The organism is Streptomyces griseus subsp. griseus (genome assembly GCF_000720255.1).
In the GTDB taxonomy this organism is placed as follows: domain Bacteria; phylum Actinomycetota; class Actinomycetes; order Streptomycetales; family Streptomycetaceae; genus Streptomyces; species Streptomyces griseus_I.
Genome location: NZ_JOJE01000036.1, coordinates 1 through 57671, shown reverse-complemented (window position 1 = coordinate 57671; position 57671 = coordinate 1). Strand labels below are relative to the sequence as shown.

Below are 57671 nucleotides of genomic sequence, written 5' to 3'. Positions count from 1 at the left end.
GCGACGGACGGGGCCTTCACGCGCTGATGCTCCTCTTGCCTGTCAGAGGTGGCTGTTAACGTCGGCGGCAGTCATCGGGGGACGGGGGAGCGGGTGCGCAAGTACCTCAACGTGCTGATGTGCCTGGCTGTCGTCGGGATGGGTGTGGGCGGCTGGGGCCTGTGGACGGCGATCGACGAGCGCCTGGACCGCGCCACCAGCCGCGAGAAGATCACGAAGGCATGCGACGGGCTGGTCGACCCCGACCAGGTCCTCGGCCTCAACGGCGGCACCGCGCGGGCGCGCCCGGGCAGCGAGCCGAACGACTCGATGTTCGATCTCGACAACCCCAACGCGCTGGCCACAATGCCGACGGAGTGCGTGATCTACCGGGTCGCGGATTCAGACAGGACGTACGGGCACTTCCTGCTCTCCGTCTGGCCGACCCCGTCCGACGAGTTCGCGCAGATCGTCAGCGGGCAGGACGACCCGTTTTTCGAGCGGACGATCGACAGGACCGGCGATCTCACACGTGAGGCCGACACGTCGGCGCCCCACCCGCTCGGTGACGGACGCCTCGGGGTCTATTACGACAACGTCGTCCTGGTGAAGGCCGTGTGCTCCGACAAGCCGAGCGGCAAGACCTCCATCACCGCCATGACCGTGGCCCGGTACCACGGAACCGCTCAGGTCACCGACGCCGACCGCCACACCCTCGCCGAACTGGCCCGCACCGCCGCCGAACGGGCGGCGGCCAAGGTGGGCTGCGAGACGACACTGCCGGCTCTCCCGGCCGAGCTGCCCACGGCCAGCAGCGCGCTTGTGCACGCGGAGTCGGCGAAGGGCTCGTGCGGCTGGTACGCCGACTTCATCGCGCGGAAGGGCCGCGGCCGCCTCCCTGACCGCGCCCTGACCGCACCGGTCGCCTCCCACAGCCCCGAGGAGAGCTGTCTGCTCGCGGTGAGCGACGACGGGGTGCGTGACATCTGGTCCGGCCTCACGTCGAAGGAGCGGGGACGCGGCAGCCTCCAGACCGTGCTGGGGAGCTCGCCCTGGTGGCTGCGCGCGGAGTCGTACTTCGGCGACGAGGCGGGCGAGGTCAAGGCGAAGGGCATCGGCAGGGAGCAGACGCCCATCGACCCCACCAGGGCCGGCTTCTCCGACGACGCCAACGTCTGGTGGGCGGTCTCCACCTGCGACGGACAGCCCGCCGTCCACGCCCTGAGCGTCCAGTACCGGTACGGGAAGCACATACGGCAGCACCTCCAGCCGCTCTTCCGCACCTACGTCACCGACGTCACCGCCCGCCGCCACTGCACGGACCTGCGGTTTCCCTCCGACTCCACCTTCCGCGAGAACTAGGCTCACGCCATGCCCCCGACAAAGAAGCGCGCACGGACCTACGACCCCGCCAGGACCCGCACCGCGGTCCTGACCCAGTTCGGGAACGTACGGCAGGCGGTGGCCGGCCTCACGCCGAAACAGCTCGCGCTGCCCACCCGGCTCGGGGAATGGACGGTCCGGGATCTCGTCGCGCACATCGGGATGTCCCTCGGGGCCGTGGTCCGGCTGGTCGGCGAACCCGCGCCGGTGAAGCAGGACGCCACCCCGGCCGACTGGCCCGGCGCCATCGGCGGCGACTCCCCGGCCATCGCCGACTACGCCCACGCACTCGCCGAGCAGAACCCGGACCCCGTCTCCTACCTCGCCGACCGCGAACAGCGCTTCACGGCCGTCCTCGCCGAACACCCCGGCTCCCGGCTGCTCGCCACCAGCGCCGGCGCCCTCACGCTGGACGACTACGTCGTCACCCGCACCGTCGAGCTCGTCGTCCACACCGACGACCTCAACGCCGCCGTTCCCGGCCTCGACATCCCCTACGACCGTCAGGCCCTCGCCGCCGGCACCCGGCTCCTCGCCGACGCCCTCGCGGTCAAGGCTCCCGGCGGCTCGACCGAGGTACGGATCCCGCCGTACGCGGTGGTGCAGTGCGTCCACGGGCCCCGGCACACCCGCGGCACCCCGCCCAACGTCGTCGAGACCGACCCGCTGACCTGGGTCCGGCTCGCCACCGGGCGGCTGTCATGGCAGGACGCCCTGGACGCGGCGCAGGTCGGCGCGAGCGGGGAGCGGGCGGATCTCGGCCATCTGCTGCCGCTGATGTCCTGAGGGGAACCGGACACCTCCTGTGCCCGTCGAATCGGCATGTACAGGTACAAGCAGCGACTGATCCTGACGGCCACCGCGGCCCTCGTCCCGCTCGCCGCCGCCTGTGGCACCGAGGAGGCGGGCAGCAGCGGAGCCGTCAGCCCCGAGAAGCCCGTCACCGGCGTGCGGTGGAACATCGACAGCGCCACCGTCGACGGAAAGACCCACCGGACGAAGGGCGACGCACACCTCACCTTCGACCGGAAGACCGGCAAGGTCGGCGGCCGGCTCGGCTGCAACCACGTCAACGCCACCGCCACCGTCCGGGACGGACATATCACCCTCGGCCGCCCGTCCACCACGCGAATGATGTGCGACGCCTCACTCATGGACACCGAACGCAGCCTTCTCCGCCTCTTCGACAATACGCTCAGTTACCGAATCGATCACGAAATCCTGGCCCTGACCAGCGAAAACGGCGACACCCTCCGAGCCGTCGCCGACGAGTGATCCAATACCGGCGCCCATCCCCAATTCGGACCAGTGGTCGACCTCGCCTACACTCGGAGGCGTGCCACGTGGTGACGGTCTCCTCAATCACGATCTGCTCCCCGGCGAGAAGGGCCCCCAGGACGCTTGTGGCGTCTTCGGTGTCTGGGCTCCCGGCGAAGAGGTCGCCAAGCTCACGTACTTCGGGCTCTACGCCCTCCAGCATCGGGGCCAGGAGTCCGCGGGTATCGCGGTCAGCAACGGCTCCCAGATCCTCGTCTTCAAGGACATGGGCCTCGTCTCCCAGGTCTTCGACGAGACCTCCCTCGGTTCGCTCCAGGGTCACATCGCGGTCGGACACGCCCGCTACTCGACCACCGGTGCCTCCGTCTGGGAGAACGCCCAGCCGACGTTCCGTGCCACCGCGCACGGCTCCATCGCGCTCGGCCACAACGGCAACCTCGTCAACACCGCCCAGCTCGCCGAGATGGTCGCCGACCTGCCGAAGCAGGAAGGCGGGCGCACCCCGCGCGTCGCGGCCACCAACGACACCGACCTCCTGACGGCCCTCCTCGCCGCCCAGGTCGACGACGACGGCAAGCCGCTGACCATCGAAGAAGCCGCCCACACGGTCCTGCCGAAGGTCCGTGGCGCCTTCAGTCTCGTCTTCATGGACGAGCACACCCTCTACGCCGCCCGCGACCCGCAGGGCGTCCGCCCGCTGGTCCTCGGCCGCCTGGAGCGCGGCTGGGTCGTCGCCTCGGAGACCGCCGCCCTCGACATCACGGGCGCCAGCTTCGTCCGCGAGATAGAGCCCGGTGAGTTCGTCGCCATCGACGAGAACGGTCTGCGCACCTCCCGCTTCGCGGAAGCGAAGCCCAAGGGCTGCGTATTCGAGTACGTGTACCTGGCCCGCCCGGACACCGACATCGCCGGCCGGAACGTGTACCTCTCCCGCGTGGAGATGGGCCGCAAGCTGGCCAAGGAAGCCCCGGCCGACGCCGACCTCGTCATAGCGACCCCGGAATCCGGCACCCCCGCCGCCATCGGCTACGCGGAAGCCTCCGGCATCCCCTTCGGCGCCGGCCTGGTGAAGAACGCCTACGTCGGCCGCACCTTCATCCAGCCCTCACAGACCATCCGCCAACTCGGCATCCGGCTGAAGCTGAATCCCCTCAAGGAAGTCATCAAGGGCAAGCGTCTGGTCGTCGTCGACGACTCGATCGTGCGCGGCAACACCCAGCGCGCCCTGGTCCGCATGCTCCGTGAGGCCGGTGCGGCCGAGGTCCACATCCGGATCTCCTCGCCGCCCGTGAAGTGGCCCTGCTTCTTCGGTATCGACTTCGCCACCCGCGCCGAGCTCATCGCCAACGGCATGACCATCGACGAGATCGGCACCTCGCTGGGCGCCGACTCCCTGGCGTACATCTCCATCGACGGCATGATCGAGGCGACCACCATCGCCAAGCCGAACCTGTGCCGCGCCTGCTTCGACGGCGAGTACCCGATGGAGCTGCCCGACCCCGAGCTGCTCGGCAAGCAGCTCCTGGAGACGGAGCTGGCCGCCGGCCCGGCCGCCACGGCCGCCGCCGACGCGATCCGCCGCCCGTAGACGGCCCGTCACACCCGCCGTACGACACGAAGGTTCTCAACTGTCATGTCTGAGTCTCCGATTGCCGAGGGCGGCGCCAGCTACGCAGCCGCGGGCGTCGACATCGAAGCGGGAGACCGCGCCGTAGAGCTCATGAAGGAGTGGGTGAAGAAGACGCAGCGCCCCGAGGTCCTCGGTGGCCTCGGCGGCTTCGCCGGCCTCTTCGACGCCTCCGCCCTCAAGCGCTACGAGCGTCCCCTGCTCGCCTCCGCGACCGACGGCGTGGGCACCAAGGTCGACATCGCCCGCCGGCTGGGCGTGTACGACACCATCGGCCACGACCTGGTCGCCATGGTCATGGACGACATCGTGGTGTGTGGTGCCGAGCCGCTGTTCATGACCGACTACATCTGCGTCGGCAAGGTCCACCCCGAGCGCGTCGCCGCCATCGTCAAGGGCATCGCCGAGGGCTGTGTACTGGCCGGCTGTGCCCTGGTGGGCGGCGAGACGGCCGAGCACCCGGGTCTGCTGGGCGCGGACGACTTCGACGTCGCCGGTGCCGGTACGGGCGTCGTGGAGGCCGACCGCCTGCTCGGCCCCGACCGCATCCGCCAGGGCGACACGGTGATCGCCATGGCGGCCTCCGGACTTCACTCGAACGGGTACTCCCTGGTCCGGCACGTCCTGCTGAACCAGGCCGGCCTCTCCCTGGAGGCGCCCGTCGAGGAGTTCGGCCGAACCCTCGGCGAGGAGCTCCTGGAGCCCACCAAGATCTACTCGCTGGACTGTCTGGCCCTGACCCGCACCACCGGGGTGCACGCCTTCAGCCACATCACGGGCGGCGGACTCGCGGCCAACCTGGCCCGTGTCATCCCCGACCAGCTGCACGCGATCGTCGACCGCTCCACCTGGACCCCCGCCCCGGTCTTCGACCTCGTCGGCCGGACCGGCGACGTCGAACGCCTGGAGCTGGAGAAGACCCTGAACATGGGCGTCGGCATGATCGCGATCGTGCCCGAGGAGTCGACCGATGTGGCCCTCGCCACACTCGCCGACCGAGGGGTCGACGCATGGGTGGCCGGCGAGATCACCGACCGCGGCGACCACGAGACGGGGGCCGCCCTGGTGAACGACTACGCCTGACACCGACGACGTCACACCGGCGATGTGACACCGCCGGTGTGACGCCTACGGATTGATCGCCTACAGATCGATCGCCTACGGACTGACGCCCAGGTGACGCAGCCGAAGGCAGCGCAAAACCCGGTCCGACGGTGGCGAACCACCCCGGACCGGGTCAAGCGCAGCTAAGGCGTCAAGCGCCGCGGCGATGCGACGCGGGACCGGACTCGTCGTCCTCGTCCTCATCGTCGTTGTAGAGATCCGCGTACTGGGCGTACGGGTCGTCGTCGTCTTCGTCGTCCTCGAACGGCTCGCCGTTCGGAGGCTGATTCGAAGTCGAAGCGCCCAGCTCGCTGGCCAGACGCGACAGGTCAGTCCCGCCGCTGTTGTACTTCAGCTGGCGGGCGACCTTCGTCTGCTTGGCCTTGGCCCGGCCGCGCCCCATGGCTCGACCCCCTCGGTGACGGGGCTCGACGGCCCCAGAGTCTTGACACGCGTTCATGATCTGGAACGGGCTCTCCGCAGAGAGACCGGTCCGTAGGGCTTCCACGGTACCTGAGCCCACGGCCATACGGTACGTCGCCCGCATGACGTGCCTGGGTCCAGAACCATCGAGGCGCCCTGTCCCCGCTGGTCAACCGCGATTTTAACCACTTCTTGGCAGGCGACCCGCCGACGAACGTGAGAGTTCTCTCTAACTGCCCCTCGACGGGTACCCGTCAAACCCGCGGAACGCGCTCCCGGAGCCTCACCAGCCGCGGGCCGCGGCCGCCTCGTGCATCCGCTGCTCGGCGATCCGGTCGGCCGCCGCAGCGGGCGGAACCCCGTCCGCCTTCGCACGCGCGAAGATTGCGAGCGTGGTGTCGTAGATGCCCGCGGCCTTCGCCCGGCACCGCTCGAAATCGAACCCGTGCAGCTCGTCGGCCACCTGGATGACCCCGCCGGCGTTCACGACGTAGTCCGGCGCGTAGAGGATCCCGCGGTCGGCGAGGTCCTTCTCCACACCCGGGTGGGCCAGCTGGTTGTTGGCCGCGCCGCACACCACCCTGGCGGTGAGCGCAGGCACGCTCCAGTCGTCGAGGGCGCCGCCCAGCGCGCAGGGCGCGTAGATGTCCAGGCCCTCGACCCGGATCAGCGCCTCGGTGTCGGCGACGGCGCTCACACCCGTCGGATACGCATCGAGGATCCGCCGTACGGCGTCCTCCCGCACGTCCGTGATCACGACCTCGGCGCCCTCGTCCCGCAGGTGCCGCACCAGGTGGTGACCGACCTTGCCGACGCCCGCGATGCCGACCCTGCGCCCACGCAGCGTGGGGTCGCCCCACATGTGCTGGGCGGAGGCACGCATGCCCTGGTAGACGCCGAACGCGGTGAGGACGGAGGAGTCGCCGGCGCCGCCGTTCTCCGGGGAGCGCCCGGTGGTCCACCGGCACTCCCGGGCGACGACGTCCATGTCGGCGACATACGTGCCGACGTCGCAGGCGGTGACGTAGCGCCCGCCGAGCGAGGCGACGAACCGGCCGTAGGCGAGCAGCAGCTCCTCGGTCTTGATCCGCTCGGGGTCACCGATGATCACGGCCTTGCCGCCGCCGTGGTCGAGACCGGCCAGGGCGTTCTTGTACGACATCCCGCGCGCGAGGTTCAGCGCGTCGGCGACGGCCTGCTCCTCATCGGCGTACGGGTAGAAGCGGGTGCCCCCGAGCGCGGGGCCCAGAGCGGTGGAGTGGAGGGCGATGACGGCCTTCAGACCGCTGGCACGGTCCTGGCAGAGTACGACCTGCTCATGGCCCCCCTGATCCGACCGGAACAGGGTGTGCAGGACCTCAGCGGGTACGCCGGTTACGTCGGTCACTGTGGTGACTCCTGGGTAAGTAGCGGCGGGTGGAGAGCAGCTCCCGTGTGGGTGGCGGGAACCGTGAGCACGAGACTAGAGCCTGGAGGCCCCGCCATCCGCGCACTGCTCAGGATCACCCACTCCTGGAGTACGACCGTGCAACGATTTGCATAGTTTTCCCGCGCCCTCGTGGGCGGGTTCCGCAGGTTTCCCGGACATACGGCGGGGGAGGGAGCAGGCGTGTCCAAGGTGTCCCCGGTGATCGTCCCGTACGCGACCTATCTGCGCGTGTACGAGCCGCTGGCCGCCTTCCCGGAGCCCGAGCGCACCCACTGGGCCCGCTACGCCCGCCGCGCCGACCGCCCCTCGTACCAGGACGAGCTGCGCCGCTCCCTCGCCGACCTGCTGCCCACCCCGCCGATACCCGTACCGGTGCAGGAGAGCGGCGACGCCTTCGTGGTGGAGGTGGACGGCGTGGTGTGCGTGTGCCCCTGGCGGACCCGGCTGCGCGGCTGGCAGGCACTGGAGGAACTGCCCGAGGAGCTCCCCGAGCCGGTCCTCGACGCCGTACTGCCTCCCGTCGTACGCGGGCAGGCCGCCCAGGACTACGAGCGCTGGCTCGCCCGCAACCCCGACGCCCGTCCCTGGATCCGCACGGCGACCTGGCACATCCCGGTGAACTGGTTCGTGCTGGTCTCCGACGAGGAGCGGCGGTTCGACAAGGGCACCGCCGACGTGCCCCCGATGCTGCGCTACCGCACACCGATGGTGCAGGCCCGGCGGCGGGTGGCGCGGGCCCTGCGCACCCTGCGGGACGCCATCGACGAGGGGCCGCTCATCGACGGTCTGGTGGACGTGGGGCGCTGGCTGGAGGAGTTCCACCCGCGCTCACTGGTCGAGCTGGACTACGGCGGCCTGGTGCACACGCTGCCGACCGGCGAACTGGAGGACGACCACTCGGCGGCGGACGTGGCCGAGGGCATCGAGGCGCTGCGCCGCGGTGACGGCGAGGGCGCGGGCGAGGCGTACGGGCGGCTCGTGGAGCGCTGGCGCTCGGTACGGGACCGGCGCTCGGCCAACTGAGGCCGCGGCCGTGAGTGACACGTGTGTGTGACGCACGCTACAGGCCTTGCCTGCGTGATGTGTGTCACGGCCGTGGAAGCCGTAGGCAGCGTACGGTCTACGGCACTTCGTGGAACTGACGGGGCGTAGGTCCCGATCCCGGCTTTTGTCGCAAGGGTGACGGACAGCACTTACACGACCCTTGCGCCGCTTGCCCATCCTCGTGCCAAAATAGGACAAGGAGTCCGGGGAGGGCTCCGTCCGTCCCACTGTGTTCCACTGTGGCCGGAATCTCAGCATTGCACGCTTTGGGGGGTCTCGTGACTCCTGATCGCCCTGTGACTGATCGTCACAGTGGCGTGACTGTCCGCTATGGCATGGTCCATCGGCTTCCGTCGCCGATGAACACCTGGGGGGCAATTCCATCGGTTTGGCCGACGCGGCTGGACAGATGGTGTAGTTGTAGTGCCGAGGACAAGCCGTTCGTCCTATAACCGACTCGACTCGCGTCCGCCATTTCGGGCAACGCGGGTCAAGGTGCAGAATTTAGAGGAAAGAACCGAGAAGGTTCGGTTCTCCCGAGGAGGCCGCTCATGACCGCTCGCACCCCTGATGCCGAGCCGCTGCTGACCCCGGCTGAGGTCGCCACCATGTTCCGTGTGGACCCGAAGACGGTCACGCGGTGGGCGAAGGCCGGCAAGCTCACGTCCATCCGTACGCTCGGCGGGCACCGCCGTTACCGCGAGGCTGAGGTCCGCGCACTGCTCGCGGGTATCCCGCAGCAGCGCAGCGAGGCCTGAACCATCGCATAACCGGGCAAAACGGCAGTTCCCCCAACATGCCGAGGCGCCCGGAGCCCTAACTCCAAGCGACGCGGGTTCTGCCCCAACAGAGCCCACGCCCAAGCCATTCAGAGCTTCGCAGGCACGCAACAAGGGTGCGTCGTAGATCGCACTGGACTCCGCCGGGTCCAGTGCGATCTTTTTTGTGCGCCGACGCGTGCTCAACCGGCGGGTCTGTGCGCGGGCTTGTCGGACTCTGGGGAGGGGTGGCGGATCTCCTGTGAGACTGGTGCAATTGCACATATTAAATTGACCAGTTGTAGGAGACTGGTAAGAACCCGAGTTTCAAAAACTCATGCAGTGACACCGGTCACACCCCCGGACCCCTGTAGCGGCCAACTCGTGAGAGCTGGAGAGCAGACCCGGGGACGGCTCGACCGCTCGGCGGCTCGACCGCTCGGGGGACTCAATCAGGAGAGGGACACTCACCCTCGACGGCCGGCTCCGAAGGCCCCAGCGGCCCCTGCGCGGCCCATGGCGCGGAATCCAGCGCCAGCCGCAACAGGCGATGGCAGATCGGACAGTGACTCGTCAGGTGCCGATACGACGACGCGGCCGACAGATGCGCGCGGAGCAGCGCCCGCGTCTCGTGCCTGACCGATGCCGCCATACGCCACCTCCGCAGGCCTACGGGGAACGCGGCCCTGCTCTCTGGGTACCGGCGGAACGTGACGCCGTCAAGACGGCCGACTGCTTACTGAGCCCGCCCTGAGCCCGCGCGAGCCGGCGCGAGCCGGCCCAACGGAAGCGCGCCCGAACGCTGGACGGGCACCGAGGCCGAACACGACTGAGACGACCCGCACCCCTCGCGGGGCCGCGGGCCTCACTCAACTGTGCGGTCCTGACGGGATTTGCTGTGTCCGATCGCGGCTGCGCCGCGGGCGCGGCCCTTCCCGTGCCCGGACGCGACTGAGGCCCGCACCCCTCGCGGGATGCGGGCCTCGGCTCATCTATGCGGTCCTGACGGGATTTGCTGTGTCCGATCGCGGCTGCGCCGCGGGCGCGGCCCTTCCCGTGCCCGGACGCGACTGAGGCCCGCACCCCTCGGGGATGCGGGCCTCAGCTCATCTATGCGGTCCTGACGGGATTTGAACCCGCGGCCTCCACCTTGACAGGGTGGCGAGCACTCCAAACTGCTCCACAGGACCAGGTTTCGCGGCGCTACTCGTGCGTTGCGCTGCGAGAAGGACTCTACAGGAGGGTGAGCCCGCTGGTCGAACTCACCCACCGTACGCGTCCGATCACGGCGCGGCAGCGTCGATCGCCTTCACGATCCGCTTGTCCGACACCGGATACGCCGTACCCAGAGCGTGCGCGAAATAGCTCACCCGCAGCTCCTCGATCATCCAGCGGATCTCCAGCACCGAGGAGGGCACCGGCCGCCCCTGGGGCATCTGCTCCAACAGCCACGCGTACTCGTCCCGCATCTCATGGACCTTCTCCATACGCGTGGAGTCCCGCTGGACGTTCGTCGGCATCTGCTGCAACCGCCGGTCCGCCGCCACCAAGTACCGCATCAGATCCGGCAGTCGGCGCAACCCCGCCTCCGTCACGAAACCAGGCCGCACAAGACCGTCCAACTGCTTGCGCACGTCCTGGAGGTTCGGCAGCAGCACAGCACTCCGTACGGCCTTCAGACGGCGCTCACAGGCCTGCCAGGCCGCCAGGACCTGCTGCACCTGCCCCACCGTACGAACCGTCGTGTCCACGATCTCCGCACGCACCTTGTCGAACAGCTTCCGGAACGACTCCTCGTCCCACGCCGGCCCACCGAAATCCCCGATCAGCTTGTCCGCCGCAGCCATCGCGCAGTCGTCGAACAACCCCTGGATCGAACCGTGCGGATTCGCCGACAGCGCCAGCTTCTGCGCGTTCGTGAGCTTCTCCGACGCGAACTTCCCCGGATTGACCGGGATGTTCCGCAGGATCAGCCGCCGCGTGCCCTTCCACATCGCCTCGGCCTGCTCGGCCTCCGTATCGAAAAGGCGCACGGAAACCGTGTCACCGTCGTCCACCAGCGCCGGGAACGCCTTCACCGGCTGCCCGGCACGACGCGTCTCGAAGACCCGCGTCAGGGAGCCGATCGTCCAGTCGGTCAGCCCCTGGCGCTCCAACGACTCACCGCCCTGCCGCTCCGCCGTCGCTGCGGCGGCCTGCGACAGCGCCTGGCGGGCCTTCGGCTTCAGCCGGAGCCTCAGCGTCTCCAGATCCTTGTCCTCGGCCAGCTTGCGACGCCGCTCGTCCACGATCCGGAACGTCACCCGCAAATGGTCGGGAACCCTCGACCAGTCGAAGTCGTCCGCGGTGAACGGCACTCCGACCATCCGCTTCAACTCACGCGCCATCGTCACCGTCAGCGGCTCCTGCAACGGCACCGCCCTCTCCAGGAACGCCTTCGCGTAATTCGGAGCCGGGACGTAGTGACGGCGGATCGGCTTGGGCAGGGACCGGATCAACTCGGTCACGACCTCCTCCCGCAACCCCGGGATCTGCCAGTCGAAGCCCTCGTCCGTCACCTGATTCAGCACCTGGAGCGGCACATGGACCGTCACACCGTCCGCATCCGCACCCGGCTCGAACTGATACGTCACCCGGAACTTCAGCGGCCCCTGACGCCACGAGTCCGGATAGTCGGCCTTCGTGACCGCCTCCGCCGACTCCCGGATCAGCATCTCCCGCTCGAAGTCCAGGAAGTCCGGCTGCTCATGCCGCTTGCGCTTCCACCACGAGTCGAAATGCGCCCCCGAGACCACATGCTCCGGCACCCGCTGCTCGTAGAAGTCGAAGAGCGTGTCGTCATCGACCACGATGTCCCGGCGCCGCGCCCGGTGCTCCAACTCCTCCACCTCACTGAGGAGCCTGCGGTTGTCGGCGAAGAACTTGTGATGCGTACGCCAGTCACCCTCGACCAGAGCATTGCGAATGAAAAGCTCCCGGGACACCTCCGGATCGATCCGCCCGTAGTTCACCTTCCGCTGCGCGACGATCGGCACCCCGTACAACGTGACCTTCTCGAACGCCATCACCGCCGCCTGGTCCTTCTCCCAGTGCGGCTCGCTGTACGTCCGCTTCAGCAGATGACCCGCGAGCGGCTCCACCCACTCCGGCTCGATCTTGGCGTTGACACGGGCCCAGAGCCGGGAGGTCTCCACCAGCTCGGCGGACATCACGAAACGCGGCTGCTTCTTGAACAGCGCCGAACCCGGGAAGATCGCGAACTTCGCGTTCCGCGCACCCAGGTACTCGTTCTTGTTGCCGTCCTTCACATCCTTCATGCCGACGTGCGACAACAAACCCGCGAGCAGCGACACATGGACCCGGTCACCCGGGGCGTCCTCCTCATTGAGGTGGATGCCCATCTGCTTGGCGACCGTCCGCAGCTGCGAGTAGATGTCCTGCCACTCCCGGATCCGCAGGAAATTCAAATACTCCTGCTTGCACATCCGGCGGAACGACGACGAACCGCGCTCCCGCTGCTGCTCACGCACATACCGCCACAGATTCAGATACGCGAGGAAGTCACTCGTCTCGTCCTTGAAACGGGCGTGCTGCTGATCGGCCTGGGCCTGCTTGTCGGCCGGGCGTTCGCGCGGATCCTGGATGGACAGCGCGGCCGCGATGACCATGACCTCGCGGACACAGCCGTTCCTGTCGGCCTCCAGCACCATGCGCGCCAGCCGGGGGTCGACCGGCAGCTGGGCCAGCTTGCGGCCCGTCTGCGTCAACCGCTTGCGCGGATCCTTCTGGGCAGGATCCAGCGCACTCAACTCCTGCAGGAGCTGCACGCCGTCACGGATGTTGCGATGGTCCGGCGGGTCGATGAACGGGAACTTCTCGATTTCACCGAGGCCGGCGGCGGTCATCTGCAGGATGACCGACGCGAGATTCGTACGGAGGATCTCAGCGTCCGTGAACTCCGGCCTGGCCTCGAAGTCGTCCTCCGAGTACAGCCGGATGCACACACCGTCGCTCGTACGGCCACAACGCCCCTTGCGCTGATTGGCACTCGCCTGCGAGATCGGCTCGATCGGCAGCCGCTGGACCTTCGTCCGATGGCTGTACCGCGAGATCCGGGCGAAGCCGGGATCAATGACGTACTTGATCCCCGGCACCGTCAGCGACGTCTCGGCGACATTGGTGGCCAGAACGATCCTGCGACCGGTGTGCGGCTGGAACACACGATGCTGCTCGGCATGCGACAACCGGGCATACAGAGGCAGCACCTCGGTGAATCTGTACTGCTTCTTCGTGAGCGCGTCAGCCGTGTCCCGGATCTCCCGCTCCCCGGAGAGAAAGACGAGGATGTCGCCCTTCCCCTCCGCCATCAGCTCCTCCACCGCATCCGTGATCGCGGTGATCTGATCCCGGTCGGAGTCCTCCGAGTCCTCCTCCAGAAGCGGCCGGTAACGCACCTCCACGGGATACGTCCGACCGCTCACCTCGACGATCGGAGCATCACCGAAGTGCCGCGAGAACCGCTCCGGATCAATCGTCGCCGACGTGATGACGACCTTCAGGTCCGGCCGACGCGGCAACAACTGCGCGAGATAACCCAGCAGGAAGTCGATGTTGAGAGACCGCTCGTGCGCCTCGTCGATGATGATCGTGTCGTACGCGCGCAGCTCGCGGTCCGTCTGGATCTCCGCCAGCAGGATGCCGTCCGTCATCAGCTTGACGAACGTGGCCTCCGGATCGACCTGGTCCGTGAACCGCACCTTCCAGCCGACGGCCTCCCCGAGCGGCGTCCGCAACTCCTCCGCCACCCGCTCGGCCACCGTCCGCGCGGCGATCCGCCTCGGCTGCGTATGCCCGATCATCCCCTTGACCCCGCGCCCGAGCTCAAGACAGATCTTCGGAATCTGCGTCGTCTTGCCCGAACCCGTCTCACCGGCCACGATGACGACCTGATGATCACGGATCGCCGCCGCGATGTCGTCCTTCTTCTGACTGACGGGCAACTGCTCGGGGTAGCTCACCGCCGGCACACGCGCCGCGCGCGCAGCCATACGGGACTCGCCCTTGGCGACCTCCGCCTCGATCTCAGCGAGAACGGCGGCCCGAGCCTCGGGCTTACGGATCTTGCGCGCACCTTCGAGCCGGCGTCCGAGCCGCTGCGCATCACGCAGGGACAACTCGGTCAGACGGGGAGCGAGGGCGCCGAAGGCGGGGGCAGGGTGCGTAGACATACGGAACCCAGGATCTCACCCCCGAGATTTTCATGGCGAACGCTTTTGCCTCCGGCGGCGCGGATCGGGTCTGTATGTTCGGGTCGTCACCCTTTCTGCTGAGATGTTCTGATTCCTTCCGGCCGAACACACACAGCGATCTAGATTCCCTGTTCGTGAAGCTCGTGGTGCAGGTGAAGCTGCTGCCGACGCCCGAACAGGCATCGGCACTCCAAGCGACCCTCCACGCCTGCAACCAGGCCGCCAACCACGTCTCGACCATCGCCCACGCGACGGGGACCAAGGACAACCGCGCGCTCCGCGCCGAGACCTACACCCAGGTCAAGAGCACCTGGGGCCTCGGCGCCCAAGCCGCCCAGCACGTCATCAAGAAGACCTGCGACGCGTACGCGGCACTGAAGGGCAGCCTCAGGGCCGGAATCCTCGGCCGGCCAGGGTCGAAACCGTACAAGGCGGCCACCGGCAAACCCGTCGTCTTCCGCCCGACGGCCGCCCAGCCCTACGACGACCGCATGCTGTCCTGGCAGACAGAGCAGCGAACCGTTTCCATCTGGACCACGGCAGGCCGACTGAAGCGCCTCCCCTACACCGGAAGCGAGCACCAGCTCCAGCTCCTCGACCAGTACCGCCGAGGCGAATCGGACCTGATCACCCGAGGCGGCCAGTGGTACCTCCTCGCCACCCTCGACATCCCCGAACCCGCGGTGAACCCCGACCCCCAGGGATTCATCGGTGTCGACCTCGGCATCGCCAACATCGCCACCACCAGCACGGGACACCGGCACAGCGGCAGAAGGCTGAACCGCACCCGCGAGAACGACCGGAAGCTCCGCACCCGACTCCAGCAGAAGGGCACACGCAGCGCCAAGCGGCGAGCCAAGCGCCACGCGGGCAAGGAAGCCCGACGCACCCGTGACATCAACCACAAAATCAGCAAGCACATCGTGGCGGAGGCTCAACGCACCGGACGCGGAATCGCCCTCGAAGACCTGGGCGGCATCCGCGAACGGGCACGGCTGAAAAAGCCCCAACGCGTCACGATGAACTCCTGGGCCTTCGGCCAGCTCGCCGAATTCATCGCGTACAAGGCACGGAGGGCCGGAGTCCCCGTGGTGTACGTGAACCCGGCGTACACCAGCCAGGAGTGCTCCCGCTGCCACCACATCGACAAACGCAACCGGCCGCGCCAGGCCGTCTTCACCTGCAGGTCCTGCGGCTTCGTTGAGCACGCCGACCTGAACGCGTCCCACACCATCAGCCTCCGCGGCTGGTCGGCGTGGGTCCGCGGGGCCGAGTCACAGGTCCCTGCCCTCACGCTGACCGCGTAGGGCTGGATGCGCCGCTACCGCCGAAGCCATCGGCGGGGGCGAGCTGCAAGCCGGGGAGATCTTCTTCGGCAGCGGACGCGATCGCTCGTACTGCGAGCGAGTCGGTCACCGGGCATGCAAAAGGCCCCAATCCGAAGATCGGGGCCTTGACTGTGGCTGGGGCCGGGATCGAACCGGCGACCTGCCGCTTTTCAGGCGGCCGCTCGTACCAACTGAGCTACCCAGCCACGAGGCTTCCGGGGAAACCTCAGCGGTCCTGACGGGATTTGAACCCGCGGCCTCCACCTTGACAGGGTGGCGAGCACTCCAAACTGCTCCACAGGACCAAGCTGTGCGTACGACAGTGTCGCACACGGTGTTGCGTGCCCCCAACGGGATTCGAACCCGTGCTACCGCCTTGAAAGGGCGGCGTCCTAGGCCGCTAGACGATGAGGGCTATCGGCCCGCCTGGGCGCTTCTCAGCGCGTCGGGGACGTGAGAAGCATATGGGATGGCGGGAGGTATCGCCAAAACGGTTTACGAGGGGCTGGGGGACGGGGTTCCCGGTGAGGGCGTGGGCGGGGTCGGGGTCGGCTTCGCTCCTGGTTGGTTCTCCTTCGGGAGGTGGCGGCTGACCTCGGCCGTCGTGAGGCCCAGGCCGCCGAGTTCGATCTCGTCCCAGGCCTGGAGGCGGCGGGTGTCGCGGTCGAGGTAGAGGATCGACGCCTCGATCGGGTCGGGGTACTTGCCCTCGACGGCGCGGAGGCCGCTGCCGCCGGTGGAGCCCTCGACGCGCAGGCGGGTGCCTTTCTTCATGACCTCCATGTCCTCGTGGTGCAGGTGGCCCGCCAGGACGAGCGGGACCTCGCCGTCCGTCCCGCGCGCGGCGGACGGTTCGTGGACCATGGCCACGTCAACCGGCTTGCCGGCGGCCTTCTGCGCCCGCAGGGCCGCCGCGAGGCGCGCGCCTGCCACTTCCTCCGACTGCTTGGCGCCCGGCTTGTTCGAGCGGTCGGGGGTGAACTGTGGATCTCCGATGCCGGCGAGGCGCACCCCCGCCACGGTCTCGGCCTTGCCGTTGTCGAGGACGTGCACGTTCTTCATGCGTTCGAGGTAGCGCTGGGTGAGGTGGGAGTCGTGGTTGCCGCGGACCCAGACGTAGGGGGCTCCGAGGTCCTGGATGGGGTCGAGGAAGCCGTTCTCGGCCGCGGTGCCGTGGTCCATGGTGTCGCCGGTGTCGATGATGACGTTCACCTTGTACTGCTCGACGAGCGAGGCGATGATCTTCCAGCTCGCGGGGTTGAGGTGGATGTCGGAGACGTGCAGGACGCGGATGGTGGTGGGGTCGGGCGCGTAGGCGGGCAGTGTGGAGGTGACGTCGTAGAGCTTGGTCACGTTGGTGACCAGGCGGGCGAGTTCCTTCTGGTAGACGTCGAACTCGGTGACGATGTTGCGGGCGTTGCCGACGAGGGAGGGGGCGGAGGAGAGCAGGCCGGAGAACTTGGGTTCGAGGACGGACTTGGGGTTCCAGGTGGCGTAGGCCGTGGCTCCGGAGGCGGCGAGGAGGGTGAGGGCGAGGCCGCCGGCGGCGAGGGCGCGGCGGGGGCGGCGGTAGACGGCGAGGCCGAGGGCGGTGGCGCCGGTGAGGACGGCGACGCAGGAGCGTATGGCGAGGTCGAGGGTGCCGTGTTCGACGTCGTGGGCGATTTCGTCCTGGAGGCCGGTGAGGCGTTCGGGGTGGTCGACGAGGGCCTGGGAGCGGACCGGGTCGAGTTGGTCGACGTTCACGTCGAGGCGGACGGGGGCGATGTGGCTGTCGAGGCTGAGTGCGCCCAGGGGGGAGACGTTGATCTTCGTGCCGCCGGTGAGGGAGGGGCGCAGGGTCATGGTGGTGTTCATGGGGCCGACGGGGGCGCGGACGTCTCCCACGATGAGCAGGCCCAGCCAGGCGCCGAGCAGGACGACGACGAGCAGGCCGAGGGCGCGTCTCCATGGGTGGGGTCGGGCGTCGAGTTCGGGGGTCGGCTGGTGGGGGCGGGAGCGGCGGTTTCGGAGCTGGGCGGCGAGGGGGACGCGGGCCATTGGTCCCGTATGCCCAAGCGGTGGGGCGGATATGCGGTGGGTTGGGGACTCTCGTTGGGGGGTGTTGTGCCGGAGAATGAGCGTGTGCTGGAGATGACGCGCGAGGAGTTCGAGGAACTGGTCGCCGAGGCGCTGGACCGGATTCCGCCGGAGCTGACTCGGTTGATGGACAACGTCGCGGTGTTCGTCGAGGACGAGCCGCCGGCGGAGGATCCCGAGTTGCTCGGGCTCTATGAGGGGACGCCGCTGACTGATCGGGGGGAGTGGTATGCGGGTGTGCTGCCTGACCGGATCACGATCTACCGGGGGCCGACGCTGAGGATGTGCGGGTCTCGGGAGGAGGTCGTCGCGGAGACCGAGGTGACGGTGGTGCATGAGATCGCGCATCACTTCGGGATCGACGATGCCCGGCTGCATGCTCTGGGGTACGGGTAGGGCTGGGGCGGGGTGGCGCGTGTCCTCTTGTGGGCGGGGGGAGTTGGGCAGGTTGACTCCCTCACCCCCGGAGGTGGCCCGTGCGCCCCTTGTACGTTCCCGTCCGTCTGGCTGTCACGGTCATGGCGGTCGCCGCTGCCTCCGGTTGTATGAGTGTGGGTGAGGGCGATGCCGGGGGGAGTGTGAAGCCGTCGCATTCTGTGGGGCAGCGGGGTGGTGTGCCGCCGGGCGGGGGGCCTGCTGTGTCGGGTGGTGGGGCCGGGGTGGGTGTGGCGGTCGGGGACGGCAAGAAGGGTCGGGGGAAGGGCGAGCGGGGTGGGTCGGCGTCGCCTTCGGTTTCGCCGTCGCCGGATGCGAGTGTGTCGGCCTCGGTGCCGGTGAGGCCTGGGTGGAGTGAGCAGCCGGGGGTGCCTACGCCGCCGAAGCCGCAGCCGACGCCCACGCGGGTGTCTGCGGAGCCGGAGCCGCCGCAACCGTCGCCGGAGCCGCCGCAGCCGTCGCCGTCTCCTACGGTGGCCGAGCCGTCGTCGTCGGCGCATGAGCCTCCGGGGCCGCAGTTGGAGCAGCGTGAGCCGGCGCCGGCGGCGGGGTCGCCGGCGTGAGGTGTCTCACTGTGGGCTGGATTTGCCTTCGGGGGTGGGGGGTGCGTATGGTGGTAGATCGTTTGATCCCATTTGCCCGGCGCCACCGCAGAGCGCGCCGTGTGGCGCGTACTCTCCCTTGCCGTGACGGACCGCATTGAGGCGGTCGAATGCGAACACGGAGTTGACGGGCGCGTGCCGACGAGACTCCGGAAGGTTTCGCATTCGCATGTCCATTTCCAGTACTGATCACGCCGTCGTGCCCGAGAACGGCGAGAACGACTCCGTCGAGGAGACCCCCGAGGTCACCTTCGCGGCCCTCGGTCTCCCCGAGGGCATCGTGCGCAAGCTCGCACAGAACGGTGTGACGGTCCCCTTCCCGATCCAGGCGGCGACCATTCCGGACGCCCTGGCCGGCAAGGACATCCTCGGCCGTGGCCGTACCGGCTCCGGCAAGACCCTCTCCTTCGGTCTGCCGACGCTGGCGACGCTGGCGGGTGGTCGCACCGAGAAGCACAAGCCGCGTGCGGTGATCCTCACGCCGACGCGTGAGCTGGCCATGCAGGTGGCGGATGCGCTCCAGCCGTACGGCGACGTCCTCGGCCTGAAGATGAAGGTCGTCTGCGGCGGTACGTCGATGGGCAACCAGATCTACGCCCTCGAGCGCGGTGTCGACGTCCTCGTCGCCACGCCGGGCCGTCTGCGCGACCTCATCAACCGCGGCGCCTGCTCGCTCGAGAACGTGCAGATCGCGGTTCTCGACGAGGCCGACCAGATGTCCGACCTGGGCTTCATGCCCGAGGTGACGGAGCTGCTCGACCAGGTTCCGGCGGGCGGTCAGCGGATGCTGTTCTCCGCGACGATGGAGAACGAGATCAAGACCCTCGTCGACCGGTACCTGAACAACCCGGTCAGCCACGAGGTGGACGCCGCCCAGGGCGCCGTCACGACCATGTCGCACCACATCCTGATCGTGAAGCCGAAGGACAAGGCGCCGGTCACGGCCGCGATCGCCTCCCGCAAGGGCCGCACCATCATCTTCGTGCGCACCCAGCTCGGTGCCGACCGTGTCGCCGAGCAGCTGCGTGACGCGGGTGTGAAGTCGGACGCGCTGCACGGCGGCATGACGCAGGGCGCGCGGACGCGGACGCTGGCCGACTTCAAGGACGGGTACGTCAACGTCCTGGTCGCCACGGACGTCGCGGCCCGCGGTATCCACGTCGACGGCATCGACCTGGTGCTGAACGTGGATCCGGCCGGTGACCACAAGGACTACCTGCACCGCGCGGGCCGTACGGCGCGTGCCGGCCGTACCGGCACGGTCGTGTCGCTGTCCCTGCCGCACCAGCGGCGCCAGATCTTCCGGCTGATGGAGGACGCGGGCGTCGACGCCGGGCGTCACATCATCCAGGGCGGCGCGGCCTTCGACCCGGCGGTCGCCGAGATCACGGGTGCCCGGTCGATGACCGAGGTGCAGGCCGAGTCGGCCGGCAATGCCGCTCAGCAGGCGGAGCGCGAGGTCGCTCAGCTGAACAAGCAGCTGGAGCGGGCGCAGCGGCGCGCGACGGAGCTGCGTGAGGAGGCCGACCGGCTGGTGGCGCGGGTCGCGCGTGAGCGGGGCGAGGACCCGGAGGCCGCGGTTGCGGAGGCGCAGGCGGTTGCCGCCGAGGGTGCCGAGGGTGCCGTGTCGGTTTCGCTGCCGGAGCAGCCGGCCGCGCAGGATGTGGACCGTGGCGAGCGCGAGGAGCGTTCGGCGGGTTCGTCTTCGTACGAGCGTCGTCCGTTCAACCGTGACCGTGACAGTGACCGTGGTGGGCGTTCGTTCGAGCGTCGTGACGACCGTGGTGGCTTCCGCCGTGACGACCGTCGTGACGAGCGTCGTCCGTTCAACCGTGACCGTGACGGTGACCGTGGTGGGCGTTCGTTCGAGCGTCGTGACGACCGTGGTGGCTTCCGCCGCGACGACCGCGGTGACGAGCGTCGTCCGTTCAACCGTGACCGTGATGGCGACCGTGGTGGGCGTTCGTTCGAGCGTCGTGACGACCGTGGCGGCTTCCGCCGGGACGACCGTACCGGTCACCGCGGCAGCGACCGTCCGTTCAACCGTGACCGCCGTGACGACCGCCCGGGCTTCCGTGCCGGCGGCCACGACCGTCCCGGCCACGACCGTCCCGGCCACGACCGTCCGTACGGCCGTCGTGACGACCACCGCGGCGGCGGCTCCTTCGGCCGTCGCGAGGACAAGCCGCGCTGGAAGCGCAACGGCTGACGTGGGCTGATGAACTGATGTGGGAAGGGCCCGTACGACTCCGGTCGTACGGGCCCTTCCGGCGTTTCCGGGGCCGGGTGGCGGAGGCGGGACAGGGCAGCGCGGAGATGGCTTTCCCGGCGTCGCCCGTGACCGGCACGGCGGTGCGCACCCTGGGCGTAGGTGAGGTGCGCCACGACCACGTCGGCGGCGTCGGCGACGGCGTCGGCGACCTCCTCAGCCTCGACTCCTCGGGCGCGCTGACCTTCCACTCGGGTGCCGCGTTCACGGTTCGGGAGCGGTTGGCAGAGTTAGAAGGCGTTTTCCAGCCACGGTAGCCACATTTGATAGCTCTGTGACGCATGTCACGCCCTCGGTGAGGGAATCGCTGGGGGCATGACAGATGACGCCAGAGTGAGTGGGCTGTCTGACGAGGAACGGCTGGCCCAGCTCGGTTACACGCAGGTTCTCGCCCGCCGCATGTCGGCGTTCTCCAACTACGCGGTCTCCTTCACGATCATCTCGGTGCTGTCGGGGTGCCTGACGCTGTATTTGTTCGGCATGAACACCGGCGGCCCCGCCGTGATCACCTGGGGCTGGGTGGCGGTCGGCCTGATGACCCTCTTCGTGGGTCTGTCGATGGCCGAGATCTGTTCGGCCTACCCGACCTCCGCGGGCCTGTACTTCTGGGCCCACCGGCTCGCGCCCCCGCGTTCGGCGGCCGCCTGGGCCTGGTTCACGGGCTGGTTCAACGTCCTGGGCCAGGTGGCCGTGACGGCCGGAATCGACTTCGGCGCCGCGTCCTTCCTGGGCGCCTACCTGAACCTCCAGTTCGACTTCGAGGTGACGCCGGGCCGGACGGTTCTGCTCTTCGCGGCGATCCTGCTGCTGCACGGTCTGCTCAACACCTTCGGCGTCCGCATCGTCGGCCTGCTGAACAGTGTGAGCGTGTGGTGGCACGTCCTGGGCGTGGCCGTGATCGTCGGCGCGCTGACCTTCGTACCGGACCACCACCAGTCGGCGTCCTTCGTCTTCGGCGAGTTCGTGAACAATACGGGCTGGGGCAGCGGGGTGTACGTGGTGCTGCTGGGCCTGCTGATGGCGCAGTACACCTTCACCGGCTACGACGCCTCCGCCCATATGACGGAGGAGACGCACGACGCGTCGACAGCGGGCCCGAAGGGGATCGTCCAGTCGATCTGGACGTCGTGGATAGCCGGCTTCGTCCTCCTCCTGGGCTTCACCTTCGCCATCCAGTCGTACGACGGCGCCCTGAACTCCCCGACCGGCGCGCCGCCCGCGCAGATCCTGCTCGACGCGCTGGGGGCGACGGCCGGCAAGCTGCTGTTGCTGGTGGTGATCGGCGCGCAGTTGTTCTGCGGGATGGCCTCGGTGACCGCCAACAGCCGCATGATCTACGCCTTCTCCCGCGACGGCGCCCTTCCGCTGTCCCATGTCTGGCACACGGTCAGCCCGCGCACCCGCACCCCCGTCGCGGCGGTGTGGCTGGCGGCCGGGGCCGCGCTGGTGCTGGGCCTGCCCTACTTGATCAATGTGACGGCGTACGCGGCGGTCACCTCCATAGCGGTGATCGGCCTCTACATCGCGTATGTCATCCCGACGCTGCTGCGGGTGCGCAAGGGCGAGGCGTTCGAGCGGGGCCCGTGGCACCTGGGCCGCTGGTCCAAGGTGATCGGCATGGCGTCGGTGGCGTGGGTCGGGGTGATCACGGTGCTGTTCATGCTGCCGCAGGTTTCCCCCGTCACCTGGGAGACCTTCAACTACGCGCCGGTCGCCGTGCTGGTCGTCCTGGGGTTCGCCGCCACCTGGTGGCAGGCCTCGGCCCGCCACTGGTTCCTCAACCCCGACCACGAACGCACCCGCGCCCGCGAGGCGGCCCGAGCGGGCGCCCCCGAACCGGTCGATCCCTGACAGTCCTGACACTCCCGGCCCCATCCGGCCACCCGGCGCGGCCGTGTCCCCGATACCCGATCGGAGACACGGCCGTGTCCGGCTATGCTCGTGGAGGCAACATCACGCAACATCGCCTGGGCCCTTAGCTCAATTGGCAGAGCAGTGGACTTTTAATCCATTGGTTGTGGGTTCGAGTCCCACAGGGCCTACCGATGGCGGGCGGAGGTTATGGCCTCTGACCTGCTACGCAGCGCCTGACTCGGCTTCGGTCGGGTCGGGCGCTGCTTCGTCTTCGGATGCACGCGTGAGCGATGCGTGAGCGGATGTGCCCGTCGTCTGCGGATCGGCTGGGACGCCGGCGGACGAATCGGTGGCTGCCCGACGCTGCCGGTGTTTGGGCGGCGATGAAGCACGAACTGCGGCAGATGCGGGAGCAGGGCAGCGGCGCCATCGTCAACTGCTCGCCCCTGGGCGGGCTGGTCGGGCTGGTCGGGCTGCCCGAGCGTGCGGCCTACCACGCCTCCAAGCACGGCGTCATCGGCCTGACCCGCAGCGCCGCAGTCGAGTACGCGCCCCGGGGCATCCGCATCAACGCCGTGTGCTGCGGCGTCATCGACACCCCGATGGTCGCCGACATGGTCGAGAACCAGGCCGAGGCCATGGCCGGGATCATCAAGGAACAGCCCATCGGCCGACTGGGGCGCGCGGACGAGGTCGCGGCGGCCGTCCTGTGGCTGTGCAGCCCCGGCGTCGGCTTCGTCACCTGAACAGCTCTCCCCGTCGAGGGTGGCTTCACCGTCCACTGATGTCGGTCTTACGGCGGCGGACAGGAACTCCCAGCTCTCGACGCGTCCCTCTAGCTCAGCCGCAGGACAGGGAAAGCCCCTTTGTGACCTGCTGTGAGCATGTTGCCCTCCACCAACTGTGACGGACGCTACACTCGCAGTCTCTCAGGAGCTTTTCGGCCTTGGGCCGGGGGCGGCTGGTGCGTGGACGACGGGGGCGCCGTGCAGAACAGAGTCACTCCGCTGGACGTGGCCCGGAGGGCCACCAAACCGGGGCGGAAGATCGTCCCGAGCACACAGCCCACATCCCTCCGGCCCGCGCCGTCCAAGCAGGTTCTCAACGAACTCCTGGAGCAACGCTACCCGGAGGTCGTCCAGTTACTGCGGTGGATCGGTTGCGACTCCTTGGACGCCTTGATGGGCGAGTGGATCCAGCGCCGTGGCGCGGACTGGGTGCACGGGGTCCTCGACGCGGACAGCGATCCCACGCTCGTCCTCACCGCCTGGAAGGACGTCTTGAACGCCTACGACCAGTCCATCCTGGTCCTTGAGGCGTTCGTCTTCGAGTGCAATCTGTGCCGGTTCGCGGCCCAGGCCGCGACCAGCATGCCTGCGCGCATGCGGTACGCCAAGACGCTCCATGTGGTCCGGCAGCGTGTCGCCCTTTCCCTGTGGGACCACGCCCTGTCCATCAACTGGCGGCGCCCGGTGGTCTTCTGCCGGGCGCTGCGCCTGGCGCGGGCCTACCTGGTTCACGTGGTCGCGGACAGCGACCTGACCGACACCAGGAGCAAGCTCCAGTTCTCCGGCCGGCTGGGGCAGGCGGCGGTGCTTCTGGCGCGGTTCGAACAGGTCGGCGTCGCGGATCTGGAGGCGTCGGCAGAACAGTTCCGGGTCTCGATCGTCGAGGGGAACCCCGCCGCGGACGCCGTCCCCTATCTCCTGGAGTGCTACCTGCGGCTCCACGATCACACGGGGAACCGGGAGTACCTCGGCAGAGCCGTCCGCACCGACCGGGAGTTCCCCACCGAACTGCGCGGCACCACGTGGCACCTGCTCATGGCCGAGGTCTGGCTGCGGCTGGCCGACGGCATGGGTAAGGACGACAACTTCGAGATCTACCTGCGACATGCCGAGAAAGCGCTCAGGTCCGCCGGGGAGCCGAGCGGTGGCGAGGCCGTGCAGCACGCGCTGCTGTTCTGTGTGGCCGCCGCAGCCCGCAGGGCACCGGCGCTGCTCCCGCAGATACGACTCGGTCTGCGGCGGCTCAACAACCCCTTCGGACTCGGTGAGCACCTACGCCGGTTCGCGGAGGCCGGCCATCCGGCGGTGGAACTTCCGGCCGTGCTCGTTCATGACCTGCAGAGCCGCTTCCTGTCCTCCACGGAACCGCTGCATCGCCGACTCCTGTCCGACTGCCTCAGGGCGTACGTCCAGCTCGAGGACATCGGCGAGATGGACCGTGACAAGTTGCTGCGCACGGCGCTCGGGTTGCAGGACGGTTCGATCGTCAAGGCCGGGCCGCTGACCGACGAACTCAGCCGGATACGGTACGCCGACGATCTCCTGGCCGCGGCCGCGTTGCGGGACAACCGGTCCTTCTGGCTCGAGGGGATCACCCGACTGGTCCGGGAGACGGGGACGAACACCACCTCCTGCGTTCCGCTCGTCAGGCTCGGCCGGGAGCTCGAAAAGGGCAGCGTGACCGTCAGCCAGGCCGAACAAGGAGCGATGCGCGCCCAGTTGGGCGACGTACCGCAGACCGACGGGTGGATCCAGGCGGTCGCGGACGGCAATCCGGGCTTCTTCTACGAGCGCGCCGCCGACCGGGCGATCAGCAGCCCCGACCTGGTGCGCCGCAACCTCGGCGGTCGCAGCAACGTCGTGACCGTCGACGATTACCTGGGGTTCACCAACTCCACTCTGGTCTTCAAACCGACGACGCAGCTCTGTTTCGACCGCGACACCGAGAAGTCGGCCGCGGTGCAGCGGATGCTGCAACGCATGGGGGCCGAGGGCGAGTTCGGGATCATCGACCTGATCACCACCATCTCGGTCGCCGACCTGCCGCACGGTGAGGAGCAGTTCCCGGACGGTACGGAGATCATCTCCGTGCGCCGCTTCGAGCACGGCACGGTGCTCGCCGACCGGTTGTCACCCACCCTGCCCGAGGCGTCCTGCCGCTTGCTCAAACGCACGGCGAAGTTCCTCGCCTACGTGCACGGATCCTGCGGTACGCCCCGGTCTCCGGTCCAGGGCGTACGCAAGGAAGTGCGCAACGAGGTGCGGATGTGGCTGCGGGCGATCCTGCCCGACGAGCCGCCCAGCGACGCCAACGCGCTCTTCGAGGAATGGTGGGCGCTTTTGGACGTGACCGCCCTTCCGCCACAGCCCCGCCGGGACGCCCACGCCTTCAACTGGCTGGTGACCGACACCGACCGGATCGTCGCGGTCGATCTGGAGGCGTCACGCTGGCGCCCCATGGGATACGAGCTCGCCCAGCTGACCGACGACGTGCCGGCTCTCCCGGTGGGCCGTTGGGACCTGCGCCGTGAGGTGGTCATGGCCTATGTGGAGGCGCTGTCGTGCTGCCAGGGTGCCCCGGCCGTCGATGTCGAGAAGCTGTGGACCGCCTACCGGGCTTCCTTGCTGGTCCGCGCGGTGCGCTGTCTGAGCGACCGCACGGGTGGACCGGGCGTCCGCGAGCATGGCGAAGCACTCCTGGACGAGATGTGTTCGCCGCCCCTGGTCGACGACCCGCAGCGCTGCCCTGAGCCCGATCCCCTGCGCGATCTGGCGATCAGGCTGCGCGATGCCTGGGCGGAGCGACGCGGCACCCCCGGTGACGCTCCGCTGCGCGAGCTCAAGGACGGCCGTAGGCGCCGCATCAGCCGTACGCTGGCCTACCACCTCCGCCACGACCCCGGGATCACGCGGGACGACCAGGGCTGGGTGCCGGTCGACACCCTGGTGACGACGCTCGAACCCAAGCTCAGGGTCTCCGCCGACGAACTGATCAGCGTGGCACGTGCGGTGACCGAGACGCGCTTCGAGGTCCGGGAAGGTCTCGTCCGCGCTCGTTACGGCCACTCGCGACCCGCGGCCATCGAGTACGAGATCCGGCAGCCGGAGACTCCGCTCTACCACTGCACGCCCACCGCCGCCCTGCGCAGCATCTTCGAGCGGGGCGAGGGGCTGCGGCCGATGACCCGGCAGTGGGTCCATCTGACGAGTGACCGTGCCGCGGCCCTCAGCGCCGGGAGGCGGCACGGTCCGAGCGTCCTGCTGTGCGTCCCTGCCCCCGCGGGACTTGAATGCCGGTACGCCGGAGGCAACACGTGGCTGGTTGCCCAGGTTCCGCCGGAGGCACTGAGGGTGGTGCCGCTGCACCGGTTGTTCGCCACTCATGGGTGACGCCCCGGCGGCCGGTGAGGAACCGAAGGAGACCCACCCGCCCAGCGTCAGGAACGGTTTCGCGGGTCCTGCGTGACGCCCGCCCCCCTGCCCGGGGTCGTGTTCCAGGTGCGGATGCGGTCGGCGACCTGTTTCACCTTCGGGGAGGTGGGCGGGACGTCGATCTGGAAGTGGCTCTCGTCGGGGTGGGGGAAGTCGCCGCCCCAGGTCACCACGCCCTCGGTGTCGGCGAGGATGGCGCGGATCACGGCGAGCTGGGGGGCGAAGAAGCCGCCCTTCGCGCCCGGCGGGTAGGCGTCGGGGCGGATGTCGATCGCGGTGCCCGAGGCGTGGTTGGTCTCGTACCCCTTCGTCGTCGCGGGGGAGCGGTAGCCGGTGACGTCTCCGGCGCGCAGGGTCTCCACCTCGTAGTGGAAGCGGCGGACGACGTGGACGAGGATCGCCTCCACGTCGCCGATCGCCACCTCGATGCCGAAGCCCGTCCCCGGCACCGGGCACGTCCAGACGCTGCCGTCGGCGTCGGGCGGTGCGGTGGGGATGGGCCAGCCGTTGGCGGAGGTCCGGCCGGCCTGCCCCGCGGATCCTGGTGATCCCGCCGTTCCCGCCGTGCCGGCGGGGGGCGCCTTCTCGGCGGCCGGGGCCAGGGGGGCCGTACCGGCGACCGCGCCGGCCGCGACCGCCGTGGTGACCGCGGACCGCAGGAAGTGTCGTCGTGTTGCTGCCATGTGGGGTGCTCTGCTCTCTTCTCCGGTGCTTCCCGTCAGCGGCCCGTGCCGCGCAGCGGCGCGTAGTGCTTCTCCAGGACCTGGTACAGGCCCAGCTGGGTCGATCCGTCCAGGCCGCCCGAGCCGAGGAAGTCGCCCAGGAGCCGACGGGTGCTCTCCGCCGTGTCCGCGAGGCCGGGGCGTGGCAGGCCCAGGTCGTGGGCGGTCTTGATGAGGGCGTAGGCGGTGCTGTTGATGCGGAACTTGTCGTCGTCGCGCATCTTCCGGGCGACCGCGCGGAGGTCGGCGGGGTCGCCCGCGTCGAGGAGCGGGCCGCGCAGGATGCGTTGCTGGACGCAGTAGTTGCGGGCGGCGACAACGGTCTTCGGGGAGAGGGCCGCCCCGGTGCGCACCGTCCACAGCAGGCTCACGGCGATGAGCGCCTTGCGCATGCGCAGGGTGCGGGCCAGGTCGGTCAGGACGGCGTCGTAGGAGATGAGGACGTCGAAGGCGCCGGCCGTGCTGTCCGCGCCCGCCGTCACCTGCGTGGACGTGGGGGTCGGGTCGCCGGCTCCCCGTTCCGGCAGTCCCCAGGAGCGCAGGTAATGGCGTACGTCCGTCAGGGCGACCGCCTGCCGTGAGATGTCGAAGCGGACGTCCAGGTCGGTGGCGACGGCCGGCGGGGCGTAGGCGATCTGGCCGAGGTCACGGCCGGACGCGATGTTGTTGTCGATCTGGATCGCGCCCTCGCCGGTGCCCACGTCGATGGTGGCGATCTGGTCGAACGCCCAGTCCTCGGGCAGTGGGGAGGCCACGTTGCCGGTGTAGGCGGAGGACATGTCGGAGACGAAGCTCGCGGAGGTGAGTCCCTCGGCGCCCACCCGGGCGCACACGGCGCGCGCGCCGTAGATGCCGGTCAGGTAGCCCGCGCCGTCGGCGTCGATCGCGGCTTTCAGGGCCGTGAAGTAGGGGAGGACGTTGGTGGTGACCTCGTCGTCCACGGCGTCGTAGTCGACGGCGAAGTAGATGCGAGTGCCGGGCCGGAAGCCGTGGTAGCGGGCCCAGTAGAGGGCGTCGGCGGCGTCGGAGGCGCCCTGCGCGGCGGTGAAGTAGCTCGCGGCGGCACCGTTGGTCTGGTAGATCGGGAAGCAGCGCAGCCCTCTCGCGGCCATGGTTCTGAGCTCACCGGGCTTGATCATTTTGTCGAGGGTGGTGCCGGGTACGTTCGACAGGTACCGCCCGACGACCCGGTACCCGGCGGCGGCCAGCGTCTCGGCCCGGGCGGCCGTGACCTCGGTGGAACAGTCCGCGGCGCTGCCCCGGCGCGAGGTGTCGCCGGTGGACACCAGCAGCGACGCCCAGGTGGCGAAGTCGCCCTTGCAGGTGAGGGGGAGCCGCACGAACTCCTGGAAGGTGGCCACCCGTCCGGCGAGCCGGGCGTCGAACGTGTCCGTGAAGGTGACCCCGGGGCGCTGGTTGAACGCCATCGCGGCAGAGAACAGCCGTACCCAGGCGCCGGTCGACCCGATGGAGAGGGTGGCGGACCTGACCCCGTTCTGGGTGCCGGGGCCGAAGACGCCGTTGGCCACGTCGTCGGTCATGCCGATCTCGTACTGCACGGCGTACATCAGCGCCCGCTGCACGTCACGGGAGTAGCGGCCGTCGCAGGCGATGACGAAGAAGTTGGCCCGGCCGACGTACGTGCCGTTCATCCAGCGCTGCGCCGCCCGCACGGTGTCGCTGCCGCCCTCCTGACGGATGTAGGCGTCCCTGTTCAGCAGCGCCTTGAACAGCTTCGGCACCACGGCGTCCCCGGGGTACGGCCCGTCGAGACCCGCGTCCGCCTTCAACTGCCGTACGGAGGCGGCGACTCGGACGCTGTACGTACCGTCGATGTCACCGCCGTCGTAGCCCTTGCAGCACAGGGCGGCCTGCACGATGCGGACGACGTTCGCCGGGGTGGCGGAACTCGCGTCGATCGAGGGCCACTTGGCTGTCAGCGTGGCAAGCGTGGTGGGCCCGAAGTTGTCCGAGAGCGCGGTGATGCCCAGCTCGTACTGCAGCGCACGCACCAGCGCGTACACCGTCGGCCAGTCCACCACCCCGGTCTCCTCGACCTTCGTGATCCCCGGTACGCCGCCATAGGTGTCGTTGATGAACCGCTGCGCGCGCAGCACCCTCTCGTCGGCCATGGATGGGTTCCTTTCGCATGGGGGGTGAGTGCGCGCGAGCCCCACAAGTCACAGATCCACCAAGGGACACTGCGGCACCAGGCAGAAGGAAACCGGAGCAACATCACGACTTGGCCGATCTTCCCCCGCTACCGACCGGTCTCCCCAACAAGCTCCCAGAACTCCCGCAATCTCCACGCCCAGGAAAGCTGCGGGCAACCGGCGTCCCACTTAGGCGTGAACGGGGGCTGGTCGCCGGTGACTTGAACAGACACCGGGTCCAGCGGAGCGGGCCGTGCGGTGAGGGGCCTCTGACGTCGGCCTGCCGCAGCGCAGGGGACCGACTTCGGTGCGCTGGTCGGGCGGGTCCGTCCGTTTCGGGTACACCAAGGCGAGGGGAGCGCGTCCGGGACCACCGCCGTGGTGAGGCTGAAGGTCGTCGCGCTGTACGACCCGAGCCGGCAGGCCGACGGGCCCGGCGTGGCCCATCTCGCCGAGGACACCGCCGCGCTGCTCGCGGCCGCCCGGGCCGGACAGGAGCCGGAGGCGTTCCGGGAGCGGGAGGGTGCGCAGTCCGCCGTCGTCGTGGTCCGGCACCAGCGGGACGTGGCCGCGGTCACCAAGGCGCTCCAGGACGACGGGTTCTCCGCCTCGCCGGTGTCCGACCGCGTCCGCCATCTGGCCGGTCTGTTCGGTGTGGCGGATCTCGCGATGCGGGTGCTGGTGCCGGTGCTGGCGTTGGGGGCGGTGTGGCTCGGTGTCGTGCGGGCCGCGGGCAGTGCGCGGGCGCGGGTCGGGCAGTTCGCGGTGCTGCGGATCCTGAGGTCCGGGCGGCCGGAGTTGCGGCGGATCATGCTCGGTGAGGCCCTCCTCTCCGGCGGAGTGGCGGGAGCGATCGGCGCCGTCGTCGGTACCGGGCTCTCCGTCGCGCTCACGCGGCGGCTCAGTGATCTCCTAGGGCTGCCCATCAGGCCTGCGGACGCCCTGCCCGGGCTGCTGTGGGCCGGTGCCACGCTGGTGCTGCCCGCCCTCGGTCTGGCCGTCGGCACGCTGCTCGGCAGCCGGGAGGTGCTTCGGCGGGATCCCTGCCTCGTTGCCCGGGCGCACAGTTGACCGAGCGGATAAGCTGCCGCCGAGTGCTGTGCGCGCTCACCTCTCTCACGGTGAAGGACTGAAGCCAATGATTGCGGCGTCCCCCAGCGGCCGCCGTCGGTACTGACCGGATCTTCCTGTCCGCTCGGTTCCGCTCCGCTCTCCTCACGGCGGCCCGATGGCGCGGTGTCCCGCACACCGCCACGCATCCACCACTTCAACGTGAGGCCGTTTCACCGTGCGCATCGACGTCCAGAACTTCGCCGTCAGCAACCTCCGTCGCCGTCCCGAGGCGGTCGACATCACCGCCTTCGTCCTGGGGTTCGACCCCTCCAGCAGCAGCCCCTACCTCAACTACGCGACTCCGCTGCCCGGCGCCCGCCCGAGCGGCCGCGACGTCGCGGCCCTGATCGAGGCGTTCCGCGAGCGCGGACTCAAGCCCCGGCTGGAGTTCGCGCCGGACGCCGCACCCCACGTGGAACCGGCCCTGCGGGCAGCGGGGTTCACCACCGAGGCGCAGCACGCCTATCTGGTCTGCACGCCGGACACCCTCACCCCGCCGTCGCCGACCGCGCTCCCGGTCGCCATTCCGCGCACGGACGCGGACTACGAGTCCATCGGCGCCGCCCTGTCCGAGGCCTTCGACAGCGCGTTCGCCGCGTCGCGGGAAGGGGCCGCCCGGCTGCGCCGTACCCAGGACAACGGCGGAGCCGTGCGGTTCGTGCGGGACCCCGAGGGGGGCTGCGCGGGTGCGGGAACCTGCTCCGCGCCCGCCGTCGGCACCTCGGAACTGGCCGGCGTCGGCACCCGCCCCGCCTGCCGCGGCCGAGGCGTCGCCGGCTCGGTCACCGCGGCACTGGCCGAGGCCATGTTCGCCCAGCAGGCGGACTCGGTGTGGCTCGAGTACTCGGGTGAGGGTTCCCGGCAGGTCTACGAACGCGTCGGCTTCCGCCCGGGAGGCACCCGCCTCTACATGGCCCTCGAGGAGGAGGACGGTCGCGGGGGCGCTACCAACCGTTCGTAGACGGCACCTGACAACGTTCGTGCCGGAAGGCTCGACCAGCCTCAGCCCACGCTCAGTTCCGTCAGCGGCGCCGTCTCCCGCAGCTCCGTCAGCGGCAGCGTGTGCTGGGTCTGGAGGACCTTCGCGCGGAGGTAGCGGACGTTGTCCGGGGTGGCGAAGACGCCGGTGGGGACGCGGTCGCGGACCTCGACGCCGAGGGTGCGCAACTGGTCGGCCTTGTCGGGGTTGTTGGAGAGGAGGTCCAGGCCGGTGATGCCCAGGGCGTCCAGCATCTGGGCCGCCGCCGTGTAGTCGCGGGCGTCCTCGGGCAGGCCGAGGGCGGCGTTGGCCGCGTAGGTGTCGAGGCCCTGGTCCTGGAGGGCGTACGCGTCGAGCTTGTTGTAGAGGCCGATGCCGCGGCCCTCCTGGCGGAGGTAGAGCAGAACGCCGCCGCGCTCCGCGATCCGCTCGACCGCCTCGCGCAGCTGCGGGCCGCAGTCGCAGCGGGCGGAGCCGAAGACGTCGCCGGTCAGGCACTCGGAGTGCAGGCGGACCAGCGGGACGGCGCCCGGGTCGCCGAGGACGACCGCGACGTGTTCCTGGCCGTCGGTCAGACCGTGGAAGGTGACCAGTTCGGCGTCGACGCCGTAGCCGTCGTGGAAGCGCAGCGGTACCCGGACGCGGGAGCGCGTGGTGGCGGCGGGGAAAGCGGGCATGCGGGCCTCCGGGTCGGGTCCATCGCTGATCGGTCCAAGGGCCTGCTTCAGATTTGAAGCACATCCTCGGATCGGGACCCTACTCCTGCTTGAAACTTGAAGCAACACGTTTGTGGCGCGCGCCTCATGTGTCACGCATCAGGCCCAACGTCGCTCTCCGGCCGGGTCATCCCGTTCCCGCACACCCTGTGGACGAGCGCCGCAGCCACGGCAGGTCCCCCTGGCCGTCCCCCGGCCCGTCCCCCATGAGTCCCTTCGTGATCCCCGTGAAGATCTCCTCCAGCTGTGTCACCTGCTCGGGGCTGAGGTGATCGAAGATGTGGGCGCGTACGGTCTCCACGTGCCCCGGTGCCGCCCGCTCCAGCACCGCGAGCCCGTCGTCGGTCAGCGCCGCGAGGCTGCCGCGGCGGTCCGAGGTGCATCCCTCGCGCCGTAGCAGACCGTCCTTCTCCAGTCGTGCCACCGCGTACGTCAGCCGACTGCGGGTGATCTTCAGCTGCTCGGCGAGATCGGTCATGCGCAGTCGGTGTTCCGGTGTCTCGGACAGGGTGGCCAGGATGGAGTAGTAGATGTGCGGCATCCCGGCCTCCTGCTGGAGCTGCCGGTCGAGCGCGTCCTCCAGGAGCATGGTGGCGGCGATGTACGCGCGCCAGGCGCGCTGCTCCTCGGGGGTGAGCCAGCGGGTCGTCATGCGACCAGTGTAAGTTTGTTTCAAACTTGAACCAAGACCCCAAGGCCCCAAGACCCGGATGCTCCCGTCCCACGATGGAGTGCGTAGATGCCTCTCCCTTACGTCCTGCTGTCCGCCGCGGTCTCCCTCGACGGCTACCTGGACGACACCGGCCCCGAGCGGCTGCTGCTCTCCAGCCCGGCCGACTTCGACCGGGTCGACGAGGTACGGGCCTCCGTCGACGCCATCCTGATCGGCGCCGGCACGATCCGCACCGACAACCCGCGGCTGCTGGTCAACTCGCCCGAGCGGCGCGCGGCCCGGGTCGCCGCCGGAAAGCCCGAGTTCCCGCTGAAGGTCACGGTCAGCGGCTCAGGCGAGCTGGACCCGGCGGCACAGTTCTGGCACACGGGCGGGGAGAAGGTCCTCTACACGACGGACAAGGGCGCCGATCGGGCCCGGCGGGCCGGCATCGGTGCCCATCCCGCTTCCGGTGCCCATCCCGCTTCCGGCGCCGACCTCGCTTCCGACGCCGACGCCGACGCCGACGCCGGGACCGGTGTCGACGTCGTGGCGCTGGGTGCCGAACTCGACTGGCGCGCACTCCTGGAGCACCTCCACGACGTACGCGGTGTACGCCGGCTCATGGTCGAGGGCGGCGGGACCGTCCACACCCAGCTCCTCCAGCAGGAACTGGCCGACGAACTCCAGCTCGTCCTCGCCCCCCTCTTCGTGGGCGATCCCCACGCCCCCCGCCTCTTCGGTCCGGGCGCCTACCAGGGCGGCCGGCTCCGGCTCGTGGAGACGCGGCGCATCGAGGACGTCGTACTGATGCGCTACCAGCCGACGGCGCCCGGTCGTGGCGGCGCGGCCTCCCCGGCCGACCGGCACTGGCTCGCCCTCGCCTGTGAACTCGCGGAGCGGTGCCCGCCGTCGGAGACCGCGTTCAGTGTGGGCGCGGTCGTGGTGGCGGCCGACGGGACCGAGTTGGCGCGCGGGCACTCCCGGGAGGGCGGCGACTCCGTGGTGCACGCCGAGGAGGCGGCCCTGGCGAAGATCGGCCCGGCCGACCCCAGGCTCGCGTCGGCCACCGTCTACAGCAGCCTCGAACCCTGCGCCCGCCGCGCCTCCCGGCCCGCCCCCTGCGCCCGGTTGATCCTCGACGCGGGGGTGGGGCGGGTGGTCACGGCCTGGCGCGAGCCCGACACGTTCGTCCAGGGAGCCGACGGTACGGGCGTGCTGCTGGCGGGCGGCGCGGAGGTCGTCGTACTGCCGGAGTACGCGGAGCGGGCCAAGGCCCCCAACCGCCACCTGCTCGACTGACCGGCCCAAGAGGAGTCGACTGACCGGCCCCGGAAAACCCGCCGCTCCGCCTCACTCCGCCCCCTCCGTAAAACCCTGGCGCTTCGCACCCCGCGGATGCCGTACACTTGAATCAACGACGCGGGGTGGAGCAGCTCGGTAGCTCGCTGGGCTCATAACCCAGAGGTCGCAGGTTCAAATCCTGTCCCCGCTACTGAAGGCCGAAGGCCGGGACTCTCAGGAGTCCCGGCCTTCGGTGTTTTTCAAGCTGCCCGGGCCTTTCCGCGACCTTCACATTCGGTCACGCCACGTAAGTGAACCATGTCGCTCCGCATAACAACTGACGCACCGTCAGGCATTCTGTCGACCCCGCCACTCGGTCAACTCGCCCGATTTTCGCCGGTCATGGCCCGTAAGTCCCCGGCGAAAATGTTAATGATCAAGCGGAACAGCTTGGAAACCTGACCCACTGTCTATTAACGTTCGATAACGCAGCGCGGTCGTCCCAGCCGTCACAAGAGGCGGCTCCGTGCTCACGCGCCGAATCCCGCAAGGGAACCGGGGAACCACCACCTTGGGGTGAATCACGTGGATGCCGCCGTGAACTCACGGCCGGTATACGCGCGTAGGAGACCTTCCCGCTCCGAACCCGTCAGCTAACCCGGTAGGCGTCACGGAAGGAAAGGAGTACGCCTTCGTGGCGTCCAACCCGCCTGCCCCCGAGGCCCCCGCGCCGAGCCGCCGCAGCACCGAGACCTTCGGTTACGGCGACTACCGCACCGACGAGGGCCCCTGGGAGGAGTGGAACCCCACCGCGGAATCCATTCGCCCGGTACGTGGCCGGCACCGCGTCGCCAAGCAGCGCGGCGGGCTCGCCCGCAGCTCCACCGTCCTGGGCGTGGGCGTCATCGCCGCCGTCGGCGCGGGCGGCATCGCCAGCGCCAACACCGGCAAGCCGCCGGTCTCCATCTCCATACCCGACCTGCCCTCCGTCGGCTCGCTGCTGACGGACGACACCGAGGACACCGCCAAGGACGCCGCGGACGCCCTCAGCAGCGTCGGCGCCGACACCGACACCACCACCCAGAGCGCCACCGACGCCGGTGAGTCGCTGCGCAGCCGCATCATGGCCCAGGCCGAGTCGCAGCAGGGCCAGATCGAGAGCAAGGCCCAGGCCGCCGCCGAGGCCGCGGCCGCCAAGGCCGCCACCGACGCCGCCAACAAGGCCGAGCAGGAGGCCAAGGCCAAGGCCGAGGCCGCCAAGAAGAAGGCGAAGGAAGAGGCCGAGCGGAAGGCCGAGGCCGAGCGTCTCGCCGAGCTGGCCAAGCAGTACACGCTGCCGACCTCCTCGTACACCATCACCTCGACCTTCGGTCAGGCCGGCTCGTACTGGTCCTCCGGCTACCACACCGGCCTCGACTTCGCCGCGCCCACCGGCACGCTCATCAAGGCCATCCACAGCGGCACCATCACCGAGGCGGGCTGGGCCGGTTCGTACGGCTACCGCACGATCATGACCCTCGACGACGGTACGGAGCTGTGGTTCTGCCACCAGTCCTCCATCAACGTCAGCGTCGGCCAGAAGGTCGGCACGGGCGACGTCATCGGCCGGGTCGGCGCCACCGGCAACGTCACCGGCGCCCACCTCCACCTGGAGGTCCACCCCGGCGGCAGCAGCTCGGGCATCGACCCGATGGCGTGGCTGCGCGGCAAGGGGCTCAACCCCTGAGAACCCGTCGGGTTCCGCAGACTTCCGGGAGTCGGTGAGGTCTCCCGGATTCACGAAGCGTTCACGGGAGGCACGGAATGCGTGCCTCCCGTTCGCGCGTTGACGTAGAGCATGACTTCATCATCTCTGCGCAAGCTCGGCTCCTCCGACCTCGAGGTCTTCCCCCTCTCCCTCGGCGGCAACGTCTTCGGCTGGACCGCCGACGAGGCGACCTCCTTCGCCGTCCTCGACGCCTACACCGCCGCCGGCGGCAACTTCGTCGACACCGCCGACGTCTACTCCGCCTGGATCGAGGGCAACAGCGGCGGCGAGTCCGAGACCATCATCGGCAAGTGGGTCACGGCCCGCGGCAACCGCTCCGACGTCGTCATCGCCACCAAGGTCAGCCAGCACCCCGAGTACCAGGGCCTGACCGCGGCCAACATCAAGGCCGCCGCGGACGCCTCCCTGCGCCGCCTGAACACCGATTACATCGACCTCTACTACACGCACTTCGACCAGCCCGAGGTGCCGGTCGAGGAGATCATCGGCGCCCTCGACGAGCTGGTGCGGGCGGGCAAGGTGCGGCACATCGCCGCGTCCAACATCTCGGCCGGACGCCTGCGTGAGTCCCTGGAGTTCTCCGACCGCGAGGGCCTCGCCCGGTACGTCGCCCTCCAGCCGCACTACAACCTCGTCTCGCGCGACACCTACGAGGGTGAGCTGAGCGACGTCGCCTCCCGCGCGGGCCTGGCCGCCGTCCCGTACTACGCGCTGGCCTCCGGCTTCCTCACCGGCAAGTACCGGCCCGGCACGACGGTGGACAGCGCGCGTGCCGGCCAGGCAGCGGGGCACCTCGAGTCCGAGCGCGGCGTCAAGGTCCTCGCCGCGCTCGACGAGATCGCCCAGGCCCACGATGCCCCGATCGCCACGGTCGCCCTCGCCTGGCTCGCCGCCCAGCCGACCGTCGCGGCGCCGATCGCCTCCGCCCGCACGGTCGACCAGCTGCCGGCACTGCTGGGCGTGGCGGAACTGCGGCTGACGGAGCAGGAAGTGGCGAAGCTGACGGAAGCCTCGGCCTAGTCAGTCACTCACGGCGTTCAGCCGCGACGGCGTTGTCCGGCGGTGCCGAACCCCCGCGACCCGGGCTCGCTACGAGCGGTAAGGGTTGTACGCGGGTGAGGGCGCCGCCGGATACCCGTACCCCGGCCCGGGGCCGTTCGCGTACCCCTGCACGTATCCGTACCCCCCGTGAACCGGCCAGGGCGGCACCACCACCGGCACCGGCGGCGCGGCCACCCGCGCCGCGTGGTCCAGCGCCGGGCGTGCCACATCCCGGCGCCCCCACAGCTCCCGCAGCAACTCCGCCTCCCGCACGACGAAGTCAGCGCCCGCCTTCCCACGGTTCCCCCGGCGCCGCAGGAACGCCAGTGACGTCGCGTACGCCTCGTACTGGGCCACCGCGCGCGCCGCGGGCCTGCCGGAATGACGCCTGGCGTACTCCCGGGCCAGCCGCCGTGCCCGCATCGACCCGAGGGCGAACGGCTCGGCCGGCGCCAGCCATCCCGCGGCGGCGTACGCGGGCAGCTCCTCGCGTACGGTCCTCAGCTCCCGCTGCCGGGTCCAGACGACCAGCCACGTCAGCAGACCGAACGCGGGCAGCATGAACGCCCCGTACACGGCGAGGAACCCGTACTCGCCGAAGGTCGACGAGCCGTTCCAGAACGCGTGCATGGCCATCGCCAGCAGCAGTCCCGTCAGCGGCAGCAGCACCCGCCGGACGTGCTGGCGTTCCCCGGCGAGCGCGGCGAAGCCGAATCCGATGCCGGTCATGACGGTGAACAGGGGGTGCGCGAACGGCGACATGATGACGCGCACGAAGAACGTCGCGGCGGTCACGGAGGCGATGCCGCGGTCCCCGGTGAGCTGGTCGGTGCCGAACGCCGTGCCCAGGTAGAGGATGTTCTCGGTGAACGCGAACCCGGTCGCGGTCACCCCGGCGATGACCACCCCGTCGACGATGCCGGTGAAGTCCCGCCGCCGGAACAGGAAGACCAGCAGGACGGCGGCGGCCTTGGCCGACTCCTCGACGACGGGGGCTATGACGGTCGCGCCGAGAGTGTCGGCACTGGACGGATCGGCGGTGGCCGTGGCTATCCATCTCGTCGCGAAACTGTTGGCCACGATCGCTATCAGCGCGGCCGCGCAGGCACCCCAGGCGAACGAGAACAGCAGGTTGCGCCAGGGGCCGGGTTCCACCCGGTCGAGCCAGCGGAACGCCGCGACGAGCAGCGGCACCGGCAGCACCGCGAGCCCGAGTCCGACCAGGAACCCCTCAGTGCCGGTCTGTTCGCGCACCAGCGCGAGGATGACGAGCCCGGAGAGGGTGAGGAGGGTGATCAGCGCCCCGTACCGTACCGACTTGCGCTGCCACCAGTGCGCGTGCCGGAGCGTGCCCCCGCCGGCGGGGCCGTCGGGGTGCGTCGGATACGGGGGAAAGGTGGCCACGGCATCGACCCTAACGAGGGAGCGCGCCGCCCGCGACGGTGCGCGATCGTCAGGCGTCGGCGGGAGGCTCGGTGGGGGACTGGTGGTGCGGGCTGAGGTCATGGGAACGCCGAACCGCGTTCTGCTCGCGGTGCTGTACGCGGCGGAAGAGCAGATCGTTCACGACATGACCCTTGTCCAGTCCCTGGCCCTCGAAACGGGTCAGTGGCCGGAACTCGGGACGTGGCGCGAAACCGCCATCGGCCTGGGTGTTCTCGAAGTCGGGGTGCGCGCTGAGCACCTCGAGCATCTGCTCGGCGTACGGCTCCCAGTCGGTCGCGCAGTGCAGGACCGCCCCCGGCTTCAGCCGCGTCGCGGCGAGAGTGAGGAAGTCGGGCTGGATCAGCCGCCGTTTGTGGTGGCGCTTCTTGGGCCAGGGGTCGGGGAAGTACACGCGCAGGCCGGCCAGCGCGTCCGGGGTGAGCATCTCGCGCAGCAGGATGATGGCGTCGCCGTTGCCGACCCGGACGTTGGTCACTCCGTTGTGGTCGGCGAGGTTGAGCAGGTTCCCCTGGCCCGGGGTGTGGACGTCCACGGCGAGGACGTTCGTGTCCGGGTCGGCGGCGGCCATCTGCGCGGTGGCCTCGCCCATGCCGAAGCCGATCTCCAGCACGACCGGGTTGTCGTTGCCGAAGAGCTCGCCCAGGTCGAGGACCCGCTGCCCGTCGATGTCGAGCCCCCACTTGGGCCACAGCCGCTGCAACGCGTCCGCCTGCCCCGCGGTCACCCGGCTGCGGCGCGGCTGGAAACTGCGGATCCGCCGCTCGAAGTGGGATCCGGCGGGATCGGCCGTGGGCCCGTCCGGGAAACGGGGCTCACCCTTGGCCCGGGTGTGCCGGATCGAGACACCGGGGTCGTGCGGGTGCTGCTCACCGGGTGCGGGCTGGGGGGCTTCGGGGGTGTTGAGGGAGTCAGACACAGTGCACTCGATTTTACGGGGCTCGATTCAGGGGGCGGAGGGCGCCGTGAGCACGGCGGCTCGGAGGGACTGGCCGCTGAGGGGACTGGCCGCTGGGGGGACTGGGCCCTACACCGACCCCAGCACGGTCAGCGCCCGCCGAGCCACCTCCCGACCGATCGGGAGCGAGGCGGTCGCCGCGGGGGACGGCGCGTTCAGGACATGGACGGCCCGCGCCCCCTCCCGGATCAGGAAGTCGTCCACCAGCCCCCCGTCCCGCAGCACGGCCTGAGCCCGCACGCCCGCCGCGGTCCTCACCAGGTCGCCCTCCCCCACCGCCGGCAGCAGTCTGCGCACCGCCTCCGTGAACGCCCCCTTCGACACCGACCGCCGCAGCTCACCCGCCCCGTACCGCCAGTGCCGCCGTGCCATCCGCCACACCCCGGGCCACGCGACGGTCGTCGCGACCTCGCCCGGCCGTACGACCCGCCATTCGTATCCCTCGCGCGCCAGCGCCGGCACGGCATTGGGGCCGACGTGCACGCTGCCGTCGATCCCGCGTGTGAGGTGCACCCCGAGGAACGGGAACGCCGGGTCCGGCACCGGATACACCAGTCCCCGCACCAGCTCCGGCCGCGCCAGCTCGTAGTACTCCCCCCGGAACGGCACGATCCGCACCCCGGGCTCGTCCCCGGTCATCCGGGCGACCTCGTCGCAGTACAGCCCGGCGCAGTTCACCAGCACCCGGCCCCGGACGACGTCCCCGTTCGTGGTCCGCACCGCGACGCCCCGGTCGGGGCGCCGGTCGATCCGCTCGACCCGGGCGCCGTAGCGGATCTCCGCCCCCGAGGCCTCGCCGAGCTGCCGTGCGACCCCGACGAAGTCGCACACCCCTGTCGTCCCGACGTGGATCGCCGCGAGGCCCCGCACCTCGGGCTCGTACTCCGCGATCTGCGCTCCGCCCAGCTCCCGCACCGGGATGCCGTTCTCCCGGCCGCGCTGCACGAGCGCGTGCAGGCGGGGCAGCTCCTCCCGCTCGGTCGCCACGATCAGCTTGCCGGTGACGGCGTGCGCGATGCCGTACTCCGCACAGAACTTGATCATCTCCGCGGCACCGCGCACGGCGTACCGCGCCTTCAGTGACCCCGGCTTGTAGTAGATCCCGCTGTGGATCACACTGCTGTTGCGCCCCGTCTGGTGTCGGGCAGCCCCCGGCTCCTTCTCCAGCACGGTCACCCGGGTCCCCGGCGCTGCGCGGGTGATCGCGAACGCCGTGGACAGCCCGACGATCCCCCCGCCGACCACCAGCACGTCGCAGTCGTACGCACCCACCCGCACCTGCACCACCTCCGCCTCCGATAGTGCACTGCGCCACTGACACTACGTTCAAACCCCGGCGAGCACAGCCGACCCCAGGACGGCAGACGAGAAGGCGAAGTGCTACGCGGGAGCCATGAGAAGCGGCCGAGCCCGCTCCCGCAACTCCACCACCCTCGGCTCGTCCCCATACGGCTCCAGCCGATGAAGAAGATCCTTCACGTACTCCGTGGTCCGAGCCGAAGAGATCCTCCCAGCCACCTCCACGGCCCGCACCCCCTGCTCACACGCCGCATCGAGATTGCCGGACTCCAGCTCGGCCACGGCCGACACCACCAGCCGTAACCCGTGCGACCGCACGAACTCCTCCGTCGGCTTCGACAACGCCTGCTCCGTGAACCGGCGCACCTGCCGCGGCGCCTTCAGATCCCGGTAGCACTCCGCCGCGTCCGCGGCGAACCGGTCGTAGCCGTAGAACCCCAGCCACGACGGGTCGTTGTCGCCCTCACGCGACCGTTCCAGCCAGCTCTCGGACGCCTTCAGCGCCGCACCGGCCGCCGGTGCGTCACCCGCGCGCGCGTGCGCCCGCGCCTCGACCAGCCGGAAGAAGCTCATCGTGCGGGCCGTGGCCAGCCCCCGGTTGCGCTCCAGGGCGGCCTGCGCCAGGTCGACGCCCTCGTCGCCGAAGCCGCGGTAGGTCGCCTGGAGGGACATGGAGGCGAGGACGTACCCGCCGAGCGGGACGTCCGCGGCCGCGCGGGCCAGGCGCAGCGCCTGGATGTAGTACCGCTGGGCGGCTTCCTGCTGGCCGGTGTCGAAGGCCATCCAGCCGGCCAGACGGGTGAGTTCGGCGCTCGCCCCGAACAGGGCCCGGCCGACCTCGTCGGAGTACGAGCCGAGCAGCAGCGGCGCCGCCTCCACCCTCAAGCACTCCGGCACCATCGATGAGCGCCAGTCACCGCCCCCGTACTTGGAGTCCCAGCGCCTGGCGTCCTCGGCGGCCTCCCGCAGCTTCTGCACATCGCTGTGGCCGACTTTGAGCGGTGCGCCGGAGCCCTCGGTCAGGTTCGCCTCGCGCGCCACCGAGCTGTCGGCCGGGGTTATCAGCCATCGTGAGGCGGGCGTCGCGTACGCGCTCACCGCGAACGAGCCGGCCAGCGACTGCCAGATGCCGCCGGAGCCCGCGCGGCGCCCGGCGAGGTCGAGCCGGTACAGCTCGGTCGCCGACCGCACGGCCTGTCCGACGTCCCGGGGGAAGGCGAGCCCCACTTCGGGCGCGGGGTCGGCGTCGGCCAGGCCGATCTCGTGGAGTGGCACGGGTCGGCCCAGTTTCTGGCCGATCGCGGCGGCGATGAGGTGCGGGGCGGCGCCCTGCGGCACCATGCCCTTCGACACCCAGCGCGCCACCGACGTCTTGTCGTAGCGAAGCGTCAACCCGCGTTGGGCGCCAAGATCGTTGACGCGACGCGCGAGTCCCGCGTTGCTGATTCCCGCGAGGGCGAGAACGGCGCCGAGTTTTTCGTTCGGCCCGCGTTGCTCCCTGGACATGCGCCACCCCTCGACACAGACGGCTGCCGCGCTGGCATAACCACGCGGCATTCGTAAACCCAGCGTAGTTCGCCGCATCCCAAGCGTTAAGGGGCATTCTTCCGGATGGCGGGATTGTGGTCCGTACTGAAGTGCGGGCTCACCTACACACCGTTGCCACGTGCTCCCGTTGTGTGGCTGTGCGCCCGGCCGTGCGCTCTTCTCCGGCCAGTGGGGGAGCGGTTCCATGGCTCGTGCGTGGGTCGGCCCGCTGTACTGGATCCAGTGGGCTGGGGGACACCGCCGCCTACATCCCCGCGGGCGGCGGACCGGTCCGGGAGGCGTGCTCCGCCTCCCGGGCTGCGCACCCGTCGGGCGGTGCGCGGGGTTGTGTACGGAGCGTGTGCGCGCTCGCCGTGACGGCCGCCGCATGTCCTCGATTTGGCCGAAAATCGCCCCTGTCCTTCGTATGGGATTACCGCTCTCACCACGGAAGTTGAGGGCGCGAAGGGCGTTTTCGGGGAGCGTACTGGGGGCGCATTCGAGTCGAAGTCACCGCCTCCCGCCTGCGTGTTCAGGTCGACGCGACCGTGCGGGCCGCCCGGCACTTCCTGGATCACAAGCGGCTCCGCCGCCCCTCTGTGCGCCGTTCTTCGTGGCAGCATGGTGACCCGTTCGTGCGGTGCACTGGTTGTCCACGGGTCTGTGGAGGCGTCGATGCGGTGGTTGGTGGGGTGGAGCAGCACCGCCGCGCGAGCCCTTGAGCCCGGCTCCGCCGGCGCCAACGGGCTCGACGGCGAGACCCTGCACCCGGTGGGCTCCCACCTGTTGTGGGGCGACCCCGATCCGCTGTGGGCGGTCGGCGACTGGCGCCCCGACGAGGTGCGGATCGTGTCGGCCGACGCCCAGACCCGGATCGCCGTCCTGGGCCTGTGCGGGGCCACCGACGAGCAACTGCGGGTCGGCCTGTTCGCCGCGCGCGGCGGGGCGCTTCGCCATCTGACCGCCTGGCCGGGCAGCTACACGGCCGTCGTCCAGGTCGGGCGGCGGGTCACCGTCTGCGGCGACCTGGCGGGCGCACGCCCGGTGTTCCACACCCCCTGGGCCGACGGCACGGCGTACGCCACGGCCGCGCTGCCCCTCGCCGACCTCGTCGAGGCCAACCTCGACTTCGGTCACCTCGCCGCGCTGCTGGCCACCCCCGACGTACCTGCCGCGCTCCAGGACTCCACGCCGTACGACGGCGTGCGTCGCGTTCCGCCGGGGCATGCGCTGATCCTTCGCGCCGGGGCGCGTGAGGTCGCCGGGTACGAGCAGGTCGCCTCCCTCGCGGTGGCGGCGCCCGCGGCCGACCCGGACCGCGCGGTCGACGCCGTGCGCGACGCGCTCGTCGAGGCCGTACGGACCCGCCTCTCCGCACCCCGGCACGTCCCCGACATCGACCCCGGGCCCGTCCCGGGCATGGGCCCCGCCGAACGGCGGGCCGCGCGCGGGATGCCGGTTCCGGGCATCGGCGCGGATCTCTCCGGCGGCCCGGCCTCCGGCACCCTGGCGCTGCTCGCGGCGGGCCTGCCCGGCCGGCCCGGCACACTCCTGGGCCACGGCACGGGCGCGGGCGAGCGGCTGCTGGCCGTCACGTTCAACGACCTGGCCGTACCGGGCCGGGAGGCCGAGGTGGAACGCGCGGGGACCCTCGCGGCCAACCCGCGCCTGCACCACGTCGTCGTGGCGGGCGGCGAGGAGACCCTGCCGTACGCCGACCTCGACGGCCCGCTCACCGACGAGCCCGGCCCCTCCCTGGTGACGGCGGCCCGGCACCGCGCCCGCCTCGCCTCGGGCAGCGCCGACCACTTCACCGGGTACGGCGCCCGGCAGGTCCTGGACGCCCACCCCGCGCGCCTCGCCGACCTCCTCATGGACCGCAAACGGCGCCATCTCGTGCGCCCCGTCGCCGCGCTGGCCAAGGCGGACGGCTCGGTGCTGGTCCCCGCGCGCGTGTACGGCGCGGCCCGGCGGCTCGCGCGGACGTCGTACGGTGCGGGCGTCGAGGTGCTCGCCGAGCGGCTGCTGCAGCGCAGACTCGACGAGCCCGGAGGTGCGGTGGGGGCGTCGCTGGCGGCGCTCACCTGGGCCAGACCCGGGCCGGCGGCACGCTGGCTGACCGGAGAGGCGCTCGCTGAAGTATCGGTTCGTCTGCAAGGGGCGACCCACCGCTCGGGCGTGGGGCCCGGGCAGCGTCCCGGCGACCACCGCGCGCGTGCGGCTCTGGCCCGCCACGCGGCGGACCTCCGCATCCTGGAACAGGCCGCCGAGATCCGCTTGCAGCGCCTGCACGCCCCCTTCCTCGACAACCAGGTCGTACGGGCCTGCCGCGAGCTTCCCGAGACGCTGCGGGTGCAGCCGGGGGCGCGGGCGGCGATCCTGCGCACGGTGCTGGAGGGTGCCGGGGTGACCGACCTCCCGCCCGGCTGGGGCGCGCCCTCCCACGCGTCGGCGGCGGCCTCCCGCACTGGCCTCAGGGTCTCCGCGGACTCCCTCATCGCGCTCTTCGACACGCCCCTGCTCGCCGAGGCGGGCCTGGTCGAGGCCCGCGTCGTCCGCAAGGCCCTCCGCTCCGCCGCCCAGGGCGAGCCCCTCCCCCTCGACGGCCTCGCCGACCTCGTCTCCCTCGAACTCTGGCTCCGCCGCCTCCTCTCCCGCCGAGGCACCTGCTGGACCGGCACCCCGGCCCGCACGCGCGCGGTGCCGGCGGGGATCTCACCGCAGCGGGGGGCACTGGCCGCCGGCGGCTGAGCGGGGCGTTGTCCTCAGAACACCGGACAGGCTCGATGGCGCCTCGGCTCGGCACCGGGTGCGCTCGAAACCCCATGCCGCATCCCACCACCCCAGCGACAATGGGCCGATGCGGTACAGAATCCTGGGCGTCACCCAGGCGCAGGACACTCAGGGCAGAGACGTCCCCCTCCCCGGCCCCCGCCTCCGCACCCTCCTCACGGCCCTGGCCCTACGCCCCGACCGCACGACCACCCACGAAACCCTCATCGACGAGATCTGGGCCGACGACCCACCCCAAGACGCCCCCGCCGCCCTCCAGGCCCTCATCGGCCGCCTCCGCCGAGCCCTCGGAAGAGACGCCGTCACCTCCGAGCCCGGCGGCTACCGCCTCACCGCCGCCCCGGACGACATCGACCTCTTCGTCTTCGAACGCCTGGTACGCCAGGGCACCACCGCGCTGTACGACCGCGCCGACGCCTCCACCGCCGCCCGCCACCTCGCCCACGCCCTCACCCTGTGGCGCGGCCCCGCCCTCGCCGATCTCCCCGACCGCACCGCCGCGACCCGCCCGGACGCCCTCCGCCTGGAGGCGACCCGCACGCACGCCGAGGCCCAGCTGCGACTCGGCCGAGCCCAGGACGTCGTACCGCACCTGACGGCCCTCACCGCGGCGCACCCCTACGACGAACCGCTGCACGCCCTCCTCGTCCGCGCCCTGCGCGACACCGGCCGTACCGCCGACGCCCTCGCCGCGTACGAGACCGCCCGCCGCGCCCTCGCCGACGGCCTCGGCACCGACCCGGGCGAGGAACTCCGTACGCTGCACGCGACGTTGCTCAACGGAACGACTGCGGTGCCGACGACCGCACCAGCCCGACCGGCACCCCGGCCCCCCGAACGTCTCGGCAACCTACGTCCGCGGCTTACCTCTTTCGTGGGCCGGGAACCCGAGCTCGCCGCCATCCGTTCCGAATTGCACAGGGCCCGTCTCGTCACCCTCACCGGATCGGGCGGCTCCGGAAAGACCCGCCTCGCCGAGGAGGCCGCCGCCGGCCTCCCTCAGGCATGGCTCGCCGAGCTCGCCCCGCTCGACCGGCCGGAGGCGGTGCCCGGTGCAGTGGTCAGCGCGCTCGGTCTGCGCGAGACCGTGCTCCTGGCCAACGACCTGGGAACCCCGCAGGACGATCCGGTCGCCCTGCTCGTCGAGTACTGCGCCGCGCGCAGCCCACTCCTGATCCTTGACAACTGCGAACATGTCATCGACGCGGCCGCCACCCTCGTCGAGACCCTCCTGACCCGCTGCCCCGGGCTCACCGTCCTCGCCACCAGCCGTGAACCCCTGGGCGTCCCCGGCGAGTCGGTTCGCCCGGTCGAGCCCCTCCTCCCCGACCAGGCGCACCGCCTGTTCACGGAGCGCGCGGCCGCCGCCCGTCCCGACGCGGCCGTGGTGCTCCGTGATGAGCAGGCGGTGGCGGAGATCTGCCGGCGCCTCGACGGACTGCCGCTCGCCATCGAGCTGGCGGCGGCCCGCCTGCGGCTGCTCACGCCGCGCCAGATCGCCGACCGCCTCGACGACCGCTTCCGCCTCCTCACCTCCGGAAGCCGCACGGTCCTGCCCCGCCAGCAGACCCTGCGCGCGGTCGTCGACTGGTCCTGGGACCTGCTCGACGAGCGAGAGCGGACGGTCCTGCGCGAGGTGTCCGTGTTCACGGGCGGCTGGGACCTCGACGCCGCCGAGGCCGTGTGCACCGGCCCGGTCGCGGACCTCATGGGGGCGCTCGTCGACAAGTCCCTGGTCGTGGCCGCCCCCTGCACAAGGGACGGCGACGGCATGCGGTACCGCATGCTGGAGACCATCCACGAGTACGCCACCGAGCGCGCCGCCGAGGCCCCCGAGCTGCGCGCCAGGGCCGAGCGTCGGCACCGCGCGTGGGCGCGTGCCCTCGTGGAGCGGGCCGAGCCGCTGCTGCGGTCCGCCGGGCAGCTCCCGTGGATCTCCAGGCTGGAGACCGAGCTGGACAACATCCGTGCCGCCCTCGACCGGTCCCTCGCCGCCGGCGACGAGACCGAGGCCACCGCCCTCGCCCTCGCCATGGGCTGGTTCTGGTGGCTGCGCAACTACCGCAACGAGGGCGCGCAATGGGTCGACCGCGTCCTGCGCCTGGGAGCGTCCCTGGACAGCGGCGCCGGCCCGCTGACCGGCGACGCCGAGCACGTCGCCGACCCCCTCGACGCCTTCCTCGCCGCCCCCGACGGGGAAGTGCCGCATCCCCTGCACGGAACGCGCATGGACCTGCGCCTGCTCGGCCTCTTCCTGACCTCGGAGTCCCCGCCGGACGAGGCGGCGGAGGACCCCCGGTACCCGCGGTACATCGCCCGCGTACGCGCCCACTACGAGCAGGGCGGCCCACGGGCGGCCCGGATGCCGGGGGTGGCATGGCCGCTGACGGCCTTCCACCTTCGGGGCTCCGTGGACGTGCTGTCCGTGCTGGACACGGCGGTCGCCAACTGCCGTGTCCACGGCGACGACTGGGCGGTCGGCGCCACCTTGATGATGCGGACCCACATGGTCGTCGACTCGCCCGGCGGTCTGCGCCGGGTCGACGACGACCTCGCCGAACTGCGCGTGCTCAGCCGGCGGGTCGGTGACCGCTGGATGTGGGCCCAGGTGTGCAGCGCGGCCGGCGAGGCGGCGATGGCACGCGGCCGCCTGGAAGAGGCGGAGGGGGAGTACCGCGAGGCGCTGCGGCTCGCCTACGAGGTCGGCGCGTACGCCGAGTCGCCGTTTCTCATGGTCCGGCTCGCGGAGATCTCCTACCGCGCGGGCGACCGCCCCACCGCCCTGGCCACGCTGGACGAGGCGGACGCGGCCGCCGACCGCTACGGCGTGATCGACTCCCGGGCGTTCGCCCTGCTGCTGCGGTCCCACATGGCACTGGAGGGCAAGGACACCGCCTTGGCACGCGAGTTGTGCGACGCGGCACACGCGATGGCGGCGGCGGGCACCCCGCCACCCCAGTTCATCGCCGTGCTGGGCCTGCTCGAAGCGAACGTCACCGCCGCCGAACGCGGACCGGAGCACGGCCTGCCGCTCCTCGCCGACGTACTGCGGCAGGCCGTGACCGACCGGTGCGCCGAGGCGATCACGTCGGCGGTCGTGGACAGCGCGGCGTACCTCCTGACCCGGCTCGGCGACTTCCCGCGCGCGGTACGCCTGTTAGGGGCGGGCGACCGGCTGCGTGGCCACCCGCGTCCCACGCCGGAGCGCGAGGAGACCGAGCGAGCGGTGGCGGCCGCCCGTGCGGCCCTGGGCGCCGAGCGTGTCGCGGCCGAGAGCACCAGGGGCGCGGCCCTCACCCTGGAGGGCGTCCTGCGTGAACTGGCCGAGGCCGCGCGGCAGCATCCGGTCGACGCTAGGAGCAGGTGAACCTGGCGTTCGCCCAGTCCGCGAGCGCCGCGGGGTCGAAGGGGCCCGCGCTGTGCGGTTCGACGACCAGCCGTACGGTCCGGTGTCCGGTGAGGTTCACATGGACGGGGACGGCCGGATCCCCGCCCTTGACCATGCCGGAATTCCACAGCCGTACGCCGTCGGCGTAGACGGCGAAGGAGACCTTGCCGAGCTTCGGCGTCAGGTCGTCGACACCGATGAGCGCGTCGTAGGAGGAGCAGGCGCGGTTGAGGTCGACGGTGACGGAGGACTCGCCGTGCACGGTCACTCCGCGCGCATAGCGCTGGTCGTCGATCGACATCCCGTGGCGCTGCCACACCCAACTGCTCGCCCGCAGCCGCATCTCGGGCTTGGTGCCGTCGCCGGTGACGTCGTACGACAGCTCGCTCCACTGGTAGACGACCGGGGCGGGCGGTGGAGGCGGCGGAGGCGGCGGAGGCGGGGGAGTGGGTGTCGGTTCCGGGGTCGCGGTCGACGTCGGGCCGGTGGTGGCGGTCGGCTCCGGTGCGGGCTTCGTGGTGGGCGGAGGTGTCGGGGTGGGGGCGGGCGTCTGCTCAGGGGTGCGGGCAGGTGTCGGCGTAGGGCCGGACGCGAGCAGCGCGGGCCGGGCCGGCTGTGACTGCTGCTTCGCGGGCGCGGCCGAGGGCGACGAGGTGGGCGTGGGCGTCGGGTGGGACGTCGGCGGCTGCGGTTGGACGACGGGCGCGGACGCGGGCGGCCTGGCCACCGGCTCCTTGGCCGGACCGTCGTGGTTGATGAGGGCGACGGCGACCGCAGTGGCGGCGACGGCGACCGCGCCGGCCGCGATACCGGCCTTCACGGGCGCGCCCAGCGCCTCCGCGGCCGGCGCGCCGCCACCGGCGCCCGTCCCGCCCGTCCAGCCCCCTCCCGTCGTGGCCGCCGCGCCCAGGGCACCCGCCGTGCCGGCCCCACCGGCGATGAGCGCGAGTGCCTTGGCGTACCCGGCGGCGCCGAACCAGCCGATCACCGCGACCGGTACGACCGCGGGGATGCTGCCGGCGACCTCCTCGATCTGGAGCGCGGCCAGCCGGCATTTGGCGCAGTCCTCGAGGTGCTTGCGCAGCCCCCGTTCGGCGCGGGTGCGCAGCCTGCGCCGGGCGTAGCCGCCGAGCTGGTCGGCGTAGCGGGCGCACGCCTCGTCGCCGGTGAGGGCGGCGCTGACGTGGGCCTGCAGGTAAGCCTGTTTGAGGCCCTCGCGGGCGCGGCTGGCGAGCACGCGCGTGCCGTTGGCGTCGAGTCCGAACAGCACCGCGACATCGCTCGGCGACTCGTCCTCGACCTCGGTGTGCCACAGCACGGCCTGCCAGCGTTCGGGCAGCGAGCGGAAGGCCCGCATGGCCATGGACTGCTCGGCCTCGCGCATCGCGCGTACGTCCGCGCCCAGTTCGAGGGAGTCGTTGTCGGACGTCTGTGCGGACCGGGATGCGTGGGTCGCGAACACGGCGAAGTCGTCGACGAGCTGCTCGCGCCGCGCCGACCGTGTCCAGTGGGCGGCGACGCGCCGGACGGAGGTGAGCAGGTAGGCGCGTACGGCGTGTTCGGGCCCGGTGCCGCCGCGTACCGCCTGGAGCATGCGGGCGAAGACCTCGGCGGTGAGGTCGTCGGCGGTATGGGCGTCACGGCAGCAGGTGCGCGCGTACCGGCGCACGGCGTCCGCGTGGCGCCGGTACAGCTCCTCGTACGCCGTGTCGTCGCCCGAACGCATTCGTCCGATCAGTTCGGCGTCGGACGACGGCAGTGTCCGTCTGCCCTGACTGGGCACCTGCGGTGTGGGCGGACGGCCGACTTCCGCGTCGCCGTCATCGAGTGACCCGTCCCGCCCGTGCACGCTCATCGCGGAAAGCCCCCGCCGCCAGACCCATCAGTCCCGAACACCGGTCAGAGTGCCACATTGGCTTTTGTTCAGGACCCCGCGGTGGGGACCTTCCACTCATCCGTGCGGAAAAGAGGGGGCGCGGGTGACCTGCACCCACGCCCCCAACTCCCCGTGCGTCCTAAGCCGGCCGGGACCGCAGTCCCTCCAGCAGGATGTCCAGCAGTCGCGCCGAGGCCGCCGCCTGCTGCGCCGCGTCCGGCAGCGAGGGCGCCGCCGTCGCGATCACCAGCAGGACGTCGGACACCGACACGTCGGTCCGAAGTTCACCCGCCGCGCGCGCCCGGTCCACGAGCTGACCCACGACCTCGAGCAGCGCCGCCGCGCCCGTGTCGTCGTCCGCCGTGACCGACGACGCGGTGCTGTCCTCCTGCACCAGCCGCAGTTCCCCGCCGCCCGGCTGGGTCCGCTGCTGCGGAACCCGCGCCTCGCCGAAGGGCTCGGCGTCCGTGCCGTCCTCGGAGACACCGACCCTGAGCACCTGCGGCGGCAGTAACCGCCCGGCACCCGAGGCCACCGACGTCCGCAGGAAGCGCGACAGCGCCGACCACGGCTCGTCCTCCTGTCCGAGGGCCGCCCGAGCCTGGCCGGTCAGCCGGGAGGTCTCCTCCTCGGCTATCCGCCGGACCAGGACGTCCTTGCTCGGAAAACGCCGGTACACCGTGCCGACGCCGACCCGCGCGCGCCGCGCGACGTCCTCCATCGGCGCGCCGTACCCCAGCTCGCCGAAGACCTCGCGCGCCGCACGCAGCACGTGCTCAAGATTGCGCTGTGCGTCCACGCGCAGCGGTGTCGTCCGCGGTACCTCACCGCGTCCGTTGTGCGCCGCCGCGCTCACCACCGCCCCGCCGCCGGATACGACAGCGGATGCGGACGACCAATGAGAGTCCTGAATATGCATGAATGTTCCCCCGGTAATGACGTCTCCCCCCGGAGACTCTCCCCGCCATCGAATGCCCGGAGCGTGCGGAACGGACCCGCTTCCCGAGGCCGCCCGTCGCGGTCTCGACGAGCTCTCCCCACTACACCCCGTCGACACACGAACATAGTTGAGAGGGAGTCAATTCAGAAGGGGCGCGTTCCGCACGGAGCGCCCCCCGATCGGAGTACGGGGCGTATACGTCCCGAAACGTCCCCTTCCCGCTCCCTGGCTCACCCCCTCTGACCTGCACACCTGTCCCGGACCTCGGTGATTCGGCCAACCCTGCGCACACCAGGCCCACGGTCACACACATGGTCGGGACTGTGGACAAACGCCGACGCCGGGTGCGTCATGGGAAGGTGAAGGAACGTGCGCGCATTCTCGTTGTCGGCGGCGGCTACGTCGGGATGTACACGGCCCTGCGGCTCCAGCGGAACCTGAAACAGGAACTGGCCCGGGGCGACGCGGAGATCACCGTGGTCACACCCGACCCGTACATGACGTATCAGCCGTTCCTCCCGGAGGCGGCCGCCGGCTCGATCTCCCCGCGCCACGTCGTCGTACCGCTGCGCCGCGTCCTGCCCCACTGCCGGGTCATCGTCGGCGAGGCCACCGCCGTCGACCACGCCAAACGCACCGCCACCGTGAGCACCCTCGCCACCGAGGAGGAGGGCACGGGCGCCCTGCGGCTGTCGTACGACGAACTCGTCCTCGCACCCGGATCCGTCTCGCGCACCCTGCCCATCCCCGGCCTCGCCGACCACGCCATCGGCTTCAAGACGGTCGAGGAGGCCATCGGCCTGCGCAACCACGTCATCGAGCAGATGGACATCGCCTCCTCCACCCGCGACCCCGCGATCCGCGACGCCGCCCTCACCTTCGTCTTCGTAGGCGGCGGTTACGCCGGCGTGGAGGCGCTCGGGGAGCTGGAGGACATGGCCCGCTACGCCGCGCGGTACTACCACAACGTCCAGCCCGAGGACATGAAGTGGATCCTCGTCGAGGCCTCCGGCCGCATCCTGCCCGAGGTCGGTGAGGAGATGGGCCGCTACACCGTCACCGAACTGCGCCGCCGCAACATCGACGTACGCCTGAACACTCGGCTGGAATCCTGCGCCGACCGCGTCGCCGTCCTCAGCGACGGCGCCCGTTTCCCGACCCGTACGGTCGTGTGGACGGCCGGCGTCAAACCCCATCCGGTGCTCGCCGCGACCGACCTGCCCCGCACCGAGCGCGGACGGCTGAAATGCACCGCTGAGCTGTCCGTCGCGGACACCCCGCACGCCTGGGGCGCGGGCGACGCCGCCGCCGTCCCCGACGTCACCGCCGGGGGCACCTCCCAGGCCGGCGGCTCTGGGGGAGGACCCGGCAAGGAGACCGCCCCGAACGCCCAGCACGCCCTGCGCCAGGCAAGGGTCCTCGGCGACAACATCGTCCACGCGCTGCGCGGCGAACCGCTCGAGACGTACGCCCACACCTACGCCGGCTCGGTCGCCTCACTCGGCTTCCACAAGGGCGTCGCCCAGGTCTACGGGCGCAAGCTCAAGGGCTACCCCGCCTGGTTCATGCACCGCGCCTACCACCTCAGCAGGGTGCCGACCTTCAACCGCAAGGCGCGCGTGCTCGCCGAATGGATCCTCTCCGGGCTCTTCAAGAGGGAGATCGTCTCGCTCGGATCGCTCGAACACCCTCGAGCGGAGTTCGAACTGGCTGCCGGTGGAAAGCCTTCTGACGACCCGAAGGGGTCGTCCTGACCGGACCCAGGAACTTCACCGGCCACCCCGGCGTCTGACGACTGTCGGCCCGGACGGCCGCCCTGCCAGACTGACCCCGAGCCCGGGCGGGCCGCCCGCCCACCACCCCGCGAACCCACGACGCTGTTCCCAAGTGCCGCATACCCGGTGCTGCCCACAATGTGCGGTCACCGGAGCCCTGGCCCGGTCCGGAGCCGGCCGACGACGACTACACGAGGCAAGGATTCGTGAACTTCACGCGCTGGAGCGCCCGGCTCCCCGGAACGCAGCGCCGCGCAGCAGCGCGGCCCGAGCACCCCGCCTCCCCCGAACGTCGGGGGGACGGCTCGGTGCCCGCGGCCCGCACCGAACGACTGTCCGATGAAGCGGCACCCGTGCGAGCCGTCGACGACCTGCCCGTGCGCGAGGTCCTCGACCGCGCCCCGGCCCTCGTCGCCCTCATCCACGGCCCCGACCACCGCCTCGCCTATGTCAACGACGCCTACGTCACCGCCTTCGGCGCACGCCGCCTCGGCGAACCGGCCCGCGACGCCCTCCCCGAGCTGCGGGAACTGAGCCTGCTCCCGCTCCTGGACCAGGTCCTGCGCAGCGGCAAGCCCCGCACGGTCAAGTCCCGCAAGGCCCCCGACGGCCGCTTCTACACCTTCACCTGCACACCGGTCGCCGAGAACAGCGACGGCGAGGGCGGAGTCCTGGTCTTCGCCACCGACGTCACCGACCATGCCGAGGCCGCCGAACGCCTCCGCGCCAGCGAACGCCGCCAGCGCGAGACGGCCGTCACCCTCCAGCGCTCCCTGCTCCCCCAGGAACTCGAACAGCCGGACGACCTGCGCATCGCGGCCACGTACCAGCCCGGCGGCACCGAAGCGGCCGTCGGCGGCGACTGGTACGACGTGATCACCCTCGGCGGCGGCCGCACGGCCCTCGTCATCGGCGACGTCATGGGCAGAGGCGTCCGCGCCGCCGCGGTCATGGGCCAGCTGCGCACCGCCGTCCGCGCCTACGCCCGCCTCGACCTCCCCCCGCACGAGGTCCTGCAACTCCTCGACGGCCTGGCCGCCGAGATCGACGCCAATCAGATCGCCACCTGCGTCTACGCCGTCCACGACCCCAACGAGGGCCGCCTGGTGTACGCCTCCGCGGGCCACCTGCCCATCCTGGTCCGCGACGAGAGCGGCACGGTCGAGCGGGCAGACGAACCCACCGGACCGCCCCTCGGCACCGGCGGCTGGATGCACGCCTCGGGTTCGATCGCGCTGGGCCCCGGCTCCACGGCCGTCCTCTACACGGACGGCCTGGTCGAACGCCGGAACGAGGACCTCGACGAGGGCATCGCCTCCCTGGCACGCGCCCTCGCCGGTGCCACGGGCACCCCGCAGGTGATCTGCGACCGCCTGGTCCGCACGGCCGGCGTCACCGCCGACCACGACGACGACGTGGCGGTCCTGGTCCTCCAGCAGCCCGCCCGCACCGGCCCCGACAGCGAGCTCTTCCGCAACGCGGCTCTCGAACTCCTCGGCGGAGTGGAGGCGGCCCCACGCGCGCGTGCCTTCGCCTCCGGCGTCCTCACCAGCTGGCGCTTCCCGCCCGAGCTGCACGACCTCGGCGTGCTGGCCGCCAGCGAACTCGTCGCCAACTCCCTCCAGCACGGCACCCCACCCATGCGTCTGCGCCTGCGCCGCACCGACCGCCGCCTGATCATCGAGGTCACCGACGGCGACGACCACCTCCCCAGACGCCGCCGCGCCGAACCCGCCGACGAGTCCGGCAGAGGCATCGCCATCGTCGCCACGATCGCCTCGAACTGGGGCGCGAGGCGTACTCCCGGAGGGGGTAAAGCGGTGTGGTGCGAGTTCGTCCTGCCGAAGACCTAGAACCGCGTGGTCAGGCCTCCGCCGACACGGACTGCGCCGCGGCCCCACCGCGGGCCACCACACGGCTGCGAGCGAGCCCCGGCCGGTCCTGCACCGCGCTCAGCTGCCGCCCCAGCCGCAGAGCCAGCCACGTGATCCCCAACGAGAACAGCAGGAACGTCACCACATACGGCGCGTGCAGCGAGGCACCCATGGGCCCGCCCACCGCCGGCCCCACCGCCAACGCCAACTGCTTCACCAGAGCGAAGGCGGAGTTGTACTGCCCCGCCATCCCGCTCGGTGCCAGGTCGGCCACCAGCGGCGCCACCGTCGGCGACAGCATGGCCTCCCCCAGCCCGAACAGCGCGTACGTCGACACGAAGGCCGCCGTCGCCATCTCCTGGCTGCCGTGCCCGAGCCCCGCGTACGCCGCCGCGAGCCACGCCACGGCCCAGATCAGCCCCACGGACGCGATCACCCGGGACCGCCGACGCCGCTCCACGAACTTCAGCACGGCGAACTGCGCGACCACGATCATCGCGGTGTTCGCGGCCAGCGCGGTCCCCAGGGCGGACGTCGATATCCCCGCCGCCTCCACGCCGAAGGCGCTCAGCCCCGACTCGAACTGTCCGTAGCAGGCGAAGAACAGCACGAAGCCCAGCACACACAGCTGCACCATGGCCCGGTTCTCGAGCAGCTGCTTCCAGCTCCCCTTCGCCGACCCCGCCGGCGCGTCATCAATCCGCGGCGAGTGCGGCATCCGCACCGTCGCCATGACCACGACCAGCAGCAGGAACATCGCCGCCTCGATCGCGAACAGCAGCGTGAACGACGACACGCGCGTGGCGTCGACGAGATGCCCACCTATCAGCCCACCGACGCCGAGCCCCAGGTTCTGCAGGAAGAACTGCGTCGCGAACGCCCGCGACCGTGTCTCCGCCGTCGAACAGTCCACGATCATCGTCGCGAGCGCCGGCTGCATCACGGCCTGCCCGGCCCCGAGCGCGGCCGCCGCCAGCAGCACGGCCGTCGCGTTGCCCGCGAGCCCCAGGCTCAGCGAACCCAGGGCGGCGGTGACCAGGGCGGTGAGCAACACCGGAAGCGGGCCGCGCCGCACGATCGCCCGGCCGGCGAACGGCAGCACGATCAGCGCGGCCACGGCGAAGACGGCGAGCACGAGACTCGCCGTCATGGCCCCCAGCCCCCGCACTTGCGCCACATAGACGTACAGGTAGGGGACCGTGAAACCGAGCCCGAACGCGCTGAGTGCGTTGCCCACGTGGATCCGGCGCATCGCTGCGCCCTTCGCCCTGGTCACGTTCACCTCTCTCAAGTAGTTGGTGTGCCTCAGTAGTTAGGACTGAAGACTTCGAAGCTAAAGTTAGAAGGTAAACAGTACACCTCGAAGGACTTCGACGCCAAGCAGCCGCGTGCCATACTGCGACCATGGGCGACACCCCCGGCGGCCTCGGTGAGCCGACACTCGAAGAGCAGATCGCCGCCTACCAGCGCGAGTTCCAGGACCTCGACCCCCAGGTGGAGCAGATCGTCTCCGCGCTCTCCCGCCTGAACCGCCGCATGAACGTCGCCTACGGCCGCCAGACCTCCGCCCTCGGCATCAGCAACGCCGAGTGGGAGGTCCTCAAGGAGCTCGTCCTCGCCGGCGCCCCGTATCGCATGGGTCCCAGCGATCTCGCCAAGCGCCTCGGACTGACGCCGGCCGCGATGACCCACCGGATCGACCGCATGGTCACGGAGGGACTGGTTACCCGAGAGCGGGACGAGACCAATCGGGTCCGCGTCATCGTCGAGCTGACACCGGAGGGACGCGAGAAGTGGTTGGAGGCCATGCGCCTGGCGACGGTCTTCGAGGAGGACCTGCTCCAGGACCTGACTCCGCTCGAGCGCACAACGCTCGGCGAGGTGCTGACCCGGCTCCTTCGCCGCGTGGAGCACGCCCAGCCGGACTCCGGCGGCCGCCTCAGCGACCTCGACTGAAGCGAGCGAAAAGATCTTGACAGTGGGCGCTTGACAGCCTCCTCGTGGACCCGTAGAGTTCTTCGGGTTGTCGGAGAGCCGTAACGGTTCTTCGTCAGCGCTCCCGCCGCACCAGCGGCACCAAACCAAACGATCGCTCCTGACGGGGTCGAATTCGGTGTGCCCGAATTCGAATTCGATGGGGCTCGGTTGGTTTTCGATCGACTCGAACGACTCGATTGGGAATCGCCGGGAGGATCCGCTAAGGTTTGAGACGTCGGAACGGCCCAACGGCCGGGAAGACAACCCCCCTCTGACTGGGAATCAGGACCGAAAGGATCTGATAGAGTCGGAAGCGCCGGAAAGGGAAACGC

Annotated in this window: 39 protein-coding genes, 6 tRNA genes, 1 pseudogene and 1 riboswitch; of the genes and pseudogenes, 26 read left to right on the top strand and 20 right to left on the bottom strand. The window is 70.6% G+C overall.

All coding sequences use genetic code 11. From position 1 onward, the window contains the following. Nucleotides 1-48 precede the first annotated feature (48 nt). From IG99_RS34230 to purM, 5 genes are all read left to right on the top strand, one after another. A complete protein-coding gene (locus IG99_RS34230) occupies nucleotides 49-1341 on the top strand; it encodes a hypothetical protein (RefSeq protein ID WP_158973298.1) in 1293 nt (430 codons plus the stop codon). 9 nt (nucleotides 1342-1350) lie between these two features. Continuing rightward, nucleotides 1351-2148 (top strand): maleylpyruvate isomerase family mycothiol-dependent enzyme, encoded by a 798-nt coding sequence (locus IG99_RS34225; protein ID WP_037681008.1) that lies wholly within the window; start codon nucleotides 1351-1353, stop codon nucleotides 2146-2148. A gap of 36 nt (nucleotides 2149-2184) precedes the next feature. Further along, on the top strand, nucleotides 2185-2637 hold the full coding sequence (locus IG99_RS34220; RefSeq protein WP_037681006.1) for an META domain-containing protein: 453 nt from the start codon (nucleotides 2185-2187) through the stop codon (nucleotides 2635-2637). A 61-nt stretch (nucleotides 2638-2698) separates the two neighbouring features. Further along, the gene (gene purF / locus IG99_RS34215; protein ID WP_037681003.1) at nucleotides 2699-4228 is read left to right on the top strand and encodes an amidophosphoribosyltransferase; all 1530 of its coding nucleotides are present in this window, start codon (nucleotides 2699-2701) and stop codon (nucleotides 4226-4228) included. A 45-nt stretch (nucleotides 4229-4273) separates the two neighbouring features. Continuing rightward, complete coding sequence (gene purM, locus IG99_RS34210) at nucleotides 4274-5350, top strand: phosphoribosylformylglycinamidine cyclo-ligase (RefSeq protein ID WP_037681000.1); 1077 nt, start codon at nucleotides 4274-4276, stop codon at nucleotides 5348-5350. Between the two features lie 172 nt (nucleotides 5351-5522). On the opposite strand, the gene IG99_RS34205 is transcribed toward purM, so the two are convergent. Together IG99_RS34205 and IG99_RS34200 are read right to left on the bottom strand one after the other, a co-directional pair. Continuing rightward, nucleotides 5523-5774, bottom strand: coding sequence for a DUF3073 domain-containing protein (locus IG99_RS34205; protein ID WP_037680999.1), 252 nt, complete (start codon nucleotides 5772-5774; stop codon nucleotides 5523-5525). Between the two features lie 303 nt (nucleotides 5775-6077). After that, nucleotides 6078-7181, bottom strand: a complete 1104-nt coding sequence (locus tag IG99_RS34200; RefSeq protein ID WP_037680996.1) for a Leu/Phe/Val dehydrogenase — start codon at nucleotides 7179-7181, stop codon at nucleotides 6078-6080. Nucleotides 7182-7403: 222 nt separating this feature from the next. Between IG99_RS34200 and IG99_RS34195 the strand changes: the two genes are divergently transcribed. Both IG99_RS34195 and bldC read left to right on the top strand, forming a co-directional pair. After that, the gene (locus tag IG99_RS34195) at nucleotides 7404-8246 is read left to right on the top strand and encodes a hypothetical protein (RefSeq protein ID WP_037680994.1); all 843 of its coding nucleotides are present in this window, start codon (nucleotides 7404-7406) and stop codon (nucleotides 8244-8246) included. A 572-nt stretch (nucleotides 8247-8818) separates the two neighbouring features. Then, nucleotides 8819-9025 carry a developmental transcriptional regulator BldC gene (bldC, locus tag IG99_RS34190; protein WP_003949541.1) on the top strand — a complete coding sequence of 69 codons (207 nt, stop codon included), beginning with the start codon at nucleotides 8819-8821 and terminating at the stop codon, nucleotides 9023-9025. Between the two features lie 448 nt (nucleotides 9026-9473). Here bldC and IG99_RS50760 read toward each other — a convergent pair whose 3' ends face one another. The 3 genes from IG99_RS50760 to hrpA form a co-directional block, all read right to left on the bottom strand. Then, nucleotides 9474-9677, bottom strand: coding sequence for a DUF6274 family protein (locus tag IG99_RS50760; RefSeq protein WP_078948077.1), 204 nt, complete (start codon nucleotides 9675-9677; stop codon nucleotides 9474-9476). A 463-nt stretch (nucleotides 9678-10140) separates the two neighbouring features. After that, a tRNA-Asp gene (locus tag IG99_RS34185) sits at nucleotides 10141-10215 on the bottom strand. 93 nt (nucleotides 10216-10308) lie between these two features. Next, the gene (hrpA, locus tag IG99_RS34180) at nucleotides 10309-14253 is read right to left on the bottom strand and encodes an ATP-dependent RNA helicase HrpA (RefSeq protein WP_037680992.1); all 3945 of its coding nucleotides are present in this window, start codon (nucleotides 14251-14253) and stop codon (nucleotides 10309-10311) included. Nucleotides 14254-14408: 155 nt separating this feature from the next. On the opposite strand from hrpA, the gene IG99_RS34175 reads away from it, so the two are divergent. Continuing rightward, the gene (locus tag IG99_RS34175) at nucleotides 14409-15581 is read left to right on the top strand and encodes an RNA-guided endonuclease InsQ/TnpB family protein (protein WP_037680990.1); all 1173 of its coding nucleotides are present in this window, start codon (nucleotides 14409-14411) and stop codon (nucleotides 15579-15581) included. 153 nt (nucleotides 15582-15734) lie between these two features. Here the strand turns inward: IG99_RS34175 and IG99_RS34170 are convergent. The 4 genes from IG99_RS34170 to IG99_RS34155 all read right to left on the bottom strand — a co-directional run bounded on the left by IG99_RS34170 (nucleotide 15735) and on the right by IG99_RS34155 (nucleotide 17642). Beyond that, nucleotides 15735-15808 (bottom strand) — tRNA-Phe (locus IG99_RS34170). A gap of 24 nt (nucleotides 15809-15832) precedes the next feature. Continuing rightward, nucleotides 15833-15907, bottom strand: a tRNA-Asp gene (locus tag IG99_RS34165). Nucleotides 15908-15944: 37 nt separating this feature from the next. Continuing rightward, a tRNA-Glu gene (locus IG99_RS34160) sits at nucleotides 15945-16017 on the bottom strand. Between the two features lie 80 nt (nucleotides 16018-16097). Next, the gene (locus IG99_RS34155; protein ID WP_037680988.1) at nucleotides 16098-17642 is read right to left on the bottom strand and encodes a metallophosphoesterase family protein; all 1545 of its coding nucleotides are present in this window, start codon (nucleotides 17640-17642) and stop codon (nucleotides 16098-16100) included. Between the two features lie 84 nt (nucleotides 17643-17726). Between IG99_RS34155 and IG99_RS34150 the strand changes: the two genes are divergently transcribed. From IG99_RS34150 to IG99_RS46400, 7 genes and pseudogenes are all read left to right on the top strand, one after another. After that, on the top strand, nucleotides 17727-18077 hold the full coding sequence (locus tag IG99_RS34150; protein WP_037680987.1) for a metallopeptidase family protein: 351 nt from the start codon (nucleotides 17727-17729) through the stop codon (nucleotides 18075-18077). Between the two features lie 810 nt (nucleotides 18078-18887). Then, nucleotides 18888-20927, top strand: a complete 2040-nt coding sequence (locus tag IG99_RS34145; protein WP_037680986.1) for a DEAD/DEAH box helicase — start codon at nucleotides 18888-18890, stop codon at nucleotides 20925-20927. Between the two features lie 128 nt (nucleotides 20928-21055). After that, nucleotides 21056-21244 carry a hypothetical protein gene (locus tag IG99_RS49180; RefSeq protein ID WP_158973297.1) on the top strand — a complete coding sequence of 63 codons (189 nt, stop codon included), beginning with the start codon at nucleotides 21056-21058 and terminating at the stop codon, nucleotides 21242-21244. A 58-nt stretch (nucleotides 21245-21302) separates the two neighbouring features. Continuing rightward, nucleotides 21303-22838 (top strand): amino acid permease, encoded by a 1536-nt coding sequence (locus IG99_RS34135; protein WP_037680983.1) that lies wholly within the window; start codon nucleotides 21303-21305, stop codon nucleotides 22836-22838. A gap of 118 nt (nucleotides 22839-22956) precedes the next feature. Then, nucleotides 22957-23029, top strand: a tRNA-Lys gene (locus tag IG99_RS34130). Between the two features lie 180 nt (nucleotides 23030-23209). Next, nucleotides 23210-23587 (top strand): annotated as a pseudogene (locus IG99_RS34125) (SDR family oxidoreductase); the annotation flags it as partial. 240 nt (nucleotides 23588-23827) lie between these two features. Beyond that, nucleotides 23828-27019 carry an RNA 2'-phosphotransferase gene (locus IG99_RS46400; protein ID WP_037681043.1) on the top strand — a complete coding sequence of 1064 codons (3192 nt, stop codon included), beginning with the start codon at nucleotides 23828-23830 and terminating at the stop codon, nucleotides 27017-27019. A gap of 47 nt (nucleotides 27020-27066) precedes the next feature. Here the strand turns inward: IG99_RS46400 and IG99_RS34115 are convergent, their stop codons facing one another. Both IG99_RS34115 and IG99_RS34110 read right to left on the bottom strand, forming a co-directional pair. Beyond that, entirely contained in the window at nucleotides 27067-27744 is a 678-nt protein-coding gene (locus IG99_RS34115; protein ID WP_037680980.1) for a M15 family metallopeptidase, read from the bottom strand. 35 nt (nucleotides 27745-27779) lie between these two features. Continuing rightward, complete coding sequence (locus IG99_RS34110; protein WP_037680978.1) at nucleotides 27780-29915, bottom strand: glycoside hydrolase domain-containing protein; 2136 nt, start codon at nucleotides 29913-29915, stop codon at nucleotides 27780-27782. A gap of 399 nt (nucleotides 29916-30314) precedes the next feature. Here IG99_RS34110 and IG99_RS34105 point away from each other — a divergent pair, with 399 nt between their 5' ends. Beyond that, the gene (locus IG99_RS34105; RefSeq protein ID WP_234312056.1) at nucleotides 30315-31007 is read left to right on the top strand and encodes an ABC transporter permease family protein; all 693 of its coding nucleotides are present in this window, start codon (nucleotides 30315-30317) and stop codon (nucleotides 31005-31007) included. A 217-nt stretch (nucleotides 31008-31224) separates the two neighbouring features. After that, nucleotides 31225-32010 carry a GNAT family N-acetyltransferase gene (locus IG99_RS34100; RefSeq protein WP_037680975.1) on the top strand — a complete coding sequence of 262 codons (786 nt, stop codon included), beginning with the start codon at nucleotides 31225-31227 and terminating at the stop codon, nucleotides 32008-32010. A gap of 41 nt (nucleotides 32011-32051) precedes the next feature. Here IG99_RS34100 and IG99_RS34095 read toward each other — a convergent pair whose 3' ends face one another. Beyond that, nucleotides 32052-32705 carry a GTP cyclohydrolase II gene (locus IG99_RS34095; protein ID WP_037680973.1) on the bottom strand — a complete coding sequence of 218 codons (654 nt, stop codon included), beginning with the start codon at nucleotides 32703-32705 and terminating at the stop codon, nucleotides 32052-32054. A gap of 166 nt (nucleotides 32706-32871) precedes the next feature. After that, on the bottom strand, nucleotides 32872-33396 hold the full coding sequence (locus tag IG99_RS34090) for a MarR family winged helix-turn-helix transcriptional regulator (RefSeq protein ID WP_037680971.1): 525 nt from the start codon (nucleotides 33394-33396) through the stop codon (nucleotides 32872-32874). A gap of 87 nt (nucleotides 33397-33483) precedes the next feature. Between IG99_RS34090 and IG99_RS34085 the strand changes: the two genes are divergently transcribed. From IG99_RS34085 to IG99_RS34070, 4 genes are all read left to right on the top strand, one after another. Continuing rightward, nucleotides 33484-34698, top strand: a complete 1215-nt coding sequence (locus tag IG99_RS34085) for a dihydrofolate reductase family protein (RefSeq protein ID WP_037680968.1) — start codon at nucleotides 33484-33486, stop codon at nucleotides 34696-34698. Nucleotides 34699-34817: 119 nt separating this feature from the next. After that, nucleotides 34818-34891 (top strand) — tRNA-Met (locus tag IG99_RS34080). Between the two features lie 314 nt (nucleotides 34892-35205). Next, a riboswitch (cyclic di-AMP (ydaO/yuaA leader) is annotated at nucleotides 35206-35363 on the top strand. 11 nt (nucleotides 35364-35374) lie between these two features. After that, the gene (locus IG99_RS34075) at nucleotides 35375-36406 is read left to right on the top strand and encodes a M23 family metallopeptidase (RefSeq protein ID WP_037680965.1); all 1032 of its coding nucleotides are present in this window, start codon (nucleotides 35375-35377) and stop codon (nucleotides 36404-36406) included. Nucleotides 36407-36517: 111 nt separating this feature from the next. Beyond that, complete coding sequence (locus tag IG99_RS34070) at nucleotides 36518-37468, top strand: aldo/keto reductase (RefSeq protein WP_037680963.1); 951 nt, start codon at nucleotides 36518-36520, stop codon at nucleotides 37466-37468. A gap of 69 nt (nucleotides 37469-37537) precedes the next feature. Here the strand turns inward: IG99_RS34070 and IG99_RS34065 are convergent, their stop codons facing one another. The 4 genes from IG99_RS34065 to IG99_RS34050 form a co-directional block, all read right to left on the bottom strand. Then, nucleotides 37538-38893 carry a PrsW family intramembrane metalloprotease gene (locus IG99_RS34065; RefSeq protein ID WP_037680961.1) on the bottom strand — a complete coding sequence of 452 codons (1356 nt, stop codon included), beginning with the start codon at nucleotides 38891-38893 and terminating at the stop codon, nucleotides 37538-37540. A gap of 49 nt (nucleotides 38894-38942) precedes the next feature. Then, nucleotides 38943-39851: a tRNA (guanosine(46)-N7)-methyltransferase TrmB gene (gene trmB / locus IG99_RS34060; protein WP_078948073.1), complete on the bottom strand. Its 909-nt coding sequence runs from the start codon at nucleotides 39849-39851 to the stop codon at nucleotides 38943-38945. Nucleotides 39852-39959: 108 nt separating this feature from the next. Next, nucleotides 39960-41177, bottom strand: a complete 1218-nt coding sequence (lhgO, locus tag IG99_RS34055) for an L-2-hydroxyglutarate oxidase (RefSeq protein WP_037680959.1) — start codon at nucleotides 41175-41177, stop codon at nucleotides 39960-39962. 93 nt (nucleotides 41178-41270) lie between these two features. After that, nucleotides 41271-42695, bottom strand: coding sequence for a hypothetical protein (locus tag IG99_RS34050; RefSeq protein ID WP_037680957.1), 1425 nt, complete (start codon nucleotides 42693-42695; stop codon nucleotides 41271-41273). A gap of 696 nt (nucleotides 42696-43391) precedes the next feature. Here IG99_RS34050 and IG99_RS34045 point away from each other — a divergent pair. Together IG99_RS34045 and IG99_RS34040 are read left to right on the top strand one after the other, a co-directional pair. Then, nucleotides 43392-45467: an asparagine synthase-related protein gene (locus tag IG99_RS34045; protein WP_037680953.1), complete on the top strand. Its 2076-nt coding sequence runs from the start codon at nucleotides 43392-43394 to the stop codon at nucleotides 45465-45467. A 109-nt stretch (nucleotides 45468-45576) separates the two neighbouring features. After that, nucleotides 45577-48876: an AfsR/SARP family transcriptional regulator gene (locus tag IG99_RS34040; RefSeq protein ID WP_037680952.1), complete on the top strand. Its 3300-nt coding sequence runs from the start codon at nucleotides 45577-45579 to the stop codon at nucleotides 48874-48876. Here IG99_RS34040 and IG99_RS34035 read toward each other — a convergent pair. Together IG99_RS34035 and IG99_RS34030 are read right to left on the bottom strand one after the other, a co-directional pair. Continuing rightward, nucleotides 48863-50752 (bottom strand): sigma-70 family RNA polymerase sigma factor, encoded by a 1890-nt coding sequence (locus IG99_RS34035; protein WP_078948072.1) that lies wholly within the window; start codon nucleotides 50750-50752, stop codon nucleotides 48863-48865. The genes IG99_RS34040 and IG99_RS34035 overlap by 14 nt on opposite strands. 160 nt (nucleotides 50753-50912) lie before the next feature. Next, complete coding sequence (locus IG99_RS34030; protein WP_078948070.1) at nucleotides 50913-51692, bottom strand: TetR/AcrR family transcriptional regulator; 780 nt, start codon at nucleotides 51690-51692, stop codon at nucleotides 50913-50915. 332 nt (nucleotides 51693-52024) lie between these two features. Between IG99_RS34030 and IG99_RS34025 the strand changes: the two genes are divergently transcribed. Continuing rightward, entirely contained in the window at nucleotides 52025-53467 is a 1443-nt protein-coding gene (locus IG99_RS34025) for an NAD(P)/FAD-dependent oxidoreductase (RefSeq protein WP_051866223.1), read from the top strand. A gap of 227 nt (nucleotides 53468-53694) precedes the next feature. Continuing rightward, the gene (locus tag IG99_RS34020) at nucleotides 53695-55341 is read left to right on the top strand and encodes an ATP-binding SpoIIE family protein phosphatase (protein WP_037680942.1); all 1647 of its coding nucleotides are present in this window, start codon (nucleotides 53695-53697) and stop codon (nucleotides 55339-55341) included. A 10-nt stretch (nucleotides 55342-55351) separates the two neighbouring features. Here the strand turns inward: IG99_RS34020 and IG99_RS34015 are convergent, their stop codons facing one another. Continuing rightward, nucleotides 55352-56614, bottom strand: coding sequence for an MFS transporter (locus tag IG99_RS34015; RefSeq protein ID WP_199815673.1), 1263 nt, complete (start codon nucleotides 56612-56614; stop codon nucleotides 55352-55354). A gap of 152 nt (nucleotides 56615-56766) precedes the next feature. Between IG99_RS34015 and IG99_RS34010 the strand changes: the two genes are divergently transcribed. Continuing rightward, a complete protein-coding gene (locus tag IG99_RS34010; protein ID WP_037680939.1) occupies nucleotides 56767-57318 on the top strand; it encodes a MarR family winged helix-turn-helix transcriptional regulator in 552 nt (183 codons plus the stop codon). The last annotated feature ends 353 nt before the right edge of the window (nucleotides 57319-57671 follow it).

What these genes read in the sequence shown, in the direction of transcription:
- IG99_RS34225 (WP_037681008.1), top strand. Translation starts at nt 1,351, where the DNA reads ATGCCCCCGACAAAGAAGCGCGCACGGACCTACGACCCCGCCAGGACC.
- IG99_RS34220 (WP_037681006.1), top strand. Translation starts at nt 2,185, where the DNA reads ATGTACAGGTACAAGCAGCGACTGATCCTGACGGCCACCGCGGCCCTC.
- purM (WP_037681000.1), top strand. Translation starts at nt 4,274, where the DNA reads ATGTCTGAGTCTCCGATTGCCGAGGGCGGCGCCAGCTACGCAGCCGCG.
- IG99_RS34205 (WP_037680999.1), bottom strand. Translation starts at nt 5,774, where the DNA reads ATGGGGCGCGGCCGGGCCAAGGCCAAGCAGACGAAGGTCGCCCGCCAG.
- bldC (WP_003949541.1), top strand. Translation starts at nt 8,819, where the DNA reads ATGACCGCTCGCACCCCTGATGCCGAGCCGCTGCTGACCCCGGCTGAG.
- IG99_RS50760 (WP_078948077.1), bottom strand. Translation starts at nt 9,677, where the DNA reads ATGGCGGCATCGGTCAGGCACGAGACGCGGGCGCTGCTCCGCGCGCAT.
- hrpA (WP_037680992.1), bottom strand. Translation starts at nt 14,253, where the DNA reads ATGTCTACGCACCCTGCCCCCGCCTTCGGCGCCCTCGCTCCCCGTCTG.
- IG99_RS34155 (WP_037680988.1), bottom strand. Translation starts at nt 17,642, where the DNA reads ATGGCCCGCGTCCCCCTCGCCGCCCAGCTCCGAAACCGCCGCTCCCGC.
- IG99_RS34145 (WP_037680986.1), top strand. Translation starts at nt 18,888, where the DNA reads ATGTCCATTTCCAGTACTGATCACGCCGTCGTGCCCGAGAACGGCGAG.
- IG99_RS34135 (WP_037680983.1), top strand. Translation starts at nt 21,303, where the DNA reads ATGACAGATGACGCCAGAGTGAGTGGGCTGTCTGACGAGGAACGGCTG.
- IG99_RS34115 (WP_037680980.1), bottom strand. Translation starts at nt 27,744, where the DNA reads ATGGCAGCAACACGACGACACTTCCTGCGGTCCGCGGTCACCACGGCG.
- IG99_RS34110 (WP_037680978.1), bottom strand. Translation starts at nt 29,915, where the DNA reads ATGGCCGACGAGAGGGTGCTGCGCGCGCAGCGGTTCATCAACGACACC.
- IG99_RS34095 (WP_037680973.1), bottom strand. Translation starts at nt 32,705, where the DNA reads ATGCCCGCTTTCCCCGCCGCCACCACGCGCTCCCGCGTCCGGGTACCG.
- IG99_RS34090 (WP_037680971.1), bottom strand. Translation starts at nt 33,396, where the DNA reads ATGACGACCCGCTGGCTCACCCCCGAGGAGCAGCGCGCCTGGCGCGCG.
- IG99_RS34085 (WP_037680968.1), top strand. Translation starts at nt 33,484, where the DNA reads ATGCCTCTCCCTTACGTCCTGCTGTCCGCCGCGGTCTCCCTCGACGGC.
- IG99_RS34070 (WP_037680963.1), top strand. Translation starts at nt 36,518, where the DNA reads ATGACTTCATCATCTCTGCGCAAGCTCGGCTCCTCCGACCTCGAGGTC.
- IG99_RS34050 (WP_037680957.1), bottom strand. Translation starts at nt 42,695, where the DNA reads ATGTCCAGGGAGCAACGCGGGCCGAACGAAAAACTCGGCGCCGTTCTC.
- IG99_RS34045 (WP_037680953.1), top strand. Translation starts at nt 43,392, where the DNA reads ATGCGGTGGTTGGTGGGGTGGAGCAGCACCGCCGCGCGAGCCCTTGAG.
- IG99_RS34040 (WP_037680952.1), top strand. Translation starts at nt 45,577, where the DNA reads ATGCGGTACAGAATCCTGGGCGTCACCCAGGCGCAGGACACTCAGGGC.
- IG99_RS34035 (WP_078948072.1), bottom strand. Translation starts at nt 50,752, where the DNA reads ATGAGCGTGCACGGGCGGGACGGGTCACTCGATGACGGCGACGCGGAA.
- IG99_RS34030 (WP_078948070.1), bottom strand. Translation starts at nt 51,692, where the DNA reads ATGCATATTCAGGACTCTCATTGGTCGTCCGCATCCGCTGTCGTATCC.
- IG99_RS34025 (WP_051866223.1), top strand. Translation starts at nt 52,025, where the DNA reads ATGGTCGGGACTGTGGACAAACGCCGACGCCGGGTGCGTCATGGGAAG.
- IG99_RS34015 (WP_199815673.1), bottom strand. Translation starts at nt 56,614, where the DNA reads ATGCGCCGGATCCACGTGGGCAACGCACTCAGCGCGTTCGGGCTCGGT.
- IG99_RS34010 (WP_037680939.1), top strand. Translation starts at nt 56,767, where the DNA reads ATGGGCGACACCCCCGGCGGCCTCGGTGAGCCGACACTCGAAGAGCAG.